Raw genomic sequence first — 56,248 nt, 5'->3', positions numbered from 1 at the left:
TACAACAACCCACCGGCGATGACGGCAAGTCCACCGATCCCGCCACCGGCCCCCACTGCCGCACAGCCTGCGCCGATCACCCCCTCCCCCGAAGCACACCGCGCGGCGGCCGAACTCCTCACGGACCTGCGCCGCCACGACCCCCGCCTCCTGCTCTCCGCCCGCGACGTACGAAACCTCGCCCCGGCCACGACGGCATGGCTGGACCGCGGAATCCCCCCGGAGGCGGTGAGCCGCACGCTCACGGCAGGACTCCCCACCGCCCCGATCCACCACCCGGCAGCCCTGCTCGCCCACCGCCTGACCGAACTCCTGCCACCCCCACTCCCTGCCACCCCACGCCCCGCCCGCCCGGACCCGCTCCAGAACTGCGAATCCTGCGACCGCGCCTTCCGCTCACCGGAACCGGGCCACTGCCGCGACTGCACCCCGTCCGCATCCCGCTCCCCCGCGATGGCCGCATAGGGCGCCATCGCAACCCACGCATGTAGTACACAACCTGTACCTTGGAGGTATGGCCCTGAAGCGCACCAACGTCTACGCCGACGACAGCGACCTCGCCCTGATCAAGGACGCTGCCGCCCGCCTGGGCGTCTCTGAAGCCGAGATAATCCGCGAGGGCATCCACCGCATCGCGCTGGCCCACCGCGTGTGGGACGAACCGTTCGTCACCGACGAGGAGACTTTCGACCTGGGCGGGCCTGTCACCAGGGACGACATCCGCACAGCCGTGACCGACGGCCACGAGGCCCGCGAGCGCCGCAACAAGGGGCACGCGGCGTGATCGTCATCGCTGACACCTCCGGGCTCCTCACCCTCTTCAACCGTTCCGACCCCGACCACCAGAAGGCCAGGAAGACCGCGGACCAATGCGGTCTCCTCGTCGCCACACCGCTGGCCCTCACCGAGGTCCACCAGGTGGCCACCAGCCGCGCCGGACGCGGGGCCGCCGACGGCATCCTCCGTTCACTGACGGCACGCACACGGCAGATGCGGCTGGTCCTGGCCCCGCCCACGCCTGAGATCCTCGAAGCCGCGCTGTCCCTTCGTTCTCGGTACGACTCGCTGGACCTCGACCTGGTGGACGCGGTGAATGTCGCGCTGGCCGCCGAGTACGACACGGACGCCGTCCTGACGCGGGACGTCCGAGACTTCCGAGCCGTCAGGCCGCTGGGCCGTCGGTACACGCACTTCCGGATCCTGCCGGACGATCTCTAGAGCCCGGCCGCGGGGATGGGCCCCCCCGGCCCCGCTCCAGAACTGCGAAACCTGCGACCGCGCCTTCCGCCCACCGGAACCGGGCCACTGCGCCGCATGCCGGGCCCGGAGACTGGCGGCCGCCTAGCATGAGAGCCATGACTCCCGCTTCGGGCCACACGGCCAGCCACACGTACCGGACCATGCGGGAGTTCGTGCAGTCGATGGACGACACCCTCCCGGGGAAATTCGAGATCACCAAAGAAGGAATCGTCCACGACATGATGTCGCCCGCGAAGCCCCACGAGCTGACTGCGCTACGCATCCGGAAACGCCTGGAGAAGGTCATGCCGGAAAATCTGGCAGCCCACACGGGGACTCCTGACGTGGAGGATCTGCCGGAGGGGATCATGCGCCACCCCGACGTCATGGTCATTTCCGAGGCCGACATGGAGGGTGAGGGCGCTTTCGATCCACGAACGCTCATCGCCGCCATCGAGGTCGTCTCCCGCTCCAACCCGGACAACGACTGGGTCAGCAAGATGCGGGACTACCCCCTCGTGGGCGTCCCCGTGTACGTGATCTTCGACCCCCGCACCGGCTCGGGCGCGGTCATGACGGACATCCATCCGACGCCGGAGGGCCCTCGCTACGCCACCCGCAAGGACTTCGTCTACGGCGAGCCCGTCACCATCTCGGACTGGACGATCCCCACGAACGACCTCCCGCGGTACGCCTGAGCGACACGGCTGACCCGCCGCCAGGGACAACACGACGAGACGAGACGTATTGCATCGCTCCAACGTCTGCGCCATGATGGCGACACAAGGCAGCGAGACGAGACGTCTCGTTGTCACACCGTGGACGTGAGGAGCAATGCCATGAACCAGCGATTCGTCCAGGTAGACCCGACGGTGCGGCTGTGGTCCGAGGAGCGCGGCGATCCCCGGGACTCCGCCTTGCTGCTGATCATGGGGGCCGGGGCGTCCGGCCTGGGTTGGCCGGAGGAGCTGGTCGACGCGTTGGCCGCGCGCCACCGCGTCATCCGCTACGACCACCGGGACACCGGCCGCTCCAGCCTGAGTTTCGACACGCACCCGTACCGCGTCGTCGACCTCGCATCGGACGCGATCGCCGTCCTCGACGCGTACGAAGTGGAGCGGGCGCACGTCGTCGGTCTCTCCCTGGGCGGCATGCTCACCCAACTGCTGATCGCCGATCACCCCGAACGGCTGCTCAGCGCGACAGTGATGGGCGCGGGCGCTCTCAGCAGCACCCCCCTGTCGCACCCGGACGGCTCCCGAACCCCCGTGGACCAACTACCGCCCATCGACGCACGGTTGCTCGAACGATGGTCCCGCCCCCACGAGAACCGTGGCCTGGAGGGCGAGCTGGACCACCGCGTGGAGCACTGGCGGCTACTCAACGGCGATCAACTCCCCTTCGACGCCGAGGAATTCCGGGCTTTGGAGCGCCGCATCATCGAGCACGCCGGGCGCTACGAGGAACCCATGACCCACGGACGCGCGGACCACTCGGGCATGGACCGTACCGAGGAACTCGCGCGCACCGAGGTGCCAACCCTGGTGATCTCGGCCCCGGCCGAGCCCGTCTTCCCGCCGCCGCACCCCGAGCATCTCGCCCAAGTGATCGCCGGGGCACGGCTGGTGGAGATACCGGGCATGGGGCACGCGCTGCCCCGCGCGGTCCACGCGCCCCTGGCGGCGGCCGTTCTCGACCACACCCTGGCCGCGGACGCCCGGCCCCGGCCGGGGGCGGGAACGTAACCCCGATCTCTCCCTGCTCGGCGAAGCGCGACCTGCTCCTCCATCGCCGAGCCGAAGCCCGCCCCGCCCGACCGCGCCCGGCCGGAGACGTCACGCCACCGTGGGTGAGGGCGGGCGGGTGGGAGGAGGCCTCAGCGACACGGCGCCGGGTCACACGGGACCAGCCCGGCGCCCCCGGCGAGATCACGCCATGCTCTGCGCCCCGTCCAAGGACTCCCGGATGACATCCGCGTGGCCCGCGTGCTGGGCGGTCTCGCCAATGACGTGGAGCAGGACGCGACGCACCGACCACCGGGTGCCCGGCTCGGACCACGGCGCGTCCGGCAGCGGGTGGCTCGCGCCGAGGTCGGGCACGGAGCGGACCAACTCGTCGGTGTGGAGCGCCACTTCCTCGTACGCGGTAAGGACACCGGTCAGCGTCTCGCCGGGCAGCAGCCGGAACTCGTCGGCGCGCCGGGCCCAGTCCTCCTCGGTCATGTCGGTCACGCCGCCAAGCGCCGAGGGGCCTTCCTGGATGAAGGCCGCCCACACGCGCTCGACCGAGGTGACGTGCTTGACCAGGCCGCCCAGGCACAGCTCGCTCGCTGTGGTCCGGCGTCCGGCCTGCTCGTCGGTGAGGTCGCGGGTGGTGAACCGCAGGGAGCGCCGGTGCTGGGCCAGCGTCGCCAGCAGGTCGGCGCGCTCGCCCGTGGCCACGTCGTCGCGGGTCGTCGTCTCGCTCATGGTGTGGTGTCTGCCTTCCGTCGCGGGAGCCACACGCTAGACACCAACTAGGCCAGCCTCTGACCTACACGAAGCTCCCGACGTACATCCGTGGGGTGATCTACGGAGCTCTGTTACACGACCTACAACCGGCCGCAATGGTGGGTGATTTACCTTTATTCCGCACTCGCCGGACGGCAGAGAGCAAAAGGGCTTTACCACGCGGATCCACCGGACCAGTGGACTCGTGGACCCGTGCCGTGCGAGAGCACGCCACCGCATCGTGAAGGGGAACACGCCGTTATGCGCACCAACACCCACCGCCGCACCGCTCTGCGTACCGCCGCCATCTCGGTCATCGCCGGTACGGCCCTGCTGGCTCCGGCCGCGGCGGCCCTGGCGAGTTCGCCCGCCCCCCAGCGCCCCGCCGTCGCTCCGGCCGCCGCGGCGAAGGACGTGAAGATCGACATCGGCGCCGGTGTCACCATCACCGTCAAGGGCGGCAAGCCGTACTACAACGGCAAGGTCATCAAGCCGGGCGGCACCGTCGACGACGGCATCTACGTGCACCTGAGCGCCGACGGCAAGCGCCTGTACAGCAAGACGCAGGGCGGCGGCACGCCGTACGCGATCTGGGACGTCAAGACCGGCAAGAACCTCGGCACCCAGAAGACCAGCCCCACCGCGAAGGCCAAGGCCGCGCTGACCGCCAAGCCGTCCGCGACGTCCGTGAAGGCCTGGCAGGAGCTGCGCGTCAGCGGCAAGGCGACGGGCATCAAGGCCGGCAGCAAGGTCACCCTGCAGCAGAAGCAGCGCGGCACCTGGAAGTCCCTGCCCGCGAGCACGAGCGTCAACAAGTCCGGTGCGTACTCGATGCGCGTCAAGCTCGGCCTCAAGGGCAAGAACGACCTCCGCGTGCAGAGCGGCACCACGCTGTCGCCCGTCTTCAACGTCACGGTGCGCTAGAGCCAACCCCCGATGCGCTACGGCGCATTCCCCCAAGGCGGGCGGTCGCGGAATCACCGGCAGGTGGTCCCGCGGCCGCCCGTTCTAGCGTGCCGTCCCCGTCGTCCAGGTGACCGGCAGCTCGTGTACGCCGTAGATGTTCATGTCCGTCCTGAGCCTCACCTCGTCGGCGGGGACGGCGAGTTCGAGGGTCGGGAAGCGGCGGAACAGGCCCTCGAAGCCCGCGCGCATCTCGATGCGGGCCAGTTGCTGGCCGAGACACTGGTGGACGCCGTGCCCGAAGGCCGTGTGGCCCCGGGCCTTGCGGTGGATGTCCAGGGTGTCGGGGTTCTCGAAACGCTCGGGGTCGTGGTTGGCGGCAAGGAGCGAGGCGACGACGGTCGAGCCCTTGGGGATCGTCTCGCCGCAGAGCTCGATGTCCTCCGTGGCGATGCGATAGAAGATGTCGGCGACGGACAGATAGCGCAGGAGCTCCTCGACGGCGTCGGGCATCAGCTCGGGGGCGGCGCGCAGTTCGGCCAGCTGCTCGGGGTTCTCCAGGAGCGCGAACGTACCCAGTGACACCATGTTGGCGGTGGTCTCGTGCCCCGCGAGCAGCAGCAGGAAGGCGATGCCCGTCAGCTCCTCGATGCTGAGGTCGTCGTCACGGGTCAGGTCGGACAGGATGTCGTCGCCGGGCTCAGCGCGCTTGTCCGTGACCAGCTTGGACAGGAACGAGGTCATCCCCTCGTACGCGGCCACCTTCTCGTCGAGCGTCACGTCCTTCTCCATGAACTTGGCGGAGTTGCCCTGGAAGGTCGCCCGGTCCGCGTGGGGGACGCCGAGAAGTTCGCAGATGACCAGCGCGGGCACCGGCAGCGCGAACTCCTTGACCAGGTCGACCGGCGGGGTGAGGCGCTCCAGCTCGTCCAGTTGCCGCTCGGTGATCTCGACGATGCCCTCTTCGAGCTGCTTCATGCGCTTCACGGTGAAGGCCCCGATGAGCTTGCGCCGCAGCCGCGTGTGTTCCGGCGGGTCCATGGCGATGAACACGCCCGGAAGCTGCGGGGACGGTTCGGTGGGCGCGGCCATGCCGGTCATCTCGTACGGGATGTGGATGATGTCGGTGTCCTGGCGGGAGCTGAACCGGTCGTCGGCTATGAGTTGGCGGACCGCTTCGTAACCGCTGACGAACCAGCCCTCGTGGCCGTCCGGGAAGAGCACGGGGCTGACCGGGCGGCTCTCGCGCAGGCGGGTGATGCCGCTCGGCGGCACGAAGGGGCCCGCGTCGCGGTCTGCGGGAAGGCCGTTCGGGGTGGCAGGAGCCGTGCTGCTCATGGAATGCCCTCTCGGTACGGGTGGGTGTCGCGGTCGATGTGGCCACATTGACCGATGGCGCGGACATACGACTGACACAACGCTGACACCAACGACCCGCCCGGCACCAGAGGGCCGTTCATGAACGGCCTGGGGTCGTTCATGAACGCGGCGTGGCAGTCCCGTTGCGGCGCGCCGTGATCCCTTGAGGCCGCCGCCGGGGCCCCGCTACGTTCAAGAAGTCAGGTCAGCGAGACTGGTCAGCCAGTCACGCTGAACGGCCTGGCCGTGTGCCCGAGTGGTTTAGGGGCTGGACTGCAAATCCAGTAACGCGGGTTCGATTCCCGCCACGGCCTCCACCGCACCGCACCGCACGGCACGACGGCGGCGCGCCGAGGCGGGCACCGCACGGGCCCTTTCAGGGCCGCTCGGTCGGCGCGTCCTCAAGGTCGCCCGACCGCGCCAAGAGCATCTCGCTCCTGTTGGGAAACTCGTTGCGGGGGACCCTGTCGATGATCGGATGGTCCGTCGCCATGCTCACCACGTTCAACGTGTTGTACACGGCGACGTAGGTGTTGAAGTCGGCGCCGCCGACCACCACGTATCCGTCAGGGACCTCGCCACGACCGAGGGCGGCGCGGTCGGGAAAGGTGTACAAGAGCGCGTCGTGCGCGAAGCCGGTACGCGCGTGCTGCTGGTACGACGTGTACAGCGTCGGCTCGCCGATGCCGTGTCGGAAGCGCTTGCGTCCGGTGGCCCTCGGCAGTGTCACGAAGGCCTCGGTCGAACGGTCGGCCGACTCCAGGAACGTGCCGGGCCCGCTCAAGCGCCCCGGAGCCACAGCGGCGAGCGCGATCTCCCTCTCGGTCCTCCGGACCATCGCCTGCGCCGCGCTTCGCAGGATCTTGGTGAGTTGCTTGTCGGGATTCCAGATCTCACGGACCTCGAAGTCGTACCAGTGCGACTCGATGGTCGCAGTGCGGTAGGACCACTCCCGCTCGTACAGATACGGGCCGGTGCCGCGCACCGCGGTCGACCGCTCGATGAACTCCTGCCAGTCGCCGTAGTTGAGCAGGTGCGTCGTCGCCCAGATCCCGAACCGGTCCCAGTTCGGTGCGCCCTCGATCCCGGTCAACGCGAGGAAGCCGACCTCGTGGTCGTCCAGCCACTTCTGGATCGTTGCCCGGTCGGTCGTCTCCTCGTTGCTCCAGAAAGGCGCGAGGTTGTCGTCGACCGCCTTCATCGTGGGGGCCACGCCCTTGTCCTGCCACCACATGATGTCCCTCAACGCCGCACCGACGTCGTGGTCGGCGGAGTGTGCCCGTTCCTGTTCCACCAGGGGCGCCACCAGATTCACCATCTCCAGGGCGATGAGGAACCCTGCCGTCACCCGCGTCCCACCGCCCGGCACGGCTCCCGGAAGGCTGCCAAAAAGCCGTGCCTGTTCCCTGCGCGGCAGTCGGCTGGACCGGACGAGCCTGCGAGCGGTGTCCGGCGCGATCTCCCACAGTGCGTCGATCCCCGCCTCGGACATCCGCCCCGTGCGACGGGCCTCCAGGAGCTCGCCCTCGAATCTCTCCAAGTGCGGCCCGAGCCTGGCCAGTTCCGTCAGCCGGGCCATGGTCACGGGCAGCAGTTCCTCGGTCGCCAGCTGATCGAGCCGTCGGCGCGCCTGCTCCCGGGCGGTGCCTTCCTCCGGACTCCCGTCGGCCTTCGCCCTCACGTAGGCGTCCAGCGCTGCCTCCAGTTCTGAACGGGTCCGCCGGACTTGCTCGGTCAGTTGCTCACTCCCCCGCACGAACCTCCCGTAGCGGTCGAGAATCTCCTCTGCCCTGGCAAGGCCCGCGAGACGGTTCCCGGCGTCTTCGAAGCCAGGGATGCGGAAGGTCGCCTTCACTCGTGGGCGCGCCACTCCCTCAGGCAGGTGCTCCTGCTCTTCCACCACGGTGGGAGCGACGGAGATCTCGGTGAAGCCCGCCGCGACGGCGGCCCGTCCGGACGGGGTCGCGCCCGCGGCCTCCGCCGAGCCGCGCCCGGCCGCCACCTCGCGCTGGTACACGGCGAGGTTGCTCGATGGCTCGTCAGCGTTCATGTAGCTCCAGTCCCCCTCGAAGGCCAGGACCCGTACGCCCCTCCCTCGGAACCAGGCCAGCGCCGCTCCGAACTGCTCCGGCAGGGACTTCATCGTGCGGGCCCGGGCCGTGCGCTCGGGATTGACCAGCCGCACGCTCGCCCGCATGGTGCCGTTGCCGTCGACCCAGAACAGTGACCAGTAGCGCTCCTGCCACCCCTCGCTTCCCTCCGTTCCCTCGGAAATCAGGTATCCGGAGCGGTAGTCGACCTTCCCGAAGAGGTTCTCGACGTAAGTCGGCGCCAGATCGTGCATGTCCCGGCGGGTGAGACCTATGTCCGGATCCGGGGGCACACCGGGCTTCGGAGCGCGGGGCAATCCATGCGGTGGTTCCCTGACTGGTGCGGGCCGCTGCCCACTGATGACGGCGGCCGCGGCGGCCTCGGCCTCGCGTTCGGCGGCATCCTGACGGCCGGTGGGCGGCGCGTCCGCAGGAACGGGCCCTGTCCTTCGCTGCTGGAGCACGTGAGTCAGTTCGTGTGCGATGAGGCTCAGCCCTGCGGCGGAGTGCGGGTCCGTGTCGACACCGAGCACAACGTGTTCCCCGGTCGCGAACGCGGACGCGTCGATGTTTCCGGCCGCCGTCGGGTCTCGGTGCCATCGCACCGTGTCGAATGCCGCGTTGAACCGCCGCTCCAGTTTCCCGCGCACGTCGACCGGCAGGGGGGCACCCGTGCTCCGGTCCCTTCGGGACGCACCACGCTGACCAGCACGACGCCCACGTGCGAATTCCATGTGGAAGGAGTCTGGACGCCCAACGTCACACCGCCGTCACCGACGCAGGGACACCGCCTGCCCCGTCCTTACGCGTTCGATTCTTGTAACTAGCCGGGATCCTGCCCCGCCGCGCCGACATACTCCGGGAACAGCACCTCAGTGCTACGAACTCACTGTTCCAGGAGGAAACTTGCGCGACCACGTGAAGAGAGCCTGCGCGGCGGCCGTCGCCACGGCCGCCGCCATGGCCCTCACGGCGGGCATGACGGGCCCGGCGTCGGCCCAGCGAAACGAGCCCTTACGCCCCGGCGACACGGGTGCACGGGCGACCGGCATCAGCACCGGCACCGGCACCGGCACCAGCACCGCGACACAGGACCACCACCAGCTCACCCTCATCACCGGTGACCACGTCACCGTCGACCCCCAAGGGCGCGTCACCGGGTTCACCCCGGCGAAGGGCCGCGAGCACATACCCGTCCGTACGCACCGCTCGCCGGACGGCCACACCCTCGTACTCCCGGCGGACGCCCAGCGTCTGATCGCCGACGGCCGGATCGACCAACGGCTTTTCGACGTCACGGAGTTGAGCAAGAAGCGCAACCGCGCCGCCCAGGCCAAGGGCCTCAAGGTGATCGTCGGCTACCGGGGTGCCGCCCAGGCCACCGCGAAGGCCGACGTCAGGGCCGCCGGAGATACCACCGTCCGCCGCTCACTCAAGGCGCTGAACGCCGACGCCCTCACCACCCCCAAGCGCGACGCGGGCGACCTGTGGAAGGCCCTCACCGGCGAGCAGGGCAGCGCCCGCACCACCGCGTCCGGCATCGCGCACGTCTGGCTCGACGGCACCCGCAAGGCGACCCTCGACAAGAGCGTCAAGCAGATCGGCGCCGACAAGGCCTGGGACGCGGGCTACGACGGCAAGGGCGTGAAGATCGCCGTCCTGGACACCGGCGTGGACGCCACCCACCCCGACCTCAAGGACCAGGTCGCCGCCGAGAAGAACTTCACCGCTTCCGCCGACGCCAAGGACCGCTACGGCCACGGCACCCACGTCGCGTCCACCGTGGCGGGCACGGGCGCCAAGTCCGGCGGCAAGTTCAAGGGCGTCGCCCCCGGCGCCAAGATCCTCAACGGCAAGGTCCTCAGCGACGACGGATTCGGCGACGACTCGGGGATCATCGCGGGCATGGAGTGGGCGGCGGCCGAGAAGGCCGACGTCGTCAACCTCAGCCTCGGCGGCGGCGACGCCCCGGGCATCGACCCCCTCGAAGCGACCGTCAACAAGCTCTCCGCCGAGAAGGGCATCCTCTTCGCCATCTCGGCGGGCAACGACGGGGTGCCCGGTTCCGTCGGCTCCCCGGGCAGCGCGGACGCCGCCCTGACCGTCGGTGCGGTCGACGACAACGACAAGCTCGCCGACTTCTCCAGCCAGGGTCCGCGGGTCGGCGACGGCGCCATCAAGCCCGACGTGACCGCCCCCGGTGTGGACATCACCGCCGCGGCCGCCCCGGGATCCGTCATCGAGAAGCAGGTCGGCCAGAACCCCGAGGGCTATCTGACGATCTCCGGCACGTCCATGGCGGCGCCGCACGTGGCGGGCGCCGCCGCGCTGCTCAAGCAGCAGCACCCCGACTGGAAGTACTCCGAGCTCAAGGGCGCGCTCACCGGGTCCACCAAGCCGGGCAAGTACACGCCGTTCCAGCAGGGTTCGGGCCGGATCGCGGTCGACAAGGCCATCGAGCAGACGGTCGTCGCCGAGCCGGTGTCCGTCAGCTTCGGTACGCAGCAGTGGCCCCACACCGACGACAAGCCGGTCACCAAGAAGGTGACGTACAAGAACCTCGGCAAGGACGACGTCACCCTCGACCTCACCGTCGAGGCCACCGGGCCCAAGGGCGACCCGGCCCCCGCCGGGTTCTTCACCCTCGGCGCGGACAAGGTGACCGTCCCGGCGGGCGGCACCGCCTCCGTCGACCTGACCGCCGACTCCAAGCTGGGCGCGGGCCTGGACGGCGCGTACTCCGCGTACGTCGTGGCGAGCGGCGGCGGCCAGTCCGTGCGCACCGCGGCGGCGATCGACAACGAGGTCGAGCGGTACGAGGTGACGCTGAAGTTCATCGGCCGCGACGGGAAGCCCGCGCCGAACCACAACTCGACCCTCTCCGCCATCACCGGCGCCGACAAGGGCCTCAACCTCTTCCCGAACGACCCGTCGGGGACCGACACCTTCCGTGTGGCCAAGGGCAGTTACCTGCTCGACTCGGCGATCTACGTCGACCCCGAGAACGGTGACAAGGGCGTCGACTGGCTCTTCCAGCCGACGCTGGCCATCGACAAGAAGATGACGGTGACCGTCGACGCGCGCACCGCCAAGCAGGTCGACATCACGGGTCCCGACCAGGCCGCGAAGCTGAAGTTCATGGACTCCCGCATCACCTACCAGGGCTACGAGTTGGGCGCCCTGAACGTCACCTCCTTCCAGAGCATGCGCACCGCCCACCTCGGCCCCCAGGTGCCGGAGGGCCTCGGTCAGCAGTGGCTCGCCACCTGGCGCAAGGACGCGGACACGCGGTACGACATGCTCCTCGGCGGCGCCGTCAAGAAGGTCGCGACCGGCTACAGCCGACACCTGAAGCCCGCCGACTTCGCCACGCTGAAGGTCGGCATGGGCGCCTCGTCGCCCGGCCGCACGGGCTCCATCGCCGTCGCCGGATACCTGCCGTTGGCGGGCGGCATCTCGCCGATCTTCCCCGGCCAGAAGCTGCCGCGCACCCAGACCGTGCACGTCTCCGCGCTCGACGGAGTGCGGTGGGGCATCGACTTCGACCAGTACGGCGACAAGAACGCGGACGGCGAACCCGCCTGGGACGGTGCCTACCGGATGACCCCGGGTGCCTACACGGCGGGCCGTACGTACGCGAAGTCCTTCAACACCGGCGTCTTCGGCCCCGCCCTCGGCAAGGACATGGGCATCTTCCGCGAGGGCGACAAGCTCGGCGGCAGCCTGCCCGTCGTCGCCGACGGCAAGGGACACGCGGGCTGGAGCACCTACGCGTCGGCGAAGTCGACCCTGTACCGGGACGGCACGAAGATCGCCGAGAACGGTGACCCGCTGACCGGCTCCGAGACGTACACGGTCCCGGCACAGGACGCCGCGTACAAGCTCACGACCACCGTGAAGCGCGACCCGAAGGTCGCCACGGCCTCGTCCCGCGTCGACGCCAGCTGGACGTTCCGGTCCAAGAAGGTGACCGACAGGACCCAACTCCCGGCGTCCACGGTCCGGTTCGCCCCCAAGCTCGACCTGAAGAGCCTGGCCCCGGCGGGCGCGACCCAGTCCGTCCCGGTCAAGATCCAGGGCGCGGCGGCCGGTGCGGGCAACCTCAAGTCCCTCGCGGTGTACGTGTCGTACGACTCCGGGCGGACCTGGCAGAAGACCCCGGTCCTGGCCGGGAAGATCTCCGTGAAGAACCCGGCGAAGGGCAAGGGGATCGCCCTCCGCGCGAAGATCACCGACAAGGACGGCAACAAGTCGACGCTGTCGGTCTACGACGCCTACTTCGGCAAGTAGTCCTGACCGAGGCGCACCCCTAGGCGTGCGGGGAGGCCCGGGTGGGCAATCAGCTCACCCGGGCCTCTTCCAGTCGCGCCAGGATCGCGTCGACGGTCTCCTCGACCGTCAACTCCGAGCTGTCCAGCCAGAGTCCGAGTCGCGGAGTCGTCTCGCGCAGGCCGGTGTCCAGGTCCTCGACGGTCCACGCGCCGTAGCCCGTCTTGCCGCGTCCGGCCTCGCGGGCGGCGACCGCGTCGGGGCGCGGGGCGAGCACGACGACGTGGGCGGGGCGGGTTCTGATCAGCTCGACGTACGTCTTCAGGGGCGGGCCCAGGATGACGTCCTGGACGATCGCGGTGAATCCGGCGTCGGCGTACGCGTCGGCCGTCGAGGCGGAGAGCCGGTAGCGGAGCTGGAGTTGGGCCTCCGCCTCGCCCCCGGCGTCGGGTTCGTACTCGACGCCGCCCGAGACGATCATCCGGCGGTAGACGTCACCGCGCACGTGTACGGCCTTGGCGAGGCGCTCGGCCAACGCCTGCGCCACCGTGGACTTTCCGGACGCCATGATGCCGGTGATGACGATGACGCCACCGGGGTCAGAGGTGCTGGTAGTCATGCCACCCATCGTGCCAGCGCGCCCGGCACCACCGCCTCCGGATTACCGCGCCACCGCCGCCCGCGGTCGGCCCCTCCGTGTCACCAGGCCCAGGCCTCCAGGAGAGTCACCGCACCGGCGACCGAGAAGAGCGCCCCACCGACGCGCACGGTCGTCACGCTCTTCGGCCACATCCGCTGCTGGTAGGACATCATCTGGAACCAGTCGGCCGCACGGAACACGTTGGTGGCCAGCACCGTGCCGCCCACGAAGGTGAACAATCCCCAGCCAGTCACGATCGCCCGCGCTACGCCGAGGGTGCGGCCACCGCCGCCTGCGGGCGGATCGGGAGGCGGTTGACCGGGCGGCCCGTCGCCGCGCGGACCGCCGACGCGATGGCCGCGGGGGACGTCACCACCGGGACCGCGCTGGCCGCCTTCGCGCCGAACGGGGCGACCACGTCCCGTTCCTCGACCAGCTTCACGATGCGGATGTCGGGGGTGTCCAGGGCCGTGGGCAGCGCGTAACCGGTGAGGTCGGGGTGGCGGACGATGCCGCGCGGGGTGCGCAGGTTCTCCGTCAGCGCCGCGCCCACGCCCTGTGTGACGCCCGCCTCGATGCGGACCTTCAGCTGGGCGGGGTTGAGGATGCGGCCCACGTCCTGGGCGACGGCCAGTTCCACGACCCGGACCGAGCCGATCTCGATGTCAACGTCGACCACCGCGCGGATCGCGCAGAACGCCATGCCGACGAACGCGTCGCCCTGTCCGGCCTCGTCGAGCGGCTCGGTGGGGTGCGGGCGGCATTGGGCCGTGGCCCACAGTTCCTTGCCGTCCAGGGCTTCGGTGACGGTCGTGGAGAGGACCCCGTCGTACGAGGTGATCTTGCCGTCGGTGATCTGGAGCAGCTCGGTGGACATGCCGAACTTGTGGGCGAGCGGCTGCAGGAGCTGGGTGCGCACCATCTTCGCCGCGCGCTCCACCGCGCCGCCCGACACCCAGGTGTGGCGTCCGCGACAGCTCGGGCCCGCCGGGGGCTGGTCGGTGTCGACGGGGGCGACGCGCACGTCGTCGATGCCGAGCGTCTCCTGGACGATCTGGCGGGCCAGCGTGGTGAACCCCTGGCCGGTCTCGACGGCCGCGCAGATGACCGTGGCGGCGCCGTCGTGGACCTTCACGGTCGCCGTGGAAACCTCGTCCGTGCCCTCGGCGCCGAGCAGCTGGACCATGCCGAGGCCGTAGCCGACACCACGGCGCACGGCGGCGGGCTCGCCCGCGCCCTCGGGCCCGCCGGGCAGCAGCCACTCGTCCTCGGGGGTGTCCTTGGGCAGCTCGGGCAGCGGGAAGTCCCGCACGGCGGCGAGGAGTTCGGCCACCGGGGCGGGACAGGTCACCGTCTGCCCGGTGGGCAGGATGTCGCCGGTCGCCATGACGTTGCGCAGGCGCAGCTCCGCCGGGTCGACGCCCAGCTTCTTGGCGATCTTGTCCATCTGGGCTTCGTACGCCGCGCACACCTGCATGGCGCCCTCGCCCCGGACGTGCCCCGAGGGCGGGTTGTTCGTGCGTACGGCCCAGCCCTCGATGAAGGCGTTCGGTACGACGTAGGGGCCGCAGGCGAAGGAGACGGCGGCCGCGAGCGCTTCCGATGACGTGTCCGCGTACGCGCCCGCGTCGAGCAGGATCTGCGCCTCGACCTTGACGAGCCTGCCCTCGGCGTCCGCGTGGTGGCGGTAGCGAAGGAGCGTGGGGTGCCGGTGCGCGTGGCCGAGGAAGGACTCCTCGCGGGTCGCGGTGAGCTTGACGGGGCATCCTGTCCGCAACGCCAGGAGTCCCAGCGGGAGTTGGAAGCCCGCGTCCTCGCGGTCGGCGGTCGCGCCGGGCACCCCGGTGACGACGATCTTCACGTGGTCCGGGGTGAGGCCGAAGCAGGCGGCGGCCCTGTCCCGGTCGGCGTGCGGATCGGTGGAGGCCAGGTACAGCTCCACTCCCCCGTCCGGGCGCGGCACCGCGAGCCCGGCCTCCGCGCCGATGGGCGCGGGGTCCTGGCGGCCGATGCGGTAGAGCCCCTCGACGACGAGCTCGCCCGCCGCCTCCGGGTCGCCGTGCCGCAGCGGGATGTGCCGGATCAAGTTGCCGTCGGGGTGCAGCGGTTCGGCCTCGAAGGCCTTCTCCGGGTCGGTGACGGGGTCGAGCACCTCGTACTCGACGATGATCGCGGCGGCCGCCATCCGCGCCGTGTCCGGGTGGTCGGCGGCGACCGCGGCGATGGGCTCGCCGTGGTGGCGTACGACGTCGGAGGCGAAGACCGGACGGTCCGCGACCGCACGGCCGTGCAGCGCGTCCCCCGGCACGTCCTCGTGCGTGACGACGGCGCGGACGCCGGGCATCTCGCGCGCGTGCGTGGTGTCGATGGAGACGATGCGGGCGTGCGCGTGCGGCGAGCGGAGCACCGCCGCCCACAACAGGCCCTCCGCCCACAGGTCCGCGGCGTACGGGAAGGTGCCCTCGGTCTTGGCGCGGCACTGCGCCGACGGCAGCGAGGAGCCGATGCCGTGCGGCAGTTGCTCGGGGCTCTGTGGCGCGGCGGAGCTGGTCGCGGTGGCGGCTTCGTTGCTCACGCCTGGCCTCCGTCCCGGCCGTACGGCCCCTGGGGTCCTTCGGGTTCGTCGTAGGGCCCGTCGTGGTACGGCCCGTCGTGCGCCGCCGGGTGGACGCCGCCCGCGCCGGGGCCCGCCTGGTGCGGGATGCGGGCCGTGTCGCCCCGCTCCTCCGAAGGACCGGCGGCCGCGGCGTTCGCCTCGCGCTCGGCCACCACCTCCTGGACGGCGTCGAGCACGCCCCGGTAGCCGGAGCAGCGGCAGAGGTTGCCGCACAGCGCGCGGCGGGTCTCCAGGTCGGTGGGGGCGGGGTTGCCCTCGAGGAGGTCGTGCAGGGTCATGGCCATGCCCGGTACGCAGAAGCCGCACTGGACCGCGCCGCACGCGCCGAGCGCGCGCTGCACGTCGGAGGGCTGCCCGTCCACGGCGAGGCCCTCGACGGTGCGGACCTCGCTGCTCGCGGTGGTCGCCGCGGGCACCAGACAGGAGGCCACGAGACGGCCGTCCACCTGGACGTTGCAGGCCCCGCACTCGCCCTGCGAGCAGCCGTCCTTGGCCCCGGCGAGACCGAGCCGCTCGCGCAGCACGTAGAGCAGGGACTCGCCGATCCAGGCGTCGGTGACGGGGCGGTCGGCGCCGTTCACCCGTAGGACGTACGAGACGAGGGGGTGGTCGTCGTGGAGGGGGGCGGAGGCGGTGGCCGGTTCGTCCAGTTCCGCCTCGTTCTCGGGGTCCGCCTCGGGCTCGGGTTCGGTGGGCTCTTCGGCGGCGGGTTCCGGGGCCGGGATCGGGTCGGCCTCGGGAACAGGAGCAGGAGCGGGCGCGGGCGCCTCGGTCACGTCTTCGGCGGGCTCCGGGGCCGCGGCGGGCTCCGGCTCCACGAGCTCCACGAACTCGTCGTGCGCGTCCGGCTGTTCGATGACGGGCTCGGCGGGGGCCTCGACGGGCTCCGGGGCTTCCGGGACCTCCGGGTACTCCGGGGCCACCGGGCGCTCCGCGGCCTCGCGCTCGGCGGCGCTGGGCACGCGCACGGCCCGCAGCAGCGTCGTCTGCTCGAACCGGGTCTCCTGCTGGTTCTCCTGAGCCGGGGCAGGGCTCTCCGGGGCCCGGTACTCCGGGACGTGCCGCTCCTGGGGCGGTGCGGCCGTGACCTCCGGCTCCAGCTCCGGCTCCAGGACAGGCGCCTCCTGGGCCTGCGCGCCCCACGGCGCACCGGCCCCCGCCCCCGTCGCCCACGGCGCGGCCGCGCCACCGGGCAGGGTCGCGGGCGGCGTGCCGCCCCACGTGGCGAGCGACGACGTCGTGAACTCGCCCGATTCGTCCGGAAGATCACCGTCGGCGACCGGGATCGACCACTGGCCCGTGACGTCGGAAGCGGCCTCGTGCGGCTGCTCGTACCCGTGCGCGGGCTCGTGCGCGGGTCCGTGCCCGTGCTCGTGCCCATAGCCCTGCTCCGCGGCGTTCGCCTCGGGGAAGCTCCACTGCCCGGTCGCCCGGGGGTCGTAGCCCTGGTGCTGGCCCTGGGTCTCCTGGGGCTGCTGGGCCTGCTGACTCTGCGCCGTGCCCGCCTCGGGCCAGCTCACGGACTGGCCGCCGCCCATCGCTCCGGTGATCTCGGGCGGCATGACCCACGTGCCCGTGGCGGCCGGGTCGGTGGCGTCCGCGGTGGTCGGGGTGACCGTTATCTGCGGCGGCACATAGCCGTGCCCCGGCGCGGCCAGCGGGACGTCCAGCATGCCCTCGGGGAGCTGTACGAACGCCGTCGCGTCCGAGTCGTACTCGCCCTGCGGGTGCGGCTGCCAGCCGCCGCCGTTGTGGGTGTTCTGGTCGTCGCTCACGACAGCGCCCTCCCCAGTGCTCGTCGGGCCAGTGCGGCTACGGTGCGCCGCAGGTGCAGTACGGCGGGCGGCAGTGGCTGTTCGCCGCCGTCGGCCGCCGGGGGCTGTTCGGGGATGCACGCGGCGGCGACGTACTCACCGAAGGCGGTCACCGCTTCGGGCACCAGGCTGCCCCGCTCGCCGTCCCAGTCGATCAGCGAGGCGACCCACTGCTCGGCTTCGAGGGGGCGCAGCGGCATCGGGGCGATGGCGCCGACCGCGCACCGCACGCCCCGGCGCGCGGGGTCGAGGACCAGCGCGACGGAGGCCGTGGCCCGGCCAGGACCGGTGCGCCCGGTCGCCTTGAGGAAGACCTGGGGTGCGTGCAGCAGCGGCACGCGGACGAAGCCGATGAGCTCGCCGGGGCGGAGCATCTCCATGCCCGCGAGGAGGTGCGGAACGGGGACCTCGCGGCGGGTGCCGCCGGGTCCCGCGATGATCAGGACGGCTTCGAGCGCGGCGAGCACGGGCAAGGTGTCGCCGGTCGGCGCGGCCGAGGCGATGTTCCCGCCGAGGGTGCCCGCGTTGCGGATCTGCGGCGGTCCCGCGGCGCGCGCGGCGGCGGCGAGGGCGGGGATCAGCGCGGCGAAGTCGGGGCGGCCCATGCGGGCGTGGGTCAGTCCGGCGCCGAGCAGCGCGTGACCGTCCTGGTACTGCCAGCCGCGGATCTCGCTGATGCGGCCGAGACCCACGAGGGCGGCGGGCCGCAGCTGTCCGGAGTTGACCGAGGCCATCAGGTCCGTGCCACCGGCGACGGGCACGGCGGCGGGCATGGCGGCGAGTGCCGCCACTGCCTCGTCGAGCGTGGCGGGCAGCTTCACCGACTGCGGTGCCTGTGCCGCCTGCGGTGCGTGCGTGCTCAAAACCGGCTGCCCCTTCCCGATGCCCGGCCGCGTACTTCACGTACTCGCCGTTCGCGGTGTTCGCTACGTTTCCGACGTCACACCGTTACGCCTGTTCCGCCGTACGGTACGTGCTCACAACCCGGACGTGGCAACTCTGGCACATCTTCCCCGGGCCCCGGCGTGGGGGTCCGCTAGGAGGCATTCGTCCGGGGACCAGGGGGATGTACTGGTTTCGCATGCCCTCACCGGTCAGTACGAATTGCCCCTGTCCGGTGACTCCTGGGCGGCTCCTTCCGGCCGCCGCTCCCGAAGGACCGCGCGCGTGGCACGGGCCGCCGGGAGCGACCGACAGGGGGACTCACACGTTCGGGGGCAGCCCCTCGATCGGGCGGCCGAGGACACCGGGGCGCTGGTGTCGCGGCAACGGTCCCGTCGGCGGGCGGTAGTCGACGCCGAGGGCGTCAAGTCGCGCGTAGTGCGTGGTCATTCGGCGCTCGAAGTCGGCGAAGTCCCGCTCGGCGGCGGCCGGGAGCTCCCGCCAGGCCACCTCGGCGAAGGCGGCGAGGCGCGGGAAGACCTGGTAGTCCACGCGCTGCTGGTTCTCCGTCACCTCGGTCCAGACGTTGGCCTGGGTGCCGAGCACGTGCGCGGCCTCCTCCGCCGTCAGCTCCGCGGGAACCGGCTCGAAGCGGTAGACGTCCTCCAGGGTGCGGACGAAGGCGATGGGCATCGGCTCGTCGGGGCCGCCGTCCTCGCGGAAGTTCAAGTACACCTGCTGCTCGGGGCACATGACGACGTCGTGGCCTGATCTGGCCGCGTCGATGCCGCCCCGGTAGCCGCGCCAGGACGAGACGGTGGCGCCCTCGGCGAGGCCGCCCTCCAGGATCTCGTCCCAGCCGATGAGCCGCCGCCCGCGCTCGGTCAGCCACCGGTCGAAGTGCCGGATGAACCAGCTCTGCAGCTCGTCCTCGTCGGCGAGCCCCAGCTCCTTGATGCGGGCCTGGGCGGCGGGCGAGGCCTTCCACTGGTCCTTGGGGCACTCGTCGCCGCCGACGTGGACGAAGGTGGAGGGGAAGAGGTCGAGGATCTCCTCGAAGACCCCTTCGTAGAAACGGAGTACGTCCTCGGTGGGCGCCAGGACGTTGGGGCTGACCCCCCAGGAATCCCAGACCCGCATGGCCTCGGTGTCGACGACGTCGCTGTTGCCGAGGTACGGGTAGGCGGTGATGGCGGCCTGCGAGTGGCCCGGGATGTCGACCTCGGGGACGACGGTGATGTGCAGGGAGTCCGCGTACGCGACGATCTCGCGGATGTCGTCCTGCGTGTAGTAACCGCCGTGCGGGTGCTCCAGCCAGAGCGGCGAGGCGCGGTGCCCCCACTTGGTGCGGGCCCGCCACGCGCCGACCTCGGTGAGCCTGGGGTGGCGCTTGATCTCCACGCGCCAGCCCTGGTCGTCGGTGATGTGGAAGTGGAAGACGTTGAGCTTGTGCGCGGCCAGCAGGTCGAGGTAGCGAAGGACGCCCTCCTTCGGCATGAAGTGCCGCGAGACGTCGAGCATCATGCCGCGCCAGCCGAAGCGGGGCGCGTCCTCGACGACGCCCGCCGGGACGGACTGCTCCGCGCCGGGCCGCAGCCGAGCGCGCCGGAAGGCGTCGGGGCCGAGCAGCTGGCGCAGGGTCTGGGCGCCCCAGAAGACGCCCGCGCCCGCGCCGCCGAGGATCTCGACGCGGTCGCTCTCGATGGTGATCCGGTACGCCTCGGGCGCCAACGAGCCGTCGACGCGCAGCGAGACGGAGCCCGCCGCGCCCTCGGCGCCGGGACGCAGCGGCAGGCCGAGCGCGCCGCCGAGCGTGGCGCGCAGCCAGCGTTCGGTGGACTCGGTGCCCGGCCCCGCGACGAGGGTGGTGGAGTCGTCGATGACGAAGGGGGAGCCCTGAGTGGCCTCGGCGCGTGCGGGCGCCGGGATGAGTTGCTCAAAGGTCATGAAACCAGAGGCTGTCATGCGATTGCGCAACGCAAAAGGGGCGTTGCGGCACGCGCAACGCCCCTCGGGCGAAGGGGTCTCACCAGGGACCGGAAGGGCTACTTCTTGCCGCCCTTGCCGTCCTTGCCGCCCTTGTCCTTGTCGCCGCCGGCGCCCATGGACTCGTAGATCTCCTTGCACATGGGACAGACGGGATACTTCTTCGGGTCGCGGCCGGGGACCCACACCTTGCCGCAGAGCGCGACGACGGGCGTGCCGTCCAGCGCGCTCGCCATGATCTTGTCCTTCTGGACGTAGTGCGCGTAGCGCTCGTGGTCGCCGTCACCGTGCGACACCTGTGGCGTCGGCTCTACGAGGGTCCCCGTACCTGCCCCGCGCTCGGGCTCGGGCTCAAGAGTGCTCATAAGGGCCAAGGGTACTCACGCGCGCGGCGTCCCGGCAGCGGCTGTCTCGGGGAGCCCGCCAGGAGTACGCCGGGGGCGCACCGTCACCAGGTGGAGCACGAGGCCCGCCCCCGCGACGGCGGCCGCCGCCCACGGCAGGGCGCGCGGCGCGAGGCCCGCCGCGAGGGCGAGCCCGGCCACCCCCGAGCCGACCGCGCTGCCCAGGTAGAGCGCGGAGTTGTTCAGCGCGAGCGCCACGGTGCCGCGCTCGGCCCGCAGGGCGAGGAGGCGGTGCTGCTGCGGGACCTGGAAGGCCCAGCCCGCGGCACCCCAGACGACGAGCGCGGGGAAGGCGGCGGCGCCGAGCACCGGAAGCACGCCGATCGCGACGACCAGGGTCGAGACGATCCCCGTCACGAGGGCGACCACCCGGCCCGTGCGGTCCACCAGCGGTCCGGCGATCACACTGCCGAGCACACCGCCGATGCCCCACGCCCACAGGTACGGCGTCACCTCGCTCTCGCCCACACCACCCGAAGAGGCGAGCACCGGCGCGAGATAGGTGTAGAGGCCGAGGCTGGCCACAGCGCCCAGGAAGGAGACGCTCACGACGGGCAGCACCTGCCGGTCGGCGAGCGCCCCGAGCCGCGCCCGCACCGGCACCGCGGGCCCCGCGGGAACCTCGGGAAGCCCCACCGCGAGGCCCACGAGGGCGACCGCGCCGAGCCCCGTCACCAGCCACATCGTGGCCCGCCAGGACGTGTGGTCGGCGAGCAGCACCCCCAGCGGGACACCGAGCACCGTGCCCGAACTCATCCCGCCCATCACCAGCGCGAGCGCCCGCCCGCGCCGCTCCTCCCCCGCCAGCGACGCGGCGGCCGCCGTGGCGAGCGCCGAGTAGACCCCGGCGCCGACGCCCGCCACCGCACGCGCGACGAGCAGCACGGCGAGGCCGGGGGCGAGCGCGGTGAGCCCGTTGCCGAGTGTGAAGACGGCGAGGGCGGCGACGATCAGCACGCGCGGGCGCACACCGGAGAGCAGCCCTGCGACGAGGGGCGCGCTCACCGCGTAGGCGAGGGTGAAGACGGTGACCATCTGCCCCGCGAGCGAGACGGTCGTCCCGAGATCCTTGGCGACGACCGGCAGCAGCCCGGCCATCACATAGGCGTCGAGCCCCAGGGTGAAGGCCCCCACCATCAACAGCCACACTTTGCGCACGCGACTCAACTCCCTTGCTTCCGCCCGCTGTTTTCCCGGACCGTAGGCAGCCTCCGGTTCGTGGGAGAAATGTGCGCGAGGTGCACTTATGCTCGGGAGGCATGAATGACGTACACGCTGCGGAAGGCGTCGAGCTACGCCACCTGCGCGGCTTCCTCGCCGTCGCCGACGAGTTGAGCTTCACGCACGCCGCCGACCGGCTCCGCGTCGGACAGCCCGCGCTGACCCGCACCGTGCGCGCCCTGGAGGAGAGCATCGGGACCCGGCTCCTCGACCGGACCACGCGCCAGGTCGAACTCACCGAAGCGGGGCGCCGCCTGCGCGACGACCTCGCCCCGCTCCTGACCCGCATCGACACCACCCTGCGCACCGCGGCGGGCGCCGAACCGCCGCTGCTCAGGCTCGGCTTCACCTCGGTCCTGCCCGAGCTGTGCGTCCCGCTGACCGCCGCCTTCAAGGCGGCGACCGGCGCGGGCGTGCGCCTGGTCCGGCGCGACGCCCCGCTCGCGGGACTGGCGTCGGGCGCCTGCGACGTGGCGGTCGTACGCGGCGAGATCCCGCAGGACAGCCCGGTGCGCTCGCGCGTCCTGCTGCGCGAACCCCGCACCGCGGTCGTCGCCCGCGGCGCCGCCGAGCTGGCGGGCCGCCGCGTGGTCGACTGGTCGGAGCTCGCCGGACTGCCGCTGGTCGTGAACACGGTGACCGGCACGACCCGCCCGGAGCTGTGGCCCGAGGGCCACCGCCCCCGCATCGCCTGCACGGCCGACAACTTCGACGAATGGCTGGAGGCGGTCGCGGCGGGCCACGGCGTGGGCGTGGCCACCGAGCCGGTCGCCCGCAGGCACTCCCACCCGTCACTGCGCTACGTACGCCTGAAGAACGCCCCGCCGGTCAGCGTGCACCTCGCGGTGCCCGCGCGGGACGCCCACCCCTTGGCCGAGCGCTACCTGGCTCAGTTCAGCGACGGGTCGTCCGGATAGGTCGCCACCATCGCGAGCTCGCTGCGCTGGCGCCGAAGGACCGCGCGCCACAGCTGCTCCGGATCGGGCGACGAGACGTCGCCGGGCTCCGACTCGACCACGTACCAGGCGCCGTCCCCGAGCTCGTCCTCCAGCTGGCCGGGGCCCCAGCCCGAGTAGCCCGCGAAGATGCGGAGCGAACCGAGGGCGGCGGCCAGCAGCTCGGGCGGGGTCTCCAGGTCCACCAGGCCGATCGCGCCGTGCACCCGGCGGAAGCCGATGGGCTCCCCCTTGGCCGCACGCCGCCGCGACGCCGGGGGCAGACCCTCCTCACCGGGGATCACCGCGACGCCGAGCGCCGAGTCGAGCGATACGGGTCCGCCCTGGAAGACGACGCCGGGCGCCCCGGCGAGATCGCCCCAGCCCTCCAGGATGTCGGCGACGCCCACCGGCGTGGGCCGGTTCAGGACCACGCCGAGCGAGCCCTCCTCGTCGTGGTCGAGGAGCAGCACCACCGCGCGGTCGAAGTTCGGGTCCGCCAGGGCAGGCGTGGCCACGAGCAGCCGCCCTGTGAGCGAGGACACCTCCGTCATGAACGACATGATCCCGCATCTTCGCCCTGTGCGGGGAGGCAATGGCCTTACGTGAGCCAACGCAGTTCAGGGCGCATGAGCGCATCCGGAGCGCACATTTACGGCAGTGACCCGGAGTGTCCGGTTCCGCACGGTTCGTGTTGTGGCGAACTCATGACGTGTTCTGCGCCCCCTTGGCCTTACAGAAGGGGGGTACGCGGCCATTACGCTTGCCCTTTGGTCCCCCCGTCCATCCAATCGGAACGCGAGATTCATGACCGTCACCGACGATGTCCTGCTTGTCCACGGCGGAACCCCGCTTGAGGGCGAGATCCGTGTCCGCGGCGCGAAGAACCTCGTGCCCAAGGCCATGGTCGCCGCGCTGCTCGGCAGCGCCCCGAGCCGGCTGCGCAATGTCCCCGACATCCGGGACGTCCGTGTCGTACGCGGCCTGCTGCAGCTGCACGGCGTGACGGTCCGCCCCGGTGAGGAGCCGGGCGAGCTGATCATGGACCCGTCGCACGTCGAGAGCGCGAACGTCGCCGACATCGACGCCCACGCCGGTTCCTCGCGCATCCCGATCCTCTTCTGCGGCCCGCTCCTGCACCGCCTCGGGCACGCCTTCATCCCCGGCCTCGGCGGCTGCGACATCGGCGGCCGGCCGATCGACTTCCACTTCGAGGTGCTCCGCCAGTTCGGCGCGACCATCGAGAAGCGCGAGGGCGGCCAGTACCTGGAGGCCCCGCAGCGACTGCGCGGCACGAAGATCAAGCTGCCGTACCCCTCCGTGGGCGCCACCGAGCAGGTCCTGCTCACCGCCGTGCTCGCCGAGGGTGTGACCGAGCTCTCGAACGCCGCGGTGGAGCCGGAGATCGAGGACCTGATCTGCGTCCTGCAGAAAATGGGCGCGATCATCGCCATGGACACCGACAGGACCATAAGGGTCACCGGTGTCGACAGCCTCGGCGGCTACAACCACCACGCCCTCTCGGACCGCCTGGAGGCCGCCTCCTGGGCTTCCGCGGCCCTGGCGACCGAAGGCAACATCTACGTCCGCGGCGCCCAGCAGCGCTCGATGATGACGTTCCTGAACACCTACCGGAAGGTGGGCGGTGCCTTCGAGATCGACGACGAGGGCATCCGCTTCTGGCACCCGGGCGGCTCGCTCAACGCGATCGCCCTGGAGACGGACGTGCACCCCGGCTTCCAGACCGACTGGCAGCAGCCGCTCGTGGTCGCCCTGACGCAGGCCGCGGGCCTCTCCATCGTCCACGAGACGGTCTACGAGTCCCGGCTCGGCTTCACCTCCGCGCTCAACCAGATGGGCGCGCACATCCAGCTCTACCGCGAGTGCCTGGGCGGCTCCGACTGCCGCTTCGGCCAGCGCAACTTCCTGCACTCGGCGGTCGTCAGCGGCCCCACCAAGCTGCAGGGCGCCGATCTGGTCATCCCCGACCTGCGCGGCGGCTTCTCGTACCTGATCGCGGCCCTCGCGGCGCAGGGCACGTCCCGCGTCCACGGCATCGACCTGATCAACCGCGGCTACGAGAACTTCATGGACAAGCTCCAGGAACTGGGCGCGAAGGTCGAGCTGCCGGGCAGGGCGGCGCTGTAGCGGCCTTCTTTTCAGCGGCACACGAAAGGGGCCCCACCCGAACCGGGTGGGGCCCCTTTCAGCTGCTCAGGGTTACTTGCCCTTCGCCGCTTCCTTCAGCTTGGAACCAGCCGAAACCTTGACGCTGTAGCCGGCCGGGATGTTGATCGGCTCGCCGGTCTGCGGGTTGCGGGCGGTGCGAGCGGCACGGTGGGTGCGCTCGAAGGTCAGGAAGCCGGGGATGGTGACCTTCTCGTCGCCCTTGGCAACGATCTCGCCGACGGTCTCGGCGAACGCGGCCAGCACGGCGTCGGCGTCCTTGCGGGTCACCTCGGCGCGGTCGGCCAGCGCGGCCACCAGCTCACTGCGGTTCATGTTTGTACTCCCGTGTTCTTTTGCCGTTTAGGCGTGAGATCGAAGCCGATGCTGCCAGAGTCCTTGGACAGTCCCCGGACCCGGGTCTTATGTCAGACCCTCGCGCCCGATTACGCATCCTGCCCCCACCTGCGGCGGGAAAGCCAATCCAGCACCCTCCGAAGGGCCGCAGGGCTCATGGTCCGCCACCCTAAAGGGGCGTTTACGGCCCTGCGGCACGCGACGCGCCGGGGTCAGGCGGACGTGGGACCCGTCACAGCGGCGCCCGCGGCCTTCGCCGCGGTGCGCACGGCACCGGCCACCGCGCCCGCGACCTTGTCGTTGAAGACGCTGGGGATGATGTAGTTCCGGTTCAGTTCGTCCTCGGCGACGACGTCCGCGAGGGCGCCCGCGGCGGCCAGCATCATCTCCGTGTTGACCGTGCGCGACTGGGCGTCGAGCAGGCCGCGGAAGACGCCGGGGAAGACCAGGACGTTGTTGATCTGGTTCGGGAAGTCCGAGCGCCCGGTGGCCACGACCGCCGCCGTCTGGCGGGCGATCGCGGGCTCGACCTCGGGGTCCGGGTTCGCGAGCGCGAACACGATGGCGCCCTCGGCCATGGCCGCCACGTCGTCGCCGTTCAGCACGTTCGGGGCGGATACGCCGATGAACACGTCGGCGCCGACGACAGCCTCCTTGAGGGTGCCTGTGAGGCCCTCGGGGTTGGTGTTGTCGGCGATCCAGCGCAGCGGCGAGTCCGCGTCGGCGCTGACCAGGTCCTCGCGGTCGGCGTGCACGACGCCGTGGATGTCGGCCACGACGGCGTTCTTGACGCCCGCGGCGAGCAGCAGCTTGAGGATGGCCGTACCGGCCGCTCCGGCGCCCGACATGACCACGCGGACGTCCCCGATGCCCTTGCCCACCACGCGCAGGGCGTTGGTGAGCGCGGCCAGGACGACGATCGCGGTGCCGTGCTGGTCGTCGTGGAAGACGGGGATGTCGAGGGCCTCGCGCAGGCGCGCCTCGATCTCGAAGCAGCGCGGCGCGGAGATGTCCTCGAGGTTGATGCCCGCGAAGCCGGGGGCGATGGCCTTGACGATCTCGACGATGGCGTCGGTGTCCTGGGTGTCCAGGCAGAGCGGCCAGGCGTCGATGTCGGCGAAGCGCTTGAAGAGGGCCGCCTTGCCCTCCATGACCGGCATGGCGGCCATCGGGCCGATGTTGCCGAGACCGAGAACAGCCGATCCGTCCGTTACGACCGCAACGGTGTTGCGCTTGATCGTGAGGCGCCGGGCGTCCTCGGGGTTCTCGGCGATCGCCATGCAGACGCGGGCCACGCCCGGCGTGTAGACCATGGAGAGGTCGTCACGGTTCCTGATGGGGTGCTTGGACGCCATCTCGATCTTGCCGCCGAGGTGCATCAGGAACGTACGGTCGGAGACCTTGCCGAGGGTGACGCCCTCGATGGTGCGCAGCTGCTCGACGATCTCGTCCGCGTGCGTCGTGGAGGTCGCCGCGATCGTGACGTCGATCCGGAGCGCCTCGTGGCCGGAGGCCGTGACGTCGAGGCCGGTCACCGAGCCTCCGCGGGACTCGACGGCCGTGGTGATCTGGGAGACCGCCGTGCCGCTCGCGGGCACCTCCAACCGGACCGTGTTCGAGTAGGAGACGCTGGGCGCCGTTGCCATGGCCGACTTCCTCTGCTTTCACCTTGTAGCTCTTGCCGTCCGATGGTCGCACCTACCGCCGGGTACGTGGTAGCCGCCCCGGATTGAGAACGTTTTGTTCATCGGCCAGTGCGCTGCGTTTTTGGAAACCTGTTTCCACCATACGAGAAGTTGGGGCTTCTCGGAAGGGGCCCCAGGAAACGAGAAGAGGTCCACGTCACGGTGTGACGTGGACCTCTTCCGTTCGCTTAATGACACCGACCCGCCATGCTCGCCTCGCGGCAAGTGGTCGCTCGTAGCGACGAAGGTTGGGCCCGGGGGCTTGGATCGAGCCGGTGCCACATCCAAGGTAACAAACGATCCCCGTAAGGCAATTCCCGTCCCCGCTGGCAAAAGTGTTCAGTCGCGCAGCAGGTCCGGCACCCCGTCCGCGTCGGGCTCGTCGCGCTCCCCCGAAAGGACCGTGAGCTGCTGCGTCGCGCGCGTCAGCGCCACGTACAGGACGCGCAGGCCCGCCGGTGACTCGTCGGCGATCTCCGCGGGCGACACGACGACCGTCGCGTCGTACTCCAGGCCCTTGGCCTCCAGACTGCCGAGCGCCACCACCCGGTCGCCGAGCCCGGCCAGCCAGCGGGCCGCCTGCTCGCGCCGGTTCATCGCCACGACGACGCCGACCGTGCCGTCGACCCGGTCGAGCAGCAGCGCCGCCTCCTCGCGCACCGAGCGGGCCAGGTCTCCCTCTCGTACGACGGAGAAACGGGGCTCCACACCGGTGGAACGTACGGCCGAAGGGGACACGGATCCCGGCATCGCGAGCGCGAGGACCTTGGCGGCCAGCTCCGCGATCTCGGCGGGGTTGCGGTAGTTGACGGTGAGCGTGAAGCGGCGGCGCGGGCGGGTGCCGAGCGCCTCGTCGCGCGCCTGGCCCGCCTCGTCCGGGTCGGACCAGGAGGACTGCGCGGGGTCGCCGACGACCGTCCAGGTGGCGTGCCTGCCGCGGCGGCCGACCATGCGCCACTGCATGGGCGTCAGATCCTGCGCCTCGTCCACGATGACGTGGGCGTACTCGGTGCGCTCCTGGGCGAGCCGCTCGGCGCGCTCGCGCTGGGACTCCTCGCGCCGCGGCATCAGCTCTTCGAGCCCGGTGAGCAGGTCGAGGGGGTCCAGGTCGCGCTTCTTCTTGGGCCGGTGCGGGGTGCCGAGGATCGCCTGCAGCTCGTCGAGGAGCGCCACGTCGTGCACGGAGAGGCCGTCGCGCTTGAGGGAGCGGGCGACCTTGCGGACCTCGCCGGGGTTCAGGACGCGGCGGGCCCAGCGGCCCAGGCGCCGCTCGTCCGACATCGCCGAGAGCACGCCGCGCGGCGTGAGCTCGGGCCACCAGGCGTCCAGGAAGTGGATGAAGTCGTCCTCGGACGAGACGTCGTCGTCGAAGGACGAGCGCAGCTCGGCGGCGAGTTCGGGGTCCGAGTGGCGGCCCGCGGATCCCGACTGCGACCACAGGGCGTCGAGCAGGAGCTTGCGGGCGCGCGGGCGCAGCAGGTTGACGGGGGCGGTGCCGCCGAGCGCGTTGCGCCGGATGCGGTTCAGGTGGTCGGAGTCCAGTTCGAGGCGGCGGCCGAAGGCGACGACGCGCAGGCGGCCGGTGTCGACCCGGCGCACCCCGTCCTCGGCGCCGTCCGCGTCCTCGGCCTCCTCCTCCCCGAAGGCGAGCTGCCCGTTCTCCGCAGCCGATGGCCTCGGGTCCGCCGCGCCGCCCTCCGTACCGTGCTCAAGGGCCCCCCGCGCGGCCTTCCTGAGGACGTGCAGCATCCGGGACGAGCCCTTGGCCCTGGCCACCGCCGGGGAGTCGTAGAGCGTGGCCTCCACGCCGTCGACCAGGGAGCCCACCGCGCGGATCGCGACCTGGCCCTCCTCGCCGAGGGAGGGCAGCACGCCCTCGGTGTAGGCGACCAGGAGCGGGGTCGGCGAGACGATGAGGATGCCGCCCGCGTACCTGCGGCGGTCCTGGTAGAGGAGGTAGGCCGCGCGGTGCAGCGCGACCGCGGTCTTGCCGGTGCCCGGGCCGCCCTCCACGTACGTCACCGAGGCCGCGGGCGCGCGGATCACCATGTCCTGCTCGGCCTGGATGGACGCGACGATGTCGCGCATCGTGTGGCTGCGGGCCTGGCCGAGCGCGGCCATCAGGGCGCCGTCGCCGATCACCGGCAGCTCCTCGCCCTTGAGCAGGGCGGTGATCTCCGGGCGCATCAGGTCGTCCTCGACGCCGAGGACCTTGCGGCCCTTGGAGCGGATGACGCGGCGGCGCACGACCCGGCCGGGGTCGACCGGCGTCGAGCGGTAGAAGGGCGCGGCCGCGGGCGCCCGCCAGTCGATGACCAGCGGGGAGTAGTCCGCGTCCAGTACGCCGATGCGGCCGATGTGCAGGGTTTCCGCGATGTCGGCCGTGTTGTTCTCGCGGACGGCTCCCTCGGCGGGCTCGACCGCGGTGTACGCGCCGTCGGGGCCCTTCTTGCCGTCCTTGCCCTGGAGCAGGTCGATGCGTCCGAAGAGGAAGTCCTCGAACTCGTTGTTGAGGCGGTTGAGATGGACCCCGGCGCGGAAGACCTGCGCGTCACGCTCCGCGAGCGCGCCCGGCGTGCCGACTTGGGAGCGCTTGGCAGCGTCGTTCATCAGGAACTCGGCCTCGTGGATCTTCTCCTCGAGACGCCGGTAGACCTGGTCGAGATGTTCCTGTTCGACGCTGATCTCGCGGTCGCGTACGTCGGCCACCGAGGCCCCTTTCAAGACGTGCTGCTCGCCCGTAATGAGCAGCCGTCCACCGTACGCGAAAGGGGCCCTTCTTGTGCACTCCCGTGCGTTACGCGTCCACCGTGACCAGGCGTTTGCCGTCGAAAGTGGTCACCTCGAAGTGGTCGATGTCGTTGCGGTCCATGGCCGCGCCCCCGTGGACGTACAGAGGGGTGCGCGCCCATTTGTTCGGGCTGTCCTTGATGCCGTACCCCCACTTCGGCACCGACCAGGTGGTCACCGTCTCCTTCTCGCCGTCCTTGCCGACCGCGATCAGCGAGCACTTGAGGGGGCCCTTGACGTTCTTCAGCTCCAGGACGGCGTGGGTGCCCCAGGCCTTCCCCTCCGTGCCGACCGTGGCGGTGACCTTGGTCCTGGGGTCCGTGGCCCGGTACTTGTCCGTCATGTGGTGGAAGAAGGCGTCCTCGGCGGGGCTCGACGAGTGCGGGTAGGCCGCGCTCCGCTTCGTGCCGCCGTCGTCGGTGACCGCGAGCACGGTGAGCGGGCCCCCGACGATCAGCGCGGCCGCCGCCGCGACCAGGTACAGGCCGCGCCTGCGCCGGTGCTCGCGCTTGAGGGCCACCTCGTCGACGAGGCGCTCGGCGAGGCGGGGGCTCGGCCGGACGGCGAGCTGCTCACCGATCTCCGGCAGGCCGCGCGGCCCAGGGAAGTCCGCGAGCGCGGCCAGCATCGGCTCCATGCCGGAGAACTCCTCCAGCTGGTGCTGGCAGTCCTCGCAGTCGGCGAGGTGCTCCTCGAACCGCGTCGCGTCGGCGTCGTCGAGGACCCCGAGGGCGTAGGCACCGACGGTCTCGTGGATGCTGTCGTCCTGCCGCGCGTCATGTTGGCCGTAGGACTCGGTCATGCCGTCACCCCCCGCTCCTCGAGCGCCAGCTTCATCGAGCGAAGCGCGTAGAAGACCCGCGAACGGACCGTGCCGCTGGGGATGCCAAGGGCCTGGGCCGCCTCATTGACCGTACGCCCTTTGAAGTAGGTCTCGACAAGTACCTCTCGATGAGCGGGAGTCAGGTCCTCCAGCGCGTCCGAGAGCGTCATCAGCCACAGCGCCTTATCGATCTCGTCCTCCGCGGGGATGACCTCCAGCGGCGACGGATCGACCTCCTGCGGCCGGGCCTGCCGACTGCGGTGGCCGTCGATGACGATGCGCCGGGCGACCGTCACCAGCCAGGGGCGTACCGAACCGGTCGCACGGTTGAGCTGACCGGCGTTCTTCCAGGCACGGATGAGCGTCTCCTGCACGACATCCTCGGCGCGCTGCCGGTCTCCCGCCACCAGGCGGAGCACATAGGCGAGAAGGGGACCCGCGTGCTCACGGTAGAGCGCGCGCATCAACTCCTCGTCCGGGCCCTTGGGTTGACCGAGGCGATGTCGGGGCGAGGGCGGGCGTTCATCGGCCACGGCGGAATCCTTGCGCACGCGCACCTCCGGTGTCCGCGCTTCGGGCGCTTCGGACGGGTCTCATGACGGAGGTACGTAGACGGGGCGAGCGGCGTTCAACTCCGGGGAGCGTTCTCGCGGTTGCGTTCTCGCGGGCGTTCTCGCGGGCGTTCTCGCGGGCGTTCTCGCGGGCGTTCTCGCGGGCGTTCTTGCGGGCGTCTTGCGGGCGTTCTTGCGGCTACGTCCGGGCGAGCGCCGCCCTGCGGCGGTGCCGTGCCACCCGCTCCCGGTTGCCGCACACCTCGCTGGAGCACCAGCGTCGGCGGCGCCCGCGCGACGTGTCGAGGTACACGATGGGGCAGTTGTCGCCCTCGCACTGGCGCAGCAGCGCGCGGGCCGCCGGGTCGGTGAGCAGCTCGACGGCGTCCCTGGCGACGGCGGCGACCAGCGCGGCGCAGTTGGGTTCGCCGCACAGGACGCGGACCAGGGCACCCTCCGCGCTGCGGACCGCGCGCGGGGCGGGGGGCGCGGCGGCGGCCAGCGCGTTGACCCGCTCCAGCGCGGCGTCGGCGGGCCTGCCGTCGAGCTCGCCGTGCACCAACTGGGCGATGTGGCCGCGCAGTTCACGGAAGGCCGCGAGCCACTGCGGACCCGCTTCGGGCAGCCGCGCGGCCGCCGGGACCAGGCCCGTGCCCGCGAGCCAGGCGCGCAGCCGCGCCACCGAGTCGAGCCGTTCCACGGGATGGTTCGTCGCCACGAGATCCAGACAGCTGCGCCCGGAGTCGAATCGGAGCTCGTACGGAGCCGGGTCCGTGCCCAACGCCATGCGCCTGTCACCGCCTTGGGGGTTACCGGTGAGTGAGTGCCGTTGCGTACCCCTACAGTGCACTTCCCGGGGCTGGTCCGGAACCCCTGCCACCGGGCGGGACGCTCGCGCACGGCCCGGCGAGACGGTCGCGTATGGCGGCGCGACGCGAGGCCATGGCCTCGGGCGCGCCCGGCTTGTTGACTCTCCCCATGACACAGAATCGAGTGACGGCACGTCAGGGACGCGGCTCCGCAGGGGTGGTGCTGGGCATCGCGGCGGTGGCCATGGGGCTGATGGCGGGCACCTTCTACGCCTTCGCGTGCGCCGTGATGCCCGCGCTCGCCCGCAGCGGCGACCGCGTCTACATAGAGGTGATGCAGAACATCAACGACGTCATCCAGAACCCCGTCTTCTTCGCGGGCTTCTTCGGGGCCCTCGTCCTCACCGCGGTCGCCGCGTGGCAGCTGCGCCGCACGTCGCTGCGCTGGTGGGTGCTCGCGGCCCTGCTCGCGTACGCCGCCGCGTTCCTCCTGACGTCGGGCGTGAACGTCCCCCTGAACAACGACCTAGCCGACGCGGGCGACCCCGGGAAGATCGCCGATCCGGCCGCCGTGCGCGAGCGGTTCGAGGACGCGTGGGTGGCCTGGAACGTGGTGCGGGCCGTGCTCTGCACCGTCGCCTCCGCGCTCCTCGTACGGGCCCTCGTGCTGCTCGGCAGGGACCGCGCGGCTCAGCCCGCGTACTTGGACCCGGCCGCCGGGTCGACCGCGAGCCGGTAGCCGCGCTTGACCACCGTGTGGATCAGCTTCGGGGCACCGAGTGCCGTGCGCAGCCGGGCCATCGCCGTCTCCACCGCGTGCTCGTCGCGGCCCGCGCCCGGCAGCGCGCGCAGCAGCTCGGCACGGGCGACCACCCAGCCGGGGCGGCGCGCGAGGGCCCGCAGCAGCGCCATCCCCGCGGGCGGCAAGGACCGCAGCTCGTCGTCGACGAGGACCGCGTGGCCGCGGATCTCGACGCGGTGGCCCGCGACGGGCAACACCCGTGCGCGGGACGGCAGTTCACGGCAGAGCAGCTGGACGAGCGGGCCGATCCTGAACCGCTCCGGCTGCACGGTGTCCACGCCGAGCGACTGCAGCGGCAGCGCGGTCACCGACCCCACGCACGCGGCGAGCACGTCGTGGCCGAGCGCCGCGAGCAGCTCGTCGCGCATGCCCCGCTCGTCGGCGCGCGCGAGCAGCGAGGCGACGGCGGGCGCGCTGGTGAACGTCAGCGCGTCCACGCTCCGCGCGACCGTCGCGTCGAGCAGCCGGTCCACCGGCGCGAGGTCCTCCGGCGGCAGCCACCGGTAGACGGGCACCACGACGACCTCCGCTCCCCCGGCCCGCAGCGCCTCGACGAAGCCGGGCAGCGGCTCCCCGTGCAGCTGGAGCGCGACGCGCCGCCCGGCCACGCCCTGCCCGAGCAGCCGGTCCAGGACCTCGGCCATGGACTCCGAGGACGGCGACCACTCCTCGGTGAGACCGGCGGCCCGCACCGCGCCCTTCACCTTGGGCCCGCGCGCGAGGAGTTCGACCCCACGCAGACACCCCAGGAGCGCCTCGCCGAGCCCCCACCCATCGGCGGCCTCGATCCAGCCGCGGAACCCGATGGCGGTGGTGGCGATCACGATGTCGGGCGCATGGCCGAGCAACTCCTTGGTGGCGGTGAGGAGTTCACTGTCGTCGGCGAGCGGCACGATGCGCAGCGCGGGCGCGTGCAGGACGGTGGCGCCGCGCCGCTGGAGGAGCGCGCCGAGCTCGTCGGCGCGCCGGGCCGCGGTCACGCCGACGGTGAACCCGGCGAGCGGTTCGTTCGCCGGTTTCGCGTTCCCTGAAGTGGTGGCGTGCATGCTCCGCTCTCGTCCCGTCCGTGGTGTGTGCGTGGCGGCGGACGTCCGAGCCTGTCAACGGCGCGTGACGGGCCAGGATCACCGTGATGTCCACCGTGTTACGTCACACCTCGGCGTACCTGACCTGGGCCTTCTCCGCGGCGCCCGGCTCGCCCGCACCCCGGGCCTCGCCCGGGCCAGGACCCTGCCCCGACCCCCGCCTCGTACGCCGCCGAAGATATACGGCCCACGTCACGACGGAGCACGCGACATAGAACCCGAGGAAGGAGACGAAGGCGCCGGTCCCCGACCCCACCGTCTGGAAGGACTGCCGCAGCGCGAGGTTGATGCCGAGCCCGCCGAGCGCGCCGACGGCCCCGATGAGCCCCATGGCGGCCCCGGAAAGCCGCCGCCCGTAAACTGCGGCGGCTTCCCCTTCCAACCCCTTCCCCTCGGCCTTGGCCTGGAAGATCCCGGGGATCATCTTGTACGTCGAGCCGTTGCCGAGCCCGGTGAGGACGAACAGCGCGATGAACGCGCCGACGAACAGCGGCAGCGACTCCCGTACGGAAGCGACGACCACCACACCCGTGGCGGCCCCCATTCCCACGAAGTTCCCCAGCGTGATGCGCGCCCCGCCGAACCGGTCGGCGAGCCGCCCGCCCACGGGCCTGATCAGCGAGCCGAGCAGCGGCCCGATGAAGGTGATCTGCGCGGCTTCGAGGGGCGTGCGCCCGAACTGCGTCTGGAGCACGAGCCCGAACGCGAAGCTGTACCCGATGAAGGATCCGAAGGTCCCTACGTAGAGCAGAGCCATGATCCACGTATGCGCCTCTCGCACGGCCGCCTTGGCTGCCCCCGTGTCGTTCCGCACGGACGAAATGCTGTCCATGTACCGGAAGGCGCAGACGACGGAGCCGACGATGAGCGGGATGTAGATCCCCAGCACGAGCCGGGGCCCGCCACCGGCCCCGATGGCGGCGAGCCCGACGAGCTGCACGACGGGCACGCCGATGTTCCCGCCCCCCGCGTTGATGCCGAGCGCCCACCCCTTCTCCCGCAGCGGGAAGAACGCGTTGATGTTGGTCATGCTGGACGCGAAGTTCCCGCCGCCCACCCCGGTGAGCAGGGCACACACCATGAAGGTGGCGTACGAGGTCCCCGGCTCCATGACGACGAAGGCGGCGACGGTCGGGAGCAGCAGGAGGGACGCGGCGATGACGGTCCAGTTCCGCCCACCGAACCGGGCGACGGCAAAGGTGTAGGGCACCCGGACAACGGCCCCCACGAGCGTCGCCATCGACACCAGGAAGAACTTCCCGGCCGCGTCGATCCCGTACTCGGGCCCCATGAACAGCACCATCACGGACCACAGGCTCCACACGGAGAACCCGATGTGCTCGGACACCACGGAAAACGCCAAATTCCGCCGAGCGACCCGCTCCCCACCCTCCTCCTTCCAGAACCGCTCGTCCTCGGGGTCCCACCGCTCGATCCACATCACATGCCTCCACGGGTTCGTCCACGGGCAGCGGCTGATGTGGCCGAAGGTAGGGAGACCGGATTTCATCCCCGTGCCGGGCGGTGACCGCCGGGGAACGTTGCTCTCACTTGGGGCCGGGCGGGGCGGTGAGGAACGCGTCGGCCCATCGCTCCTCCTACCCATCGACTCCGCAAGCGGAGTGCTTCGCGCCCGCGCTTACATCTGCACGGACGACGCCTAGGTGGCGCTGCAACAACATCACTGTCCGCGTGACCACTCCCGCAACTTGCTTCGAAGGTGACCTTCGATGTGATCCATCCATTGCCAGTAAGTCATCCCTCGCGGCGCCAAAAGGCCGCATCCCATGCCACGGAGAGCCCATTCCAGATCATCGTCGGCAGGAACCAAGGACCGCAGGGCATCGATGTCCTTCAGCATGTCCCGAACAAATTCAGGTTGCTCACCCACGAAATATCCGTCGATGACAGCATCGCGGTCGGGGAAGAAGTGGAGGCAGTCCTGATGGAATCCTCCACTCATCAGCCTGCCGATGGCCTCATACCGCTCCCGCCACTCCCAACTGGACTCCGGGATCACTTCCTGGACCTGTTCACCGGCCGCGATGAACTTCCGCAAGTGCGGCAACATCAGCTCGAAGAACTCGTCAGGATCCTTGCCGTCCGAGGACCTGAGCGACTCTGGGGTCACACCAGCGTCATCGAGTGCTTCGAACACCTCATCCACCGGCCCCAGTTCCAGCAGGGCCTCAATCTCAGATACGGCCCGACCGGCTCGCCCAGGGTGGAGAGCCGCCACCCGCAAGTACGTCCGCATCGCCAGGGACGGCACATCGACCGTGTCCAGATCCCCCGGCGGCATCAGCGAGCCATCACGAGAATAATTCTTCACCTGTGTCGCGACATAAGCACGCAGAAGCTCTGGGAGCTCACGAAAGACGATACCCATATCACCTCCGCGCACAGGGCCCTCTTGATTTTCGGACATGCGATGCGATCCATTTCATCAAAAACACTTACGGCGAACCAGGGAAGGAAGTCACCACAATATATCCACCCGGGGCATCGGCATCCCTCTTCAACACGATAGTAGCCTGATCGGAAGAACTAGGCTCCTTCCCAAGTTTCGCTTCGTCCTTGGTAATCCGCCTCCCGATCTCCTCTCCAGGGAACTGAGAAGTAAAAGTCTCGGTCCCCCTGTCTCCACCTTTCCCGCTCTTCAACCACTCCTCAATTTTCCGCTTATTCCCCTGAGCGACTTTGTTCATGTACTTCTTGGCTTCAGTGAAGCTTCCGTAGGTGGAAGCTGCGGGAATGTCCTCATCCTTCAAGCGGTCACGCAGGGCTCGATTGCTCTTTCCCACGTGCCTTTCGATAGAGTGCCCGCCCAGTGTCTCCTCCACCGCGGGATCTATCTCTCGGAGCTTCGGCGGCTTCGGCCCCTTCCGATTCCACTTCTGGTCGTAGTTCTTCCAGTTCTTCTTGAGCCAGTGCGCATCGAGCTTCTCGACATCGACACCGTAATCCTTGTACGGGTTGACCCCATACGCGTAGGCCCCCGAAAGCCCTCCGTAAGCGCTACGGCTCCCCGCAAGTGCCCATGCCCCGCCGGCGCTCATGCCACCGGCACCCGGACCGCCAAGCATCATCATGGATTCGACGTCCATGCCTACCTGAGTGGCCCCGTCCAAGGTATTGGCGGTGATGCCCGCCAAAGCGTAGACGTCGGTCAGGACTTGGCGGAAATACCTCGTCGCGAAGCTCGGCTCAGGCTCGAACGCGGTGTCGTTCGTGTGATGAATATTGTCGAAGATTATGTTCACCAGGGTCCGGCATGAATCCTCAAGCACCCTCACCAGCTGAGTGGCTGCGGCATGGTGGTCCGAACCAGCCAGTTCGGCCTTCCCCTTGGCGCTGTGTACCAGTTCCTCACCTGTGCCGTCATGGGCCTTGAACACCGCGCGGGCGTTCCCCAAAGCCTTGTCCGCCTCTGTCTGGCATTCCTTCAGGGCGCGCCGGAAGTCCTTGATCGCATCAGCGGCCAGCCGATGCGCAACGACTTCAGGTAGAAGCTGATCTTTGAGGAAGTTGAGCCGCCCCCACACCGCGGTGAACCACGTGCTCTCCAGGTCGGCCGAAGGCAACTTGTCCACGACCTTCGACAGTCGGTCCAGAGCGTCCTGGGCATCGCGTTGCCGTCGGCGGAAGAAGCGCTGCCACTCAAGGAGCACCTCCGCATCACCTGGCGTCGGATCTTTGGGAAGACCTATGAGTCCCCAGTCCTTCGGCCTGCCCACTACCGCGCCCCCAATCCCCTTGCCTACTGCACCCACACCCACGCCAAGCTAGCCTCTTGTTCAGAACAGCGGACACTTTCAACGTACGAGGAACGGGTGATCAAATCATGGCCGACAAGGGGAAGTTCAAACATGACAGTGAGGCCGTCAACAATCTCCGCACCTCAATCCGCAAGGCTCGCCCACGTCACGTCGAGCAACCGGCAGAGCCCGACGTCGCCGACGTGGCAGCGGAGCGCATATCTGAGCCACTGGCGCGTTTGACTTACCTCACTCAAGTCATCGTCGAGGGCCGCACGAAGGCGATCAACGATCTCGCCAAGAACCTGCACGAAGCGAACATGCGGATATGCATCACCGACCAGGCGCTCGGCCGTTCCGTCCCCTACGCGAAATGACGATGCCCAAACACTCGCCCCTGAAAGGGCCGGGGGTTGGGCCCAGCCCTTTCGCTCACCGGTTGATGGACTGGATCTCCTCGACCTTGACCTGCTGATCCGCTCCGAACTGCCCGGCAGGAAGGTCTCCGCCCTCGCCGGTGGTGCTGGTCCAGCTGATCTCCCAGGTAACCGTGGCCTGGAGGTTGTACGAGCCGTCGCCTGACGACCGCAGGTACCTCACGCCGCACGGCGGCGCCGTGTCCACGGGCGTGCCCTTGGCTCGGGGCGTGCCGATCTTCCCGTTCTCGATGGGGCACTCCCCCGAGGCGGGATAAGTCTCGGCATCGTCCGTCCCCGGAGTGAGCGTGAGGGCCACGGGCTTCGCGGTCGTGGTCGCGGAGAGACCCGAGCCAGGGATGCTCGCGGTGACCGACACCGTCTTGAACCTCGCCTTGTTCAACCAGACCCAGGTCGGGAGATTGACCTTCGTCGTTCCCTCCGGCGCCATCTCGATCTGGGTGCCGGGGACAGGAAGTTCGTCGTAGGCGTACTCGGCAAGGATCTTCGGGGTTACGGCGAGGGGCTCATCAGGCGTCTCGCCGTCATCCACCCAGAAGGGCTGCTTGTCGCAGGCGCTGGCCTCGGGGTCGTCCTTGCGGTTCGGATTGGGCGCCGCGGCCCAGAACATCCCCTTGCCCTGCTTGTCGAGGTTGTAGTCCTTGTACGGCTTGCCGTCCTTGTAGCGACTGTCGAGGTAGTTGCCCACGAACTCCCCGACACCGCCGATGAACGGAACGCCCTTGCCGAAGCCACGCCACGCCTTGACCGTCTTCTCGATCTCCTTGGGCGAGAACGCGGGCTCGTACCAGCACGCGGGGGGATTCCAATTGCTGTCCGCCGAAGAGAGGTTGCCGGTCTGAGCGGACCTCGAGTCACCGTTGACGGAGGTCTGCACCTTCGTCTGCACAGTGATGGTGCGATCGCCCTTGCCGCCCTTTGCCTCTTTGCTCGAACCGCTGGTGCTCGTGCGGTCAGCCCATGCCGACGGCGAGGCCTGAGCGGTGAGGGCCACAGCAACGAGCACGACCAGAGTCATCCCCCTCCGGTTCACGGCTGGCACACCTTACTGCCCCGCTCCGAGGTGCTCTTGGTGACCTGCCAGACGCCCTTGGCGTTCTTACGCAGCCGGTCGTTGTAGAAGACGTACGAGTCCTTGGTGGCCGGCGTGACGTTGACCTTCTTCGTCTTGCGGTCCTGCGTGTAGCCCTTGGACTCATCGGCGCAGTAGGTCAGCCCCGCCGAGCCGTCCTTGCTGAAGACGACCTTGCGATTGAAGTAGCGCACCGTGCCCGTCAGCGTTGTGTCGTCCTTGATGAAACCGCTGACCCAATCCACCGTTCCGAGCAGGGCCGAGTCCTTGCTGTAGAAGACAACGGCCTCGGACTTGGGGTCCTGCTTGGCGATCGCCTCATCAATGGCCCGCAGGTACTCGGCGTTGTCTCGCAGCACCGCGTCCGCCTTCGCCTCACCCGTCGTCTCAGGAGAGAAGACGAGGTTGTCGCCCTCGGGCAGGGTGACCTCAGGACGGTCGATCCCGTCGTCCGACGGCTTGGACGACGGCGACTCCTTCTTCTGGTCTCCCGAGCCCGCGCCGGCGATCTTCTCGTTCTCCTTGGACCCTCCGTCGCCCCCTCCGCAGGCCGAGAGCGAGAGGACCGCCGCAGCAGTCATGGCGGCCGCTGCGAGCAGCGTAGGTCGGCGGTTCACGGTCAGCTCCTGATGGGGCGAGAGTTCTCTTGAGTGAACCAAGCTATCCATGCGCGAAAGACGAGGCCAGGCCGAGGCCGACACGGCACAAGGCATACATGGACGTAGCAGCTCAAAGCTCCTGCCGTTGGCGCAAAACGATCGCCAGATGCGCCTAGTTGATCACCGAGCGCCACAGCGGATGCCCCTGCCCGCGAGCCGTCCGCGTCCGCGAAAGCAACGCCCCCATCACCCCAGATGCGTATCCCCCAACGACACCAACAGCCGCCGCAGCGCCCCGTCGAGTGCCGCGCGGTCGCCCGGCGTCAGAGCGGCCAGCATGCGTTCCTCGTTCTCCACGTGGGCGACCACCGCGCGGTCGACCAGGTCCAGGCCCGCCTCCGTGAGGCGGACGCGGATGGCGCGGCGGTCGGTGGGGTCGGGGTGGCGTTCGATCAGGCCCTTGCGTTCCAGTTTGTCGAGGCGGTTCGTGATGGCGCCCGAGGTCACCATCGCGGTCTTGATGAGGCCACCCGCGGTCAGCTCGTGCGGGGCGCCGACGCGGCGGAGCGTGGCGAGGACGTCGAACTCCGCGAACTCCAGGCCGTATTCGACGAAGACCGTCTTCATGCCCTTGCTCAGCAGATGGTCGGCCCGCTTGATGCGGCCGACCAGCGCCATCGCGTCCAGGTGCGCGAGCTCCAGGTCGGGGCGCTCGCGGCGCCACTGACCGCGCAGCTCGTCTATGGCGTCGGAGCCGACGTCGGCTCCGGCCCGCTCCGCCGCCTGGACCGCGGTCTTCCGCTCAGCCATCTCCGCACCTCTTCCTCAGGGAGCCCGATATCTCAACGTTCAGATACTTGACGTTCGTAGATCCAGGGTCCATATTTATCTCAACGTTGAGAATAACAGCGTTCAGGGGAACAGCGAGGGGAAGCGTCATGTCCGTCAGCAGCAGCACCGCCACCGCAGCAGCAGCCGCCCGCAGCATCACCATGAAGCGCTCGGCCAAGGGCACGGCAGGCGCCGCAGGCATCGCCGCCCTCGCCGCCATCGGCCCCGCCACCTGGGGCACCACCTACGTCACGACCACCGAGCTGCTGCCCCCGGACCGCCCCCTGCTCGCCGCCGCCCTGCGCGCGCTGCCCGCGGGCCTGATCCTGCTCGCCCTCACCCGGCGACTGCCTCGCGGCGACTGGTGGTGGAAGGCGGCCGTGCTGGGCGTACTCAACTTCGGGGCGTTCTTCCCGCTCCTCTTCTTCGGCGCGTACCGGCTGCCCGGCGGCGTCGCGTCCACGATCAGCGCGGTCATGCCCCTGCTCGTGGCGGGCTTCGGCATCGGCGTACTGAAGGTGCGGCCCACGCGCCGTACGTTGATCGCTGGACTCGTCGGCGTCGCGGGCGTCGCCCTGCTCGTCCTGCGCGGCAGCGCCGCCGTCGACCTCGCGGGCATCGCGGCGATGCTGACGGCGACCACGCTCATGGCACTCGCCGTGGTGCTCAGCAAGCGCTGGGGCCGCCCCGAAGGCGTCTCCCTGCTGACACTGACCGGCTGGCAGCTCACCGTCGGCGGCCTGGTCCTGGCCCCCATCGCCCTCACCGCCGAGGGCCTGCCCGACCACTTCACCGGCGCCAACATCGCCGGATACGCCTACCTCGGCATCATCGGCACGGCCATCGCGTACGCCCTCTGGTTCCGCGGCATCGAGCGCCTGCCCGCCTCCTCCGTCTCCTTCCTCGGCCTGACGAACCCGGTCGTCGCCACGCTCGCGGGCCTGCTCTTCCTGGGCCAGACCCTGACCGTCTGGCAGCTGGCCGGACTGGTCCTGGTGGTGGCGAGCGTGCTGCTCGGCCAGCAACGCCGCGCCGCCGCACGCCGCGCGTAGCCCTCTCCCCCCGACCCCTTCCACCTCACCCTCAAGGAGCCCACCATGCGCATCACCGTCTTCGGAGCAGCGGGAAACTCCGGCAGCCGCGTCGTCACCGAGGCCCTGTCCCGCGGCCACGAGGTCACCGCCGTCGTACGCGACGCCGCCCGCTTCGCCGACCTCCACCCCGACGCCACGCACCGCACGGGCGACGCCGGAGTCCCGGACGACGTACGCCGGTTGAGCGCGGGCCAGGACCTGGTCGTGAACGCCACGAGACCCGCCCCGGGCCGCGAGGCCGAGCACCCCGCCATCACCAGGTCACTCCTGGCGGGCCTCGCGGGCACCGGCGTCCGCCTGCTGGTCATCGGCGGCGCGGGCAGCCTGACGGTCCCCGGCACGGAGGGCGTCCTGGCGATCGACGACCCGAGGTACGTCCCCGCGGCCTGGCGGCACATCGCGGCGGCCTCCAACGCGCAGTACGACGAGGTGCGCACGACGGAGACGGACGTCGCCTGGACCTACCTGAGCCCCTCGGCCCTCTTCGAACCGGGCACCCGTACGGGCGAGTTCCGCCTCGCCAAGGACGAGATCCTGGTGGACACGGAAGGCAACTCGGCCATCTCCATGGAGGACTTCGCCATCGCGCTCCTGGACGAGGCGGAGCGGCCGGAGCACCACAGGGGGCGGTTCACGGTCGGGTACTGAGGTCGGATACCCCCAGAGAAAGCACGAAAGCGGTCGCGCATCGCCCACGAAGGGCATGATGCGCGACCGCTTCACGACGCCGCCGCGTCGGATCGCGACCGTCGAAGCCGGGCTACTTCGCCGCGAACTTCCAGATCACCGGCTTCCCGTCCTCCTTCTCGGCCCAGTGGACCTCAAGGGACTTCGAACCCGCCGGGATCAGGTACGTCTCGCAGAGCACGTGGCTCTCGCCGCTCTTCCAGCCCTCCAGGTCCAGCTTCTCCTCGCAGCCCGCCGCGTCCTCGGCGGCGCCGATCAGCAGGCCACCGCGGGCGCCGTCCGCGTAGATCTCCGTGGTGTCCGAGACGTCCGGCGTGTCCTTGAGGGGGGCGCCGCCCTTGTGCGTGAACTTCAGGTGGGCGACCGCGGGGACCATGCCCTTGGCCTTGCTCGGGTCCTGGACCAGCTTCTTGGTCTCGGCCTCCGTGCCGACGTCGATCTTCTGCGCGGCGACGTCGTACGTCACGGTGGCGTCGCCCTCCTTCACCTTGCCGGTGGTGCTGTCACCCGCCGCCAGGGCGGGAGCCTCCTTCGGCTTGGTCTGCGACTTGGGCGCGTCGGCCTTCTTGTCGTCCGACTTGTCGTCGTCACCGCCGCCGCAGGCGGTCAGCGCGAGGGCGAGTACGGCGACGGGCGCGGCGAAGCGCAGCGCGGTGTTCTTGCGGAGCAAAACGTTCTCCCGGCAGGTGTGGGGCCCCGCCGCATGACGTGCGGTGTTCCACGCGTGCGGCCGGTTGAGATCGTCAGCCTAGGAGCGGGCTGTGTATCGCGTCGAAGCCGTTACGGACGCCAACCCGTTGCCCGTTAGCGATAGTTATGAGGAGCGATATCTAGGCATGGGGAGCAGCCAATCATCCCTTCGCCTAAGCGAATTGAGCATCAAGGAGTGGCACGCGACGCCCCGCCCCCGCCCTCACCACCCGCCCGAACTGCCCGGCATGCAAGGACATTTCTGCCTCCCCCGTACGCCTCTCACCCCTCATAACAGTTGCGCAACGCATCGGTATGGTCACCACCCGCCACACTCACGACACCCACCACACCGCTCACCCGCCCCCCCCGTCACACGCGACTCGCCATGACGAGTGCGTCCACGGCGGGCAGCCACCCGTCGGCGGGCTTCTCCAGCCACCCCTCCTCCGCCGCGAGTTCCGCCGCCGCCGCGCGCAGCGCGGTAACACCCGGATGGACCAGGCCCTTTCGCCACACCATCGACACGGGCGACAGCGGAACGGGATCGACGAGCGGCCGCAGCTCCGCGCCCGGCATGGCCGGGAAGTCGACCACGGCGAGGACCGGATGGCGCTTCTTCGCCATGAGCCGCCCGAACTCCTCGGCGCCGACGGCGAGCGGTGCGGGTGGCGCGATCGCGATGCCGCGCCCCTCGAAGAGGCGTCGCGCGAGGTCGGTCCACTCCGGCGTGCGGGGGTTGCCCGCCCCCGCGTACACGGTCTCGCCCGCGAGCGCGGCAAGCGGCACCGCGTCGAGCTCCGTCAGCGGATGCCCCTGGGGCAGCAGTACGGCCATCGGCTCGTAGCGCACCGGCTGGTGGGCGAGGCCGGACCGCAGAGCCGGGTCGAGGCCCGCGAACCGTCCGAAGGAGACGTCGACGCGCCCCGCCGCCATCTCGGCCGCCGCACCGGTGAGCCCGCTCTCGAAGCGGGCCATCAGCTCGCAGTCAGGGGCGAGTTCGCGGGCCCGCGCCAGGACCCGCCCGAAGACCAGTCCGGGGCTGTTCAGATCGACCAGCAGCGGACGCGCCGCGCCCGCGAAGGCCGCGACCAGGTCGTCCTGCGCCGCGAGCACCCGGCGCGCGTACGGCAGCAGCCGCTCGCCGTCGGCGGTCAGCGTGACCTGCCGGGTGGTGCGGACGAAGAGCTCCGCCCCCAACTCGCGCTCCAGGCGCCGGACATCACGGCTCAGGGCCTGCTGCGCCACGTACAGCCGCCCGGCCGCCCGCGTGAAGTGCAGCTCCTGCGCGACCGCGACGAAGCCGCGCAGCAGCCGCGGGTCCACATCACGGCGTACGACGGGGTCTGCCGGTCCCCCGGGCGCTGCTGAACCTGTCAGGTCTGCGGTCATCGCAGGAACCTACAACGCGGATGCGTGAATGGGCACGTGACAGGTGTTGGACCCCACCGATCACCCCCGGCGAGGGTGGGCCCATGCCCCGCAACCCCTACGCCCGCCTCTTCGCGATACCCGGCGCCACCGCCTTCACCGTCGGGAACCTCATCGCCCGGCTGCCCATGGGCATGTTCAGCGTGAGCGCCGTGATCATGATCTCCGGGGCCCGCGGCTCCTACGCCCTGGCCGGTGCCGTCACCGCGACCGGCCTCGCCGCGACCGCCGTCGTCGCGCCGTGGACCGCGCGGCTCGTGGACCGGCACGGCCAGGCGCGCGTCGCCGTCCCCGCCACCGCCTTCGCCGCGCTCGGCTCGCTCTCCCTGCTGCTCTGCGTGCGCTACGGAGCACCCGACTGGACGCTCTTCGCCTCGTACGCCGCGACGGCCACGACCCCCAACACGGGCGGCATGTCCCGGGCCCGCTGGGCGCATCTGCTCAAGGGCGACGCCCCCGCGGTGCACACCGCCAACTCCTTCGAACAGGCCGCCGACGAGCTCTGCTTCATGCTCGGCCCGGTGCTCGCCGCCTTCCTCTGCGGCGCGCTCTTCCCGCAGGCGGGCACCCTGATCGGCGTGGTCCTGCTGCTGACCGGCGTGCTGGTCTTCGCCGCCCAGCGCGCGACGGAACCCCCGCCCCGTGGACGTACGGAAACGTCACCGGGAGGACGTACGGAAGCCTCCCCGGAGAGCCCGTCGCCGCTCCGCGCGCGCGGGATGCCCGCCCTCCTGGTCGCCTTCCTCGCCACCGGCGCCGTCTTCGGCTCCCTGGAGGTCGTCACGATCGCCTTCGCCGACGCGCAGGGGCACAAGTCGGCCGCGGGCGCGGTCCTCGCCCTCCAGGCCGCGGGGTCCTGCGCGGCGGGCCTGGTCTACGGAGCGGTGCGACCACGCGGCCCGCTGGTGCGCAGGCAGTTGCTGTGCGGCGCGGCGATGGCGGCCCTGATGACGCTGCCGCTCCTGTCCGTGACGGTCACCGATTCGCTGATCGCCCTCTCCGGAGCGCTGCTGATCGCCGGGATGGCGACGGCGCCCACCATGGTCACCGGCATGACGCTCGTCCAGGAGCGCACCCCGGAGGACCGGCTCAACGAGGGCATGACGCTCGCCGTGACCGGGCTCCTCGGGGGCATCGCGGGCGGCGCGGCGGGCGGCGGCTGGGCGGTGGAGCACCTGGGCCCCGCCGCGGGCTACGGGGTCCCGGTGGCCGCCGCCTGCTGCGCCCTGCTCGTCAGCAGCGCGCAGGCTTGCGCCACGCGCACTCCAGCTCCCCCGCCCGCTCGGCCCCGCGTACCGAACGGGACCTGACCGGTACGGCCCTGTCCTCGGTCGAGGACGCGAGGGTCACCACGATCGCGTCCTCCAAGGGCTTCACTGAGGCGGACAGGTAGTTGTTGAGGATGATGCTGAAGACCAGTTCGCGGCCGTCCTTGTCCTTGACGTAGCCGGACAGCGCCGACGCGCCCGTCAAAGAGCCGACCTTTCCGCGGGCGTTGCCCGCCGCCGGGGTCCCGCACATCCGCGAGCGCAGCGAACCGCCGACGAACTTGCCGGGGACGCAGGCCACCGAGAGGGACGCCTCCCAGTCGGCGAACCACGGCTCGCCCCGCACCGCCCGAAGCAGCTTCACATACTGGTCGGCGGGGGCCAGGTTCTTGCGCGAGAGCCCCGAGCCGTCGACCTGGCGCAGCCTGCCCGGGTCGACGCCGATGCCCTTCAGATAGCCGCCGATCGCCGCGACCCCGTCACCCCAACTGCCCGGCCTGCCCGTCGCCTTGTACCCCATGGCCTTGGTCAGGGACTCGGCGTGCATGTTGTTGGACAGCTTCATGAACGGGATCAGGAGGTCCTTGAGCTTCATGGAGTCGTGCGTGGCGAGCTGCCGCGCGCTCTTGGGGGCCGCGGCTCCGGTCCTGGTCGGCCCGGTCACCCGCACCCCGTGCGCGGCCAGCGCGTCCCGGAAGACGGCGGCCGCGTACCCGGTCGGCTCCCATACGGTGACCCACTCCTTGGCGGGGTCGGCGCCGACGGGGACGGTGCCGCTGACGGTGATGGTGTTCTCGCCGTGCCGCCGCTCCACGGCGATGGCGTCGCGGCCGCCCGCCGCGACGGTGCTCGCGCGCAGATCGATGTCTACGTAGTCGGTCTTCGGCGTCACGCTCACCCGGGGCCTGTCCCCGGCCCGCTTGCCCGGCGCGACCTCGACGATGACCGTCCCCGTGTCGTAGTCCGTGTCCGGGGCGACGCTCAGGGCGCTGATCTGCGCCGCGTAGTACGAGGACTCGTCGTCGCCGCCCCAGGTGTCACCGATGCGCCGGTCGTCGAAGCGGGTGTCGTCGGCGACGAGCCGCCCCGAGACCTTCCTGATGCCCGACTCGGCGATCTTCGCGGCGAGTTGGTCGTAGTCCTTGGCGAGCGTCGTCGGATCGCCCGTGCCGCGCAGGTACAGGTCTCCGTTCAGTACGCGCCCGTGCCGCTCGCCGTCGGCCAGGACGTCGGTGGTGAACCGGTGGTCCGGGCCGAGGAGCGCCATGGCGGCGGCCGAGGTGAGCATCTTGGTGCTGGAGGCGGGCACGAGGCGGCCGCCGGGCTGACGCTGGTAGAGGACGTCGCCGGACGCGGCGTCGGCGATCACCACGCTCGCCGTGCCGCCGTCCATGCGGGGGTCGCCGAGGATGGTGTCGATGGCTTCGGGCAGTCCGCTGCGGTCGGCTTCGGCCCCGGCGGGCGAGCTCCAGGAGAGGGTGGCTGCGGCGACGCCGAGGACGGCGGGCCAGATCCAGTGGCGCAGGCGGGCGGGGGCGCGGCTCACGGGTCTACTCATGGCCCTGGAGCATCCCGGAAGACGGGCGGACGCAACAGAGGCCCGAAGGTCGTGTCGACCTCGGGCCTCTGTTGTCACATGGGGTTTGTGGAGATGGCGGGAATCGAACCCGCGTCCAACGGTGCAGAATCAGGGCTTCTCCGTGTGCAGTTCGCTGCGATTTTCTCGGCCCCGGCAATCTCGCGAACAAGTCGCCGACGGGCCCAGCCACTGTTTGATTTCCTCCTAGGCCCCGTGACCGGGTCTAGAAGTTTAGTCCCCTAGCTGATGCCAGGATCCGGGTCGGGAACAGCCCCGGGCTGACACTTCGCAAGTCGCTACTTAGGCAGCGAGGGCGAAGGAATCGCGCTTGGTATCGGCGATTATTTTTTGCGACATATGGTTTACGAGATCATTGCCGCTTCCTCGACACGCTTCCCCTGCTTCGACATCCGCTGTCGAAACCGATCATCCCCATGTTGATTTTTCAAGGTGGGCCTTTCGACCCGGCGCCCCTGCGAGAGGGACTCAGCGTCCCTGCCTGCGGGACGTTGTCCATCGTACGTGACCAACGGCCGACCGTGCCAGCGTATTCCTGGGGGCCCGGGAGCTACGCGATCCCCTGCCGCCGCCGCGCCGACGAGATCGCGCGGTTCGTCTCGCGGGTGTCCTGCTTCTCGCGCAGCGTCTGCCGCTTGTCGTACTCCTTCTTGCCCTTGGCCAGGGCGATCTCGACCTTGACCCGGCTGTCCTTGAAGTACAGGGCGAGGGGCACGATCGTGTGACCCGTCTCCTGGGACTTCGACTCCAGCTTGTCGATCTCGCTCCGGTGCAGCAGGAGCTTGCGCTTCCGCGTGGCCGAGTGGTTGGTCCAGGTGCCCTGCACGTACTCCGGGACGTGGATGTTGTGCAGCCACGCCTCGTGGCCGTCGATGTGCACGAAGCCGTCCACCAGGGACGCCCGGCCCATCCGCAGCGACTTGACCTCGGTGCCCATCAGCACCAGGCCGCACTCGTAGGTGTCCAGGATGTGGTAGTCGTGCCGCGCCTTCTTGTTCTGCGCGATCATCTTCCGGGCAGGAGCCTTCTCATTGGCCTTCGCGGCCTTGCGCTTAACCTTTTCCTTCGCCATAGTGCGGCCATTTTCGCACTACGAGGGGGGTCCGAGGCCAGTCAATACTGTCTCGGCCCGACCCTCGGCCCCGTCCTCGGCCTCCAGATCGGGCGTGATGCCCTGTCCGTCGACGGTCCGCCCCGCGGGAGTGCGGTAGTGGCCGACGGTCAGCTCGGCCACCGAACCGTCTGGCAGCCTGCTCGGCATCTGGACCGATCCCTTGCCGAACGTCCGGGAACCCACCACGACCGCGCGGCCGCGGTCCTGAAGGGCGCCCGTGAGGAGCTCGGCCGCGCTCATCGTGCCGCCGTCGACGAGCACGACCACGGGTCTCGCCGTGTCACCGCCCCGCTCGGCGTGCAGCGCCTTCTGCTCGCCCCGTACGTCGTACGTCGCCACGAGACCGCCGTCGACCAGGGCGGACGCCGCCGTGACCGCCTCGGAGACCAGGCCGCCCGAGTTCCCGCGCAGGTCGAGGAGGATGCCCGCGCCCTGGGGAGCCTCGCGGATCGCGTCGCGCACGGCCTCCCCCGAGCCCTTGGTGAACGCGTCGACCTTGATCACCGCGGCGCCGTCCGTGAGTGCGCCGACCGTGACCGAGTCGGTGGAGAGCCGGGCCCTGTGCAGCGTCCTGCTCCACGCGCGCGTGCCGCGCTCCATGCCAAGGACCACCGGGGTGCCCGCGCGGTCGCCGCGCAGCAGGGCGACGACCTCGGTGACGGGGCGGCCCGTGACGCGCTCGCCGTCGATGGTGCGCAGCCCGTCTCCCTCGCGGACTCCCGCCAGGGCGGCGGGACCGTCCTTCTGGACCCGGGAGACCTCGATGCGGCCGTCGGCCGCGCGCCTGGTCCAGAGCCCGACGCCCGTGTACGCGCCGTCGAGGGACTGCTCGAACTCCTTGTACTCCCCCGGCGAGTACACCGATCCCCAGCGGTCCCCGCTGCGGCTGACCGCGTCCTGTGCGGCCTTCTTGCCGGACTTGCCGTCGGCCATGGCCTCGGCCGCGGCGTCGGCGGCTTCGTCCGCGGTGTCCGTGTCGCGCCCGTCCGCCCTGTCGTCCCTCGGGGGGCTCACGGCGTCGGAACGCAGGGAAGCGGGGGAGGTTTTCTGGCCTTCGTCGGCCGCGTCGCTCCAGGATCCGGTGGCCGCGCCGGTGACGAGGACGCTCGCGAAGACCAATGTCAGGGTCGCCCCGCGGCGGATGCGGCGGGTCCTGGAGCACCGGTCGACGAACCGGTCGGGGCCTGGCATGCCGGTGAGTCTAGGACAACCGAGGGCGCCGTACGGCTGGTTGAACCGTACGGCGCCCTTACGTGCTGGGGTCTCTTGTCACACCTTGAGGTACTTGCGCAACGCGAAGAACGCGGCCAGCGCGGGCATCAGCAGGCCGATCGCGAGCACCAGGGGCAGCTTCGCGAGCACGGCGTCCCAGCCGATGAAGTTGATCAGGTTGATCTTCTCGGAGAGTTCGAGGCCGTGGTCGATCATGAAGTACCGCCCGACGAGCAGCATCCCGCAGGCGACGCCGCCGCCGATGAGGCCCGCGACGGCGGCCTCCATGATGAACGGCATCTGGATGTAGAAGCTGGACGCGCCGACCAGGCGCATGATGCCGGTTTCACGTCTGCGGCTGAACGCCGAGACGCGCACGGTGTTGACGATCAGCATCAGCGCGACGACGAGCATCAGCGCCATCACCGCCACCGCCGCCCAGTTCATGCCGTTCAGGAGCCCGAAGAGGTTGTCCAGATAGCCCTTCTGGTCCTGCACGGACTGCACGCCGTCCCGGCCGGAGAAGGCGGTCGCGACCACCTGGTACTTCTCCGGGTCCTTCAGCTTGATGCGGTACGACTCCTGCATCTGGTCCGGAGTCAGCGAGCTGGACAGCGGGGAGTCGCCGAACTGCTCCTTGTAGTGCTTGTACGCCTCGTCGGCCGACTCGTGCGCGACCTTGTCCACGACGGGCATCTTCTTCAGATCGCCGAGGATCTGGTCCTTCTGCTCGTTCGTGACGGCGCCCTTGGCGCACTTGGGGTCCTGCTCGGCGTCGGCCTTGTTGCACAGGAAGATCGAGACGTTGACCTTGTCGTACCAGTAGCCCTTCATCGTGCTCACCTGGTCACGCATGAGCAGCGAGCCGCCGAAGAGGGCGAGTGAGAGCGCTACGGAGACGATGACCGCGAAGGTCATCGTGAGATTGCGACGGAGACCGACGCCGATCTCCGACAGGACGAACTGGGCGCGCATGGCGGCCTTTCAGTGGATCAGGTGGATCAGACGGTACGGGCGAGGCGGGGTCGTCAGTGCTGGTAGCCGTACACGCCGCGCGACTGGTCGCGGACGAGACGGCCCTTCTCCAGCTCGATGACCCGCTTGCGCATCTGGTCCACGATCTGCTGGTCGTGGGTGGCCATCACGACGGTGGTGCCGGTCCGGTTGATCCGGTCGAGGAGCTTCATGATGCCGACCGAGGTCTGCGGGTCGAGGTTGCCGGTCGGCTCGTCGGCGATGAGGAGCTTGGGGCGGTTGACGAACGCGCGCGCGATCGCCACTCGTTGCTGCTCACCACCGGAGAGCTCGCCGGGCATCCGGTCCTCCTTGCCGCCGAGGCCCACGAGATCGAGGACCTGGGGCACGGACTTGCGGATCTCGCCGCGGGACTTGCCGATGACCTCCTGCGCGAAGGCCACGTTCTCGCCGACGGTCTTGTTGGGCAGGAGGCGGAAGTCCTGGAACACGGTGCCCAGCTGGCGGCGCATGTGCGGCACCTTGAAGTTGGACAGGCGTGCGAGGTCCTTGCCGAGGACGTGCACTTGGCCGTGGCTGGTGCGCTCCTCGCGCAGGACCAGCCGCAGGAAAGTGGACTTTCCGGAGCCGGAGGAACCCACCAGGAAGACGAACTCGCCCTTCTCGATCTCTAGGGAGACGTCCCTGAGCGCGGGGCGGGTCTGCTTCGGGTAGGCCTTGGAGACGTTGTCGAATCGGATCACGGATGCACCACGGGTTGCCGGGGGTAGGTGTGCGTGACCATACGCGAAGCCGGTACGCGAGCGCAGTCGGCGTCCGGAGTTGCGCGGATTGTCTCGGAAGTACCGGGGAGCGGAACGGTCGGAAACCGTCGAGAGGGGGCGGGGCGCGCCGAAATCCGCGGAAGCTGGCACAGTGGTAGGGGGAACGATTGAGTTCCCCCTAGCGTTGGGCAGGCTGAGACTGTGCGGGAGGAGAAGCGCATGACCCTGGACCGGTTGGTATGCGCGAACTGCGCAGCGCCCGTGAATGAAGGCCGCTGCCCCGTGTGCCGGGCCAATCGCGAGCGCCTGCAGATGGAAGGGCCCTTCGCGGGGCTCAATCCCGCGGCACTGATAGCGCTGCTCGTGGTGCTGATCGCGGCCGTTGCGCTGCTCGCGCACCAGACCGCATAGCGGCGGCACACAGAGAGTCACGAGTTCGCCGTATCTCGCTGACGCGCGGTAACTGCCGCGCGGTAGCTGGCACGAGTGACTCCAGGTGACCACACGGACACCCGAAAGGGCCCGGAGCTTCGGAAAGCTCCGGGCCCTTCGTCGTACGTCGCGCACCTCAGGTACGCCGCACGCGCCGTCGCCCGCGTCAGGCAGTGGCGCCGCGGTTGCCGACCAGGCGCGGCAGGATGCGGAAGCCGATGCCGCCGGCGATCATCGTCGCGGCACCGATGATCAGGAAGGTGGTCTCGGCGGCGCCGGTCTCGGCCAGCTCGCCCTTCTCACCCTTGTTGCCGCCCTGCTCGACCGGCTTGGAGCCGGTGTCGCTCAGGCTGTCCTTGCCCTTGCCCTGCTCGACGGGCGTGGAGCCGCCGTCGGGGTCGGTGTCGTTGCCGCCGTTGCCACCGCCGTTGCCGTTGTCGTTGCCCGGGTCGCTCGGGTCGGAGGTGGGCGGGTCCGTCGGGTCGTCGGTCGGGTCCGGGTCCTCGGTGGGCTCGGTCGGGTCCGTGGTGGGCGGGTCCGTCGGGTCCGGCGGGTCCGTCGGCTCCGTGGTGGGCGGGTCCGTCGGGTCCGGCGGGTCCGTCGGGTCGGTCGGGATGCCGGTGGGCGGGTCGGTGGGGTCCTCGTCGCCCGCACCCGGGGTGTCCACGTCGACACCGACGCCGCTCTCGTCGGCGTGGGCGCCGACGCCCACACCACCGAGGTCGACACCGACGTCGAGGGCCGAGGCCGCACCCGCGGCGGTCAGCGAGGCACCGGCGGCGATCACGGCGCCGGCGGCTATCCGCGCGACGCGGATCCGCGTCTTCTTGGTCATCTGGCTGCTACCCCCAGTAGCTGAATCGTCAGTGAGGCAGCGCCCGGGGCGGGATTCAGCGCGGCCGCTGGGGACGATCGATCGGCCCCCACCGCTCACACGCGCCCCAGAAATACGCATGCCGCGCGCTAGCCTTTCACTTTTCGCTACAGCGTCAAGGTCGTTGCGTGCGCGATGTCCGATATCGGGGCAGTTGACCGTCGTACGGAGATGTGACTGTGACGTAAAAGGCAACTGCCGCCCAATGGACGGCAGTTGCCTTGTCGATAAAGCCGCTCAGGGCGGTATTTACTTCTCCTGCTGCTTGCGCCAGCGAATTCCGGCTTCCAGGAAGCCGTCGATCTCGCCGTTGAAGACGGACTCGGGGTTGCCGACCTCGAACTCCGTACGCAGGTCCTTGACCATTTGGTAGGGGTGCAGGACGTACGAACGCATCTGGTTGCCCCAGGAGTTGCCGCCGTCACCCTTGAGGGCGTTCATCTTCGCCTGCTCCTCCTGGCGGCGGCGCTCGAGGAGCTTCGCCTGGAGGACGTTCATCGCGGTCGCCTTGTTCTGGATCTGCGAGCGCTCGTTCTGGCAGGAGACGACGATGCCGGTCGGCAGGTGGGTCAGGCGGACCGCGGAGTCCGTCGTGTTGACGCCCTGGCCGCCGGGGCCCGAGGAGCGGTACACGTCGACGCGCAGCTCGCTCTCGTCGATCTCGATGTGGTCGGTCTGCTCGACCACGGGGAGGATCTCGACACCGGCGAAGGAGGTCTGGCGGCGGCCCTGGTTGTCGAAGGGCGAGATGCGCACGAGGCGGTGGGTGCCCTGCTCGACGGAGAGCGTGCCGTACGCGTACGGGACGTTCACGGCGAAGGTGGTCGACTTGATGCCGGCCTCTTCCGCGTACGACGTCTCGTAGAGCTCGGTCTTGTATCCGTGGCGCTCGGCCCAGCGCAGGTACATGCGCTGGAGCTTCTCGGCGAAGTCCGAGGCGTCGACGCCACCGGCCTCCGCGCGGATGGTGACGACGGCCTCACGGGCGTCGTACTCACCGGAGAGGAGCGTCCTTACTTCCATTTCGTCCAGCGCCTTCTTGACGGCGACGAGCTCGGATTCGGCCTCGGCACGGGTGTCCGGGTCGTCCTCCTCCTCGGCCATCTCGAAGAGGACACCGAGGTCGTCGATGCGACCTCGCAGGGCCTCGGCCTTGCGGACCTCCGCCTGGAGGTGGCTCAACTTGCTGGTGATCTTCTGTGCCGCTTCCGGGTCGTCCCACAGGGACGGCGCGGCCGCCTGCTCCTCGAGCACGGCGATATCGGCCCTCAGCTTGTCGAGGTCCAGGACGGCCTCGATCGACTCCATGGTCGAGGAGAGGGACTTGAGCTCTTCGGAAACATCGACGACTGCCACGACTCCAGCGTAACGGCTACGGCAACCGGCCTTGCCCCTGCGCAGCGGGGGCGGCCCCGGCGGGGCCGGAGCTACGGAGTGGGCGGCGCCGAGTTCACATTGTCCGGAGGCGGCGTCTCCGTGTCGTCGCCGCTCGTGGCGGCCCACGTGCCGATGCCCGCCGCGGCGACGATCACCGCTCCGGCCACGCCGAGCGTGATCCTGCGGCGGCGGGCCGACGAGCGGTGCTTGGCGGAGCCGGGGCGTGCCGCGCCCGTGGCGCGGGGGGCGCGGGCCGTGCCGCGGGCGCCGCCCGCCAGCTCGTCGGGTCCTGGGACGCGCATGGAGGTGTGGGTGTCGCGGTTGGAGTCGGCGGACGCGGAGCCGGGCACCAGGGGGACCGCGCCCCGGCGGGGAGCGGCCTCGCGGGGCTCGGGGGCCGACTCCTCGTACGCCTCGTCGGCGGCCCCCGGCTCCGTGTCCGGTTCGTCCACGTCCAGCGGCGGCATGCCCGCGACGAGCGGCAGCAGCTCCCGCAGGCGCGCGCCGAGCTCGGAGGCGCGCAGCCGGGAAGCGGGGGCCTTGGCCAGGCACTGGACGAGGAGCTGCCAGAGCTCCTCGGGGATGCCGGGGAGGGGGACGACCGTCTCGGTGACGTGCCGCCGCAGGACCGCGCCGGGGTGGCCGCCGCCGAAGGGCGTGAAGCCCGCGAGGAGCTCGTACAGGACGGTGGCCAGCGCGTAGATGTCGACGGCCGCGCGCGGCGGCAGGCCCTCGATGATCTCGGGGGCGAGGTAGTCGGGAGTGCCGATGATCTTCGTGGCGCGGGTGCGGCGCGGGGAGTCGATCAGCTTGGCGACGCCGAAGTCGGTGAGCAGGGCGGGATGCGCGCCGCCGGGGCCGAGGGGGCCCTGCATGTCCAGGAGTACGTTCTCGGGCTTGACGTCGCGGTGCACGATGCCCGCGGCGTGCGCGGCGGCGAGCCCGTCGGCGACGTCCGCGACGATGGCGACGGCGGCCTCGGGGGCCATGCGTCGCTCGCGGTCCAGGCGGGTGCGCAGGTCCGTGCCGCGGACCAGGTCCATGACCAGGGCCAGGTCGTTCCCGTCGACCACCAGGTCATGGACGCCCACCACGCGTGCGTGGTCGAGGCTGAGCAGCGCGGTGCGCTCCTGCACGAAGCGGCCGACGAGTTCCTGGTCGGATGCCAGGTCCTCGCGCAGCAGCTTGATGGCGACCGGGCCCTCGGGCCCCTCGCCCAGCCACACCGTGCCGGCGCTGCCACGGCCCAGGATCTGGTGGGCGGTGTACCGGCTGCCGATCTTGCGCGTCAAGACTGCTCCTACGGATGCGTGTTGGCGACAAAACTACGCGGCATTGCCGCCAACCTTCACTCCGGTAGCAGAAATCACCCTGCAGATGTCGACAAATCCCCAGAGTCGGCAGAACCGCCCGAGGATCGCCGCTAGTTGCCGCCGATCTTGCCCATCCAGTCGCTGACCGTGTTGTACCAGTCCGTCAGCTGCTCCCAGTAGCCCTTCGTCGTACCGATCCAGTCCTGGAGCGGGCTGAACTCCCAGACCAGCCAGCTCGCCACGAAGAGGATGAGGATCGTGAACAGGCAGCCCTTGAGGCAGCCGAGGCCCGGGATCTTCATCGGGTTCGCGCTGCGCTGCCGCGGCTCGCGCGCCTGGCGCGGTGCGGGCTGCTGGGGCGGCTGCTGCTGCGGGGGCGCCGCGTACTGCTGGGGCTGGTGCTGCTGCGGCGCGTACTGCTGCTGCGGCGGCGGCGCGTACTGCTGCTGCTGGCGCTGCCCGCGCGGCTGCTGCGGCGCGTACTGCTGGGGGCGCTGCTGCGGCTGCTGCTGGGGGCGGGCCACCTGGCGCTGGGGGCGGCGGCGCAGCGGGTCGTCGTTCGGGTCCAGGTGCGCCTGGTACTGCGTCTGTTCGTTGCGGTCGCGGGCCGCCCGCATCTGGTTCTGCCAGGGGTGCGGGTCGTTCGGGTCGCCGCCGGGCGCGTTCGGCGGGACCGGCGGCATGACCGCGGTCGGGTCGGCGCCGCCTGCGTTGTGCGGCAGGACCGACGTCGGGTCCGCGTCACCGGCGCCGCCGGTGCTCTGCATGACGCTGGTCGCCGCGTTCGGGTCGTACGAACCCGCGTTG

51 protein-coding genes, 1 tRNA gene and 1 other RNA gene (2 of these 53 only partly in view) are annotated in these 56,248 nt (G+C 70.4%); 16 read left to right on the top strand and 37 right to left on the bottom strand.

Features of this window, described 5'->3' with window-relative positions; genetic code table 11:
* The 5 genes from CP970_RS26955 to CP970_RS26935 all read left to right on the top strand — a co-directional run.
* Positions 1–465, top strand: the 3' portion of a protein-coding gene (locus CP970_RS26955; protein ID WP_150494040.1) for a helix-turn-helix domain-containing protein. 336 nt of this gene lie to the left of the window's left edge; 465 of the gene's 801 nt are visible here — the last part of the coding sequence; its start codon lies beyond the left edge, outside the window; its stop codon occupies positions 463–465.
* 49 nt (positions 466–514) lie between these two features.
* Entirely contained in the window at positions 515–784 is a 270-nt protein-coding gene (locus CP970_RS26950; protein WP_055550160.1) for a ribbon-helix-helix domain-containing protein, read from the top strand.
* Positions 781–1,218 carry a type II toxin-antitoxin system VapC family toxin gene (locus CP970_RS26945; protein WP_055550158.1) on the top strand — a complete coding sequence of 146 codons (438 nt, stop codon included), beginning with the start codon at positions 781–783 and terminating at the stop codon, positions 1,216–1,218. Before CP970_RS26950 ends, CP970_RS26945 begins: the two co-directional genes overlap by 4 nt.
* Before the next feature lie 137 nt (positions 1,219–1,355).
* Positions 1,356–1,937 carry a Uma2 family endonuclease gene (locus CP970_RS26940; protein ID WP_055550156.1) on the top strand — a complete coding sequence of 194 codons (582 nt, stop codon included), beginning with the start codon at positions 1,356–1,358 and terminating at the stop codon, positions 1,935–1,937.
* A 141-nt stretch (positions 1,938–2,078) separates the two neighbouring features.
* Complete coding sequence (locus tag CP970_RS26935) at positions 2,079–2,984, top strand: alpha/beta fold hydrolase (protein ID WP_055550154.1); 906 nt, start codon at positions 2,079–2,081, stop codon at positions 2,982–2,984.
* Positions 2,985–3,167: 183 nt separating this feature from the next.
* On the opposite strand, the gene CP970_RS26930 is transcribed toward CP970_RS26935, so the two are convergent.
* A complete protein-coding gene (locus CP970_RS26930) occupies positions 3,168–3,707 on the bottom strand; it encodes a DinB family protein (RefSeq protein WP_055550153.1) in 540 nt (179 codons plus the stop codon).
* Between the two features lie 282 nt (positions 3,708–3,989).
* Here CP970_RS26930 and CP970_RS45815 point away from each other — a divergent pair, with 282 nt between their 5' ends.
* Positions 3,990–4,652, top strand: coding sequence for a hypothetical protein (locus CP970_RS45815; protein WP_191094956.1), 663 nt, complete (start codon positions 3,990–3,992; stop codon positions 4,650–4,652).
* An 84-nt stretch (positions 4,653–4,736) separates the two neighbouring features.
* Here the strand turns inward: CP970_RS45815 and CP970_RS26920 are convergent, their stop codons facing one another.
* Positions 4,737–5,969: a cytochrome P450 gene (locus CP970_RS26920; RefSeq protein WP_055550151.1), complete on the bottom strand. Its 1,233-nt coding sequence runs from the start codon at positions 5,967–5,969 to the stop codon at positions 4,737–4,739.
* A 263-nt stretch (positions 5,970–6,232) separates the two neighbouring features.
* Here CP970_RS26920 and CP970_RS26915 point away from each other — a divergent pair.
* A tRNA-Cys gene (locus tag CP970_RS26915) sits at positions 6,233–6,307 on the top strand.
* Between the two features lie 59 nt (positions 6,308–6,366).
* Here the strand turns inward: CP970_RS26915 and CP970_RS26910 are convergent.
* Positions 6,367–8,814: an eCIS core domain-containing protein gene (locus CP970_RS26910; protein ID WP_079043682.1), complete on the bottom strand. Its 2,448-nt coding sequence runs from the start codon at positions 8,812–8,814 to the stop codon at positions 6,367–6,369.
* A gap of 226 nt (positions 8,815–9,040) precedes the next feature.
* Between CP970_RS26910 and CP970_RS26905 the strand changes: the two genes are divergently transcribed.
* Positions 9,041–12,370, top strand: coding sequence for a S8 family peptidase (locus CP970_RS26905; protein WP_107098990.1), 3,330 nt, complete (start codon positions 9,041–9,043; stop codon positions 12,368–12,370).
* Positions 12,371–12,419: 49 nt separating this feature from the next.
* Here CP970_RS26905 and CP970_RS26900 read toward each other — a convergent pair whose 3' ends face one another.
* The 8 genes from CP970_RS26900 to CP970_RS26865 all read right to left on the bottom strand — a co-directional run bounded on the left by CP970_RS26900 (position 12,420) and on the right by CP970_RS26865 (position 21,850).
* Positions 12,420–12,968, bottom strand: coding sequence for an AAA family ATPase (locus tag CP970_RS26900; RefSeq protein WP_055550147.1), 549 nt, complete (start codon positions 12,966–12,968; stop codon positions 12,420–12,422).
* Positions 12,969–13,048: 80 nt separating this feature from the next.
* Positions 13,049–13,243 (bottom strand): hypothetical protein, encoded by a 195-nt coding sequence (locus CP970_RS26895; RefSeq protein ID WP_224058726.1) that lies wholly within the window; start codon positions 13,241–13,243, stop codon positions 13,049–13,051.
* 11 nt (positions 13,244–13,254) lie between these two features.
* Positions 13,255–15,564: a xanthine dehydrogenase family protein molybdopterin-binding subunit gene (locus CP970_RS26890; RefSeq protein ID WP_055550143.1), complete on the bottom strand. Its 2,310-nt coding sequence runs from the start codon at positions 15,562–15,564 to the stop codon at positions 13,255–13,257.
* On the bottom strand, positions 15,561–17,381 hold the full coding sequence (locus CP970_RS26885) for a (2Fe-2S)-binding protein (RefSeq protein WP_055550141.1): 1,821 nt from the start codon (positions 17,379–17,381) through the stop codon (positions 15,561–15,563). Before CP970_RS26885 ends, CP970_RS26890 begins: the two co-directional genes overlap by 4 nt.
* Entirely contained in the window at positions 17,378–18,283 is a 906-nt protein-coding gene (locus CP970_RS26880; RefSeq protein ID WP_055550139.1) for an FAD binding domain-containing protein, read from the bottom strand. The genes CP970_RS26885 and CP970_RS26880 overlap by 4 nt, the downstream gene beginning before the upstream one ends.
* A 340-nt stretch (positions 18,284–18,623) precedes the next feature.
* Entirely contained in the window at positions 18,624–20,249 is a 1,626-nt protein-coding gene (locus tag CP970_RS26875; protein ID WP_055550137.1) for a beta-N-acetylhexosaminidase, read from the bottom strand.
* Between the two features lie 98 nt (positions 20,250–20,347).
* A complete protein-coding gene (locus tag CP970_RS26870; protein WP_055550135.1) occupies positions 20,348–20,653 on the bottom strand; it encodes a DUF3039 domain-containing protein in 306 nt (101 codons plus the stop codon).
* 15 nt (positions 20,654–20,668) lie between these two features.
* Positions 20,669–21,850 carry an MFS transporter gene (locus CP970_RS26865; protein WP_107098989.1) on the bottom strand — a complete coding sequence of 394 codons (1,182 nt, stop codon included), beginning with the start codon at positions 21,848–21,850 and terminating at the stop codon, positions 20,669–20,671.
* A 101-nt stretch (positions 21,851–21,951) separates the two neighbouring features.
* Here CP970_RS26865 and CP970_RS26860 point away from each other — a divergent pair, with 101 nt between their 5' ends.
* Positions 21,952–22,830 (top strand): LysR family transcriptional regulator, encoded by an 879-nt coding sequence (locus CP970_RS26860; RefSeq protein ID WP_055550133.1) that lies wholly within the window; start codon positions 21,952–21,954, stop codon positions 22,828–22,830.
* Here CP970_RS26860 and CP970_RS26855 read toward each other — a convergent pair.
* Positions 22,803–23,402: a YqgE/AlgH family protein gene (locus CP970_RS26855; protein ID WP_079043684.1), complete on the bottom strand. Its 600-nt coding sequence runs from the start codon at positions 23,400–23,402 to the stop codon at positions 22,803–22,805. The two genes, CP970_RS26860 and CP970_RS26855, sit on opposite strands and share 28 nt — an antisense overlap.
* 253 nt (positions 23,403–23,655) lie before the next feature.
* Between CP970_RS26855 and murA the strand changes: the two genes are divergently transcribed.
* The gene (gene murA, locus CP970_RS26850) at positions 23,656–24,996 is read left to right on the top strand and encodes a UDP-N-acetylglucosamine 1-carboxyvinyltransferase (RefSeq protein ID WP_055550129.1); all 1,341 of its coding nucleotides are present in this window, start codon (positions 23,656–23,658) and stop codon (positions 24,994–24,996) included.
* 72 nt (positions 24,997–25,068) lie between these two features.
* Here the strand turns inward: murA and CP970_RS26845 are convergent, their stop codons facing one another.
* The 6 genes from CP970_RS26845 to CP970_RS26815 all read right to left on the bottom strand — a co-directional run bounded on the left by CP970_RS26845 (position 25,069) and on the right by CP970_RS26815 (position 32,007).
* A complete protein-coding gene (locus tag CP970_RS26845; RefSeq protein ID WP_016645140.1) occupies positions 25,069–25,350 on the bottom strand; it encodes an HU family DNA-binding protein in 282 nt (93 codons plus the stop codon).
* A 233-nt stretch (positions 25,351–25,583) separates the two neighbouring features.
* On the bottom strand, positions 25,584–27,017 hold the full coding sequence (locus CP970_RS26835) for an NAD-dependent malic enzyme (RefSeq protein ID WP_055550128.1): 1,434 nt from the start codon (positions 27,015–27,017) through the stop codon (positions 25,584–25,586).
* Between the two features lie 378 nt (positions 27,018–27,395).
* Entirely contained in the window at positions 27,396–29,765 is a 2,370-nt protein-coding gene (locus tag CP970_RS26830; protein WP_191094955.1) for a HelD family protein, read from the bottom strand.
* An 88-nt stretch (positions 29,766–29,853) separates the two neighbouring features.
* Positions 29,854–30,648, bottom strand: a complete 795-nt coding sequence (locus tag CP970_RS26825; RefSeq protein WP_055550124.1) for an anti-sigma factor family protein — start codon at positions 30,646–30,648, stop codon at positions 29,854–29,856.
* On the bottom strand, positions 30,645–31,226 hold the full coding sequence (locus CP970_RS26820) for a sigma-70 family RNA polymerase sigma factor (protein WP_079043680.1): 582 nt from the start codon (positions 31,224–31,226) through the stop codon (positions 30,645–30,647). Before CP970_RS26820 ends, CP970_RS26825 begins: the two co-directional genes overlap by 4 nt.
* A 193-nt stretch (positions 31,227–31,419) precedes the next feature.
* Positions 31,420–32,007, bottom strand: a complete 588-nt coding sequence (locus CP970_RS26815; protein ID WP_055550120.1) for a CGNR zinc finger domain-containing protein — start codon at positions 32,005–32,007, stop codon at positions 31,420–31,422.
* A 191-nt stretch (positions 32,008–32,198) separates the two neighbouring features.
* Between CP970_RS26815 and CP970_RS26810 the strand changes: the two genes are divergently transcribed.
* A complete protein-coding gene (locus CP970_RS26810; RefSeq protein WP_055550117.1) occupies positions 32,199–32,768 on the top strand; it encodes an anthrone oxygenase family protein in 570 nt (189 codons plus the stop codon).
* On the opposite strand, the gene CP970_RS26805 is transcribed toward CP970_RS26810, so the two are convergent.
* The 4 genes from CP970_RS26805 to CP970_RS26790 all read right to left on the bottom strand — a co-directional run bounded on the left by CP970_RS26805 (position 32,720) and on the right by CP970_RS26790 (position 37,695).
* Positions 32,720–33,877 carry a uroporphyrinogen-III synthase gene (locus CP970_RS26805; protein ID WP_055550116.1) on the bottom strand — a complete coding sequence of 386 codons (1,158 nt, stop codon included), beginning with the start codon at positions 33,875–33,877 and terminating at the stop codon, positions 32,720–32,722. The genes CP970_RS26810 and CP970_RS26805 overlap by 49 nt on opposite strands.
* 103 nt (positions 33,878–33,980) lie before the next feature.
* Positions 33,981–35,357, bottom strand: coding sequence for a nitrate/nitrite transporter (locus CP970_RS26800; protein ID WP_055550115.1), 1,377 nt, complete (start codon positions 35,355–35,357; stop codon positions 33,981–33,983).
* 240 nt (positions 35,358–35,597) lie between these two features.
* Complete coding sequence (locus CP970_RS26795) at positions 35,598–36,305, bottom strand: contact-dependent growth inhibition system immunity protein (protein ID WP_063806143.1); 708 nt, start codon at positions 36,303–36,305, stop codon at positions 35,598–35,600.
* 67 nt (positions 36,306–36,372) lie between these two features.
* The gene (locus CP970_RS26790; RefSeq protein WP_157877740.1) at positions 36,373–37,695 is read right to left on the bottom strand and encodes an RNase A-like domain-containing protein; all 1,323 of its coding nucleotides are present in this window, start codon (positions 37,693–37,695) and stop codon (positions 36,373–36,375) included.
* Between the two features lie 65 nt (positions 37,696–37,760).
* Here CP970_RS26790 and CP970_RS26785 point away from each other — a divergent pair, with 65 nt between their 5' ends.
* Positions 37,761–38,051: a hypothetical protein gene (locus tag CP970_RS26785; protein WP_055550111.1), complete on the top strand. Its 291-nt coding sequence runs from the start codon at positions 37,761–37,763 to the stop codon at positions 38,049–38,051.
* Positions 38,052–38,106: 55 nt separating this feature from the next.
* Here the strand turns inward: CP970_RS26785 and CP970_RS26780 are convergent, their stop codons facing one another.
* The 3 genes from CP970_RS26780 to CP970_RS26770 form a co-directional block, all read right to left on the bottom strand.
* The gene (locus tag CP970_RS26780) at positions 38,107–39,129 is read right to left on the bottom strand and encodes a hypothetical protein (RefSeq protein WP_055550110.1); all 1,023 of its coding nucleotides are present in this window, start codon (positions 39,127–39,129) and stop codon (positions 38,107–38,109) included.
* 11 nt (positions 39,130–39,140) lie between these two features.
* Positions 39,141–39,800 (bottom strand): hypothetical protein, encoded by a 660-nt coding sequence (locus CP970_RS26775; RefSeq protein ID WP_224058724.1) that lies wholly within the window; start codon positions 39,798–39,800, stop codon positions 39,141–39,143.
* Between the two features lie 228 nt (positions 39,801–40,028).
* Positions 40,029–40,592 (bottom strand): MarR family winged helix-turn-helix transcriptional regulator, encoded by a 564-nt coding sequence (locus CP970_RS26770; protein ID WP_150494036.1) that lies wholly within the window; start codon positions 40,590–40,592, stop codon positions 40,029–40,031.
* Positions 40,593–40,720: 128 nt separating this feature from the next.
* Here CP970_RS26770 and CP970_RS26765 point away from each other — a divergent pair, with 128 nt between their 5' ends.
* Both CP970_RS26765 and CP970_RS26760 read left to right on the top strand, forming a co-directional pair.
* Positions 40,721–41,665 carry an EamA family transporter gene (locus CP970_RS26765; protein WP_055550744.1) on the top strand — a complete coding sequence of 315 codons (945 nt, stop codon included), beginning with the start codon at positions 40,721–40,723 and terminating at the stop codon, positions 41,663–41,665.
* Positions 41,666–41,710: 45 nt separating this feature from the next.
* Positions 41,711–42,355: an NAD(P)-dependent oxidoreductase gene (locus tag CP970_RS26760; protein WP_055550742.1), complete on the top strand. Its 645-nt coding sequence runs from the start codon at positions 41,711–41,713 to the stop codon at positions 42,353–42,355.
* Positions 42,356–42,467: 112 nt separating this feature from the next.
* On the opposite strand, the gene CP970_RS26755 is transcribed toward CP970_RS26760, so the two are convergent.
* A complete protein-coding gene (locus tag CP970_RS26755; RefSeq protein ID WP_055550740.1) occupies positions 42,468–43,064 on the bottom strand; it encodes a hypothetical protein in 597 nt (198 codons plus the stop codon).
* 392 nt (positions 43,065–43,456) lie between these two features.
* Positions 43,457–44,476, bottom strand: coding sequence for a LysR family transcriptional regulator (locus CP970_RS26750; RefSeq protein ID WP_079043718.1), 1,020 nt, complete (start codon positions 44,474–44,476; stop codon positions 43,457–43,459).
* An 83-nt stretch (positions 44,477–44,559) separates the two neighbouring features.
* Between CP970_RS26750 and CP970_RS26745 the strand changes: the two genes are divergently transcribed.
* Positions 44,560–45,825: an MFS transporter gene (locus CP970_RS26745; protein ID WP_055550736.1), complete on the top strand. Its 1,266-nt coding sequence runs from the start codon at positions 44,560–44,562 to the stop codon at positions 45,823–45,825.
* Here the strand turns inward: CP970_RS26745 and dacB are convergent.
* The 6 genes from dacB to ftsE all read right to left on the bottom strand — a co-directional run bounded on the left by dacB (position 45,749) and on the right by ftsE (position 51,424).
* The gene (dacB, locus tag CP970_RS26740; protein ID WP_055550734.1) at positions 45,749–47,341 is read right to left on the bottom strand and encodes a D-alanyl-D-alanine carboxypeptidase/D-alanyl-D-alanine endopeptidase; all 1,593 of its coding nucleotides are present in this window, start codon (positions 47,339–47,341) and stop codon (positions 45,749–45,751) included. The two genes, CP970_RS26745 and dacB, sit on opposite strands and share 77 nt — an antisense overlap.
* 85 nt (positions 47,342–47,426) lie before the next feature.
* Positions 47,427–47,796, bottom strand: a transfer-messenger RNA (tmRNA) gene (gene ssrA / locus CP970_RS26735).
* Positions 47,797–47,930: 134 nt separating this feature from the next.
* Positions 47,931–48,452, bottom strand: coding sequence for an SsrA-binding protein SmpB (gene smpB, locus CP970_RS26730; RefSeq protein ID WP_055550732.1), 522 nt, complete (start codon positions 48,450–48,452; stop codon positions 47,931–47,933).
* A gap of 18 nt (positions 48,453–48,470) precedes the next feature.
* Positions 48,471–49,685, bottom strand: coding sequence for a S41 family peptidase (locus CP970_RS26725; RefSeq protein WP_055550730.1), 1,215 nt, complete (start codon positions 49,683–49,685; stop codon positions 48,471–48,473).
* A 78-nt stretch (positions 49,686–49,763) separates the two neighbouring features.
* Positions 49,764–50,681 (bottom strand): permease-like cell division protein FtsX, encoded by a 918-nt coding sequence (gene ftsX / locus CP970_RS26720; protein WP_055550727.1) that lies wholly within the window; start codon positions 50,679–50,681, stop codon positions 49,764–49,766.
* A 53-nt stretch (positions 50,682–50,734) separates the two neighbouring features.
* On the bottom strand, positions 50,735–51,424 hold the full coding sequence (gene ftsE, locus CP970_RS26715) for a cell division ATP-binding protein FtsE (protein WP_030788113.1): 690 nt from the start codon (positions 51,422–51,424) through the stop codon (positions 50,735–50,737).
* Between the two features lie 240 nt (positions 51,425–51,664).
* On the opposite strand from ftsE, the gene CP970_RS26710 reads away from it, so the two are divergent.
* A complete protein-coding gene (locus CP970_RS26710; protein WP_055550746.1) occupies positions 51,665–51,856 on the top strand; it encodes a hypothetical protein in 192 nt (63 codons plus the stop codon).
* A gap of 187 nt (positions 51,857–52,043) precedes the next feature.
* Here the strand turns inward: CP970_RS26710 and CP970_RS26705 are convergent, their stop codons facing one another.
* The 4 genes from CP970_RS26705 to CP970_RS26690 form a co-directional block, all read right to left on the bottom strand.
* A complete protein-coding gene (locus tag CP970_RS26705) occupies positions 52,044–52,712 on the bottom strand; it encodes a hypothetical protein (protein ID WP_150494034.1) in 669 nt (222 codons plus the stop codon).
* A 288-nt stretch (positions 52,713–53,000) separates the two neighbouring features.
* Complete coding sequence (prfB, locus tag CP970_RS26700; RefSeq protein ID WP_055553333.1) at positions 53,001–54,107, bottom strand: peptide chain release factor 2; 1,107 nt, start codon at positions 54,105–54,107, stop codon at positions 53,001–53,003.
* Between the two features lie 71 nt (positions 54,108–54,178).
* Entirely contained in the window at positions 54,179–55,420 is a 1,242-nt protein-coding gene (locus CP970_RS26695) for a serine/threonine-protein kinase (RefSeq protein WP_055553332.1), read from the bottom strand.
* A gap of 131 nt (positions 55,421–55,551) precedes the next feature.
* A protein-coding gene (locus tag CP970_RS26690; RefSeq protein ID WP_055553331.1) for a serine/threonine-protein kinase crosses the window boundary here: on the bottom strand, positions 55,552–56,248 show its end. 968 nt of this gene lie beyond the right edge of the window; the window shows 697 of its 1,665 coding nt (coding positions 969–1,665); its start codon lies off the right edge, out of view; its stop codon occupies positions 55,552–55,554.

Source organism: Streptomyces kanamyceticus, assembly GCF_008704495.1.
Lineage (GTDB): Bacteria > Actinomycetota > Actinomycetes > Streptomycetales > Streptomycetaceae > Streptomyces > Streptomyces kanamyceticus.
The sequence above is the reverse complement of the archived record's forward strand: the minus strand, read 5'-3'. Positions and strand labels throughout refer to the sequence as shown.

What these genes read in the sequence shown, in the direction of transcription:
- CP970_RS26810 (WP_055550117.1), top strand. Translation starts at nt 32,199, where the DNA reads ATGACACAGAATCGAGTGACGGCACGTCAGGGACGCGGCTCCGCAGGG.
- ftsX (WP_055550727.1), bottom strand. Translation starts at nt 50,681, where the DNA reads ATGCGCGCCCAGTTCGTCCTGTCGGAGATCGGCGTCGGTCTCCGTCGC.
- CP970_RS26845 (WP_016645140.1), bottom strand. Translation starts at nt 25,350, where the DNA reads ATGAACCGCAGTGAGCTGGTGGCCGCGCTGGCCGACCGCGCCGAGGTG.
- CP970_RS26795 (WP_063806143.1), bottom strand. Translation starts at nt 36,305, where the DNA reads ATGGGTATCGTCTTTCGTGAGCTCCCAGAGCTTCTGCGTGCTTATGTC.
- CP970_RS26760 (WP_055550742.1), top strand. Translation starts at nt 41,711, where the DNA reads ATGCGCATCACCGTCTTCGGAGCAGCGGGAAACTCCGGCAGCCGCGTC.
- CP970_RS26910 (WP_079043682.1), bottom strand. Translation starts at nt 8,814, where the DNA reads ATGGAATTCGCACGTGGGCGTCGTGCTGGTCAGCGTGGTGCGTCCCGA.
- CP970_RS26860 (WP_055550133.1), top strand. Translation starts at nt 21,952, where the DNA reads ATGAATGACGTACACGCTGCGGAAGGCGTCGAGCTACGCCACCTGCGC.
- CP970_RS26855 (WP_079043684.1), bottom strand. Translation starts at nt 23,402, where the DNA reads ATGACGGAGGTGTCCTCGCTCACAGGGCGGCTGCTCGTGGCCACGCCT.
- CP970_RS26815 (WP_055550120.1), bottom strand. Translation starts at nt 32,007, where the DNA reads ATGGCGTTGGGCACGGACCCGGCTCCGTACGAGCTCCGATTCGACTCC.
- CP970_RS26770 (WP_150494036.1), bottom strand. Translation starts at nt 40,592, where the DNA reads ATGGCTGAGCGGAAGACCGCGGTCCAGGCGGCGGAGCGGGCCGGAGCC.
- CP970_RS26920 (WP_055550151.1), bottom strand. Translation starts at nt 5,969, where the DNA reads ATGAGCAGCACGGCTCCTGCCACCCCGAACGGCCTTCCCGCAGACCGC.
- murA (WP_055550129.1), top strand. Translation starts at nt 23,656, where the DNA reads ATGACCGTCACCGACGATGTCCTGCTTGTCCACGGCGGAACCCCGCTT.
- CP970_RS26825 (WP_055550124.1), bottom strand. Translation starts at nt 30,648, where the DNA reads ATGACCGAGTCCTACGGCCAACATGACGCGCGGCAGGACGACAGCATC.
- CP970_RS26780 (WP_055550110.1), bottom strand. Translation starts at nt 39,129, where the DNA reads ATGACTCTGGTCGTGCTCGTTGCTGTGGCCCTCACCGCTCAGGCCTCG.
- CP970_RS26875 (WP_055550137.1), bottom strand. Translation starts at nt 20,249, where the DNA reads ATGACCTTTGAGCAACTCATCCCGGCGCCCGCACGCGCCGAGGCCACT.
- CP970_RS26725 (WP_055550730.1), bottom strand. Translation starts at nt 49,685, where the DNA reads ATGCCAGGCCCCGACCGGTTCGTCGACCGGTGCTCCAGGACCCGCCGC.
- CP970_RS26870 (WP_055550135.1), bottom strand. Translation starts at nt 20,653, where the DNA reads ATGAGCACTCTTGAGCCCGAGCCCGAGCGCGGGGCAGGTACGGGGACC.
- smpB (WP_055550732.1), bottom strand. Translation starts at nt 48,452, where the DNA reads ATGGCGAAGGAAAAGGTTAAGCGCAAGGCCGCGAAGGCCAATGAGAAG.
- CP970_RS26705 (WP_150494034.1), bottom strand. Translation starts at nt 52,712, where the DNA reads ATGACCAAGAAGACGCGGATCCGCGTCGCGCGGATAGCCGCCGGCGCC.
- CP970_RS26765 (WP_055550744.1), top strand. Translation starts at nt 40,721, where the DNA reads ATGTCCGTCAGCAGCAGCACCGCCACCGCAGCAGCAGCCGCCCGCAGC.
- dacB (WP_055550734.1), bottom strand. Translation starts at nt 47,341, where the DNA reads ATGAGTAGACCCGTGAGCCGCGCCCCCGCCCGCCTGCGCCACTGGATC.
- CP970_RS26835 (WP_055550128.1), bottom strand. Translation starts at nt 27,017, where the DNA reads ATGGCAACGGCGCCCAGCGTCTCCTACTCGAACACGGTCCGGTTGGAG.
- CP970_RS26800 (WP_055550115.1), bottom strand. Translation starts at nt 35,357, where the DNA reads ATGTGGATCGAGCGGTGGGACCCCGAGGACGAGCGGTTCTGGAAGGAG.
- CP970_RS26785 (WP_055550111.1), top strand. Translation starts at nt 37,761, where the DNA reads ATGGCCGACAAGGGGAAGTTCAAACATGACAGTGAGGCCGTCAACAAT.
- CP970_RS26745 (WP_055550736.1), top strand. Translation starts at nt 44,560, where the DNA reads ATGCCCCGCAACCCCTACGCCCGCCTCTTCGCGATACCCGGCGCCACC.
- CP970_RS26750 (WP_079043718.1), bottom strand. Translation starts at nt 44,476, where the DNA reads ATGACCGCAGACCTGACAGGTTCAGCAGCGCCCGGGGGACCGGCAGAC.
- CP970_RS26905 (WP_107098990.1), top strand. Translation starts at nt 9,041, where the DNA reads ATGGCCCTCACGGCGGGCATGACGGGCCCGGCGTCGGCCCAGCGAAAC.
- CP970_RS26950 (WP_055550160.1), top strand. Translation starts at nt 515, where the DNA reads ATGGCCCTGAAGCGCACCAACGTCTACGCCGACGACAGCGACCTCGCC.
- CP970_RS26710 (WP_055550746.1), top strand. Translation starts at nt 51,665, where the DNA reads ATGACCCTGGACCGGTTGGTATGCGCGAACTGCGCAGCGCCCGTGAAT.
- CP970_RS45815 (WP_191094956.1), top strand. Translation starts at nt 3,990, where the DNA reads ATGCGCACCAACACCCACCGCCGCACCGCTCTGCGTACCGCCGCCATC.
- CP970_RS26805 (WP_055550116.1), bottom strand. Translation starts at nt 33,877, where the DNA reads ATGCACGCCACCACTTCAGGGAACGCGAAACCGGCGAACGAACCGCTC.
- CP970_RS26930 (WP_055550153.1), bottom strand. Translation starts at nt 3,707, where the DNA reads ATGAGCGAGACGACGACCCGCGACGACGTGGCCACGGGCGAGCGCGCC.
- CP970_RS26900 (WP_055550147.1), bottom strand. Translation starts at nt 12,968, where the DNA reads ATGACTACCAGCACCTCTGACCCCGGTGGCGTCATCGTCATCACCGGC.
- CP970_RS26935 (WP_055550154.1), top strand. Translation starts at nt 2,079, where the DNA reads ATGAACCAGCGATTCGTCCAGGTAGACCCGACGGTGCGGCTGTGGTCC.
- CP970_RS26940 (WP_055550156.1), top strand. Translation starts at nt 1,356, where the DNA reads ATGACTCCCGCTTCGGGCCACACGGCCAGCCACACGTACCGGACCATG.